Origin of the sequence: Marinobacter vinifirmus (genome assembly GCF_002258215.1) — a bacterium.
Taxonomy (GTDB): Bacteria; Pseudomonadota; Gammaproteobacteria; order Pseudomonadales; family Oleiphilaceae; genus Marinobacter; species Marinobacter vinifirmus.
This window is the reverse complement of record NZ_NEFY01000003.1, coordinates 169,606-227,276: the sequence shown is the minus strand read 5'-3', so window position 1 is coordinate 227,276 and position 57,671 is coordinate 169,606. Positions and strand designations below refer to the sequence as shown.

Below are 57,671 nucleotides of genomic sequence, written 5' to 3'. Positions count from 1 at the left end.
TGGGTAGCAGTCAGCAGTCGGCAAACCGATAGCGGCCGCATAGAGATCGTGGTCGAAGACCACGGTGAAGGGTTGGAGGCCGCCCTGGCCGGAGCACCCGGCGAAGATATAGTCGATTCCAGGAACGGTCTGGGAGTTGGCCTGTTTTTGTCTAATGCCACCATCCAGCGGCTGGGAGGCAACCTGAAAGCCCGAACCGGCAACACCGGAACCACCATGGTGATCGATTTGCCGCAGGCCGTGACATCCACTGGAGGAGAGCCGGAATATGTCTGAACAGGAACAGTGGCTGATTGTTGATGACGACCAGGCCTTCCTGCAGGTGCTGAGCCGCTCCCTGGCCCGGCAGGGTATCGAGGCCATCACAGCCAGCAACCACGACAGCGCCCTGGATGCGCTGGATGCCCACAACATCCGCCGCTGCGTGCTCGACCTGAACCTGGCCGGCGAGAGCGGACTGCAGTTGCTGCCGGAACTTCTCGACACCAACCCGGACCTGGACGTACTGGTGCTCACCGGCTACGGCAGCATTGCCACTGCCGTGGAGGCCATGCGCCGGGGGGCTGCCAACTACCTGTGCAAACCGGTGACCGTACAGCAGCTGATCAGCGGCTTTGAACCGCTGGAAGCCCCGCCTGAATTGCGCCCGGAGCCACCCTCGGTGGAAGAAATGGAATGGGAACACATCCAGCGGGTGCTGAATGAGCACGAGGGCAACATCTCGGCGACGGCCCGGGCCCTGAACATGCACCGCCGCACCCTGCAACGGAAACTGCAAAAACACTCTCGTTGGCGCCAATAACCCCAACGCAAGCTATTCAATCCACACAATTTTGACGGACATCAATTCCGTCAGACTAATGTGTAATGCCTGCAATTCGCGTATACGCTAGGATTGCGCGGCGTCTGACTTTTGCAATAAATGGATAATCCGCTGACTGTCACTGCGGCCATCTCGGCCTCTACGGACGGTTAAACTGATTGCGATTGCTATACTTTCCGGCGCACTCACAGGGAGGAGAGCCAACCGCCAATTACCGGATTTACCCGAGATGCCCAAAGGTCCCGAACACGTCGCACCAACTGCTGATATCTCCCCGGCCCGGCTGGCATTGGTAGCCACCACCACCAGCAATATGGTGCTGATCCTGGATGGCGAGGCCCGCATCGAATGGGTAAACGGCGCGTTTGAGGCCCATACCGGTTACCCCCTGACCGATATCCGGGGCAAAAAGCCGTTTGACCTGTTACCCGGAACCGGCACCGACAAGGAAACCGTCGCCCGCATCCGGGCGCACTTCGCCAACGGCGAACCCTTCGAAGAAGACATCCTGCATTACACCGCCAGCGGCACCCCGTACTGGGTACACACCTGCAGCATGCCGATCGGCAAAGCGGAGGGCGTGGAGCCGGGCTTTGTCATCATCCAGACCAATATTTCCGACCGCAAGCACGGCGAGCGGGGCCTGCGTATTGCCGCCAGCGTATTCGACCGCAGCCACGAGGCCATCCTGATCACCGACAAGCACAACCGCATCATGGATGTGAACCCGGCCTTCGCCCGCATCACCGGCTACAGCCGGGAAGAAGTGCTGGGCCTGAACCCGAACATTCTCAGCTCCGGCCGGCACTCCAAGGCCTACTACCAGTCCATGTGGCGCTCTATCGAGCAAAACGATTTCTGGCGTGGCGAGCTGTGGAACCGGCGCAAGAATGGTGAGGAATATGTGGAGTTGTTGTCGGTCAGCCGGGTTCACCTGGAGGAGCCGGGGCAATATTTCCACGTGGCGTCGTTTTCCGACATCACCGCACTGAAAAACCATGCCCGGGACCTGGACCGGGCTGCTAACTACGATGAACTCACCGGCCTACCCAACCGGCAGTTGCTGGTGGAACGTCTTCACACGGCCCGCCAGCACGCCGACCGCCAGAAACGTTCGCTCTCGGTGTGTTACCTGGACATTGACGGTTTCAAAGCCATCAACGACGAATTCGGCCACGACGCCGGCGACAAGGCCCTGAAAACCGTGGCCGACCGCCTGGCCCACAGTCTGCGCCGGGGCGACACCATCGCGCGGATCGGCGGCGACGAGTTTGTCATCCTGGTTCAGAGCGACAACCCGGAAATCGTCTATCAGCGACTGCTGGCGGAAGTGGGTCAGCCGATCCCGGTGGCGGATACCTTTATTACGGTCACCGCCAGCCTGGGCGCCGCCATTTATCCGGACGATAACACCGACGCCGAAGGCCTTATCCGCCACGCCGACCAGGCCATGTACGCGGCCAAGGAAAAAGGCCGTAACCAGTTCCACATTTTCGACCCCGGTGAAGACGCCTTCCGGCGCCAGCGCCGCAACCAGCTGGTGGAAATCGGCAATGCGCTGGAGCACAACGAATTCGAACTGTATTTCCAGCCCCAGGTGCGGCTGGCAGACTGCCAGGTAGTGGGCTTTGAAGCCCTGATCCGCTGGAACCACCCGGCCAGGGGCCTGACCACGCCGGGGGAGTTCCTGCCTGCGGTAGAGAACAGCCACCTGGAAGTACCTCTGGGCAGCTGGGTGCTGAAAGAAGCCATCCACCAGATGAACCTGTGGAACGAGGCCGGCGAGCAGCTTGCGGTGAGCATTAACATCGGCGCACCGCACCTGATGGACCGGAGCTTTGTGCACTACCTGGAAAGCTACCTGCAGTGCCACCCGGAGGTAAATCCGGAACAGATCACACTGGAAGTGCTTGAATCCACCGCCCTGGAAGACATTCAGCGCGCCGAGAACGTACTGGCAAAGTGCCAGACCCTGGGCCTCCAGGTTGCGCTGGATGATTTCGGAACCGGGTTCTCATCCCTGACTTACCTGCGCACCCTGCCGATCAACATGATCAAGATCGACCAGAGTTTCATCCGCGACATGCTGCAGGACGACAGCGACCGGGCGATTGTGGAAAGTGTGATTTTCATGGCCCAGCGCTTCGAGAAACCGACCCTGGCCGAAGGCGTGGAAACCATGGCCCAGGCCGAAGCGCTCATGGCCATGGGCTGCAACCTGGTGCAAGGCTATGCCGTGGCCCGGCCCATGCCGGCTTCCGAGGTGCTGCCCTGGCTGGCCATGTGGCGGGAGAATGCCTCCTGCAAGGCCCAGTCGGAGCCCCCCGCTAGCGATACCGGCGCTGGTCCAGGGTGCTCAACCGGTCGGGATGGAACACCATCAGGCCGGTCACAAACGCTCCGTTGATAAAGCCTTCGGGAATCATGAACAGCGGCAGGTAGCGCAGGTATTCGTGCACCAGCATGTCGAAACTATAGGCTCCGCTGGTCCAGAGCAGCAAACACATCACCACCCCGGCCGCCGCCACTGACAGCCCGGCACCAAAGAACCCACAAAAGAAGATATAAGCGAAGAAATTTCGGAAGTTACGCCGACGCTCCCACAGCATGATGCCGTGGCTCACCAGGGCCGGCACCATCACAGTGACCAGCCCGTTGGCGGCAAACATCATCAGCGGTTCGCGCCCGGTAATCACCGTAATCACCAGCGCCAGCAGGCCGGCGAGCACTGCCAGGGCCCAGCCCACCATCAGGGTAATCACAGTGATACCGAAAATATGAATGGCCAGCCCGGGCGATATCCCCGCCCTTAACTGCCAGACAAACCCCAACACCACCGCAGCGCCAAACAGCGTGTGCTGGGCCGCGTCATCGTTGCGGAAGGCCCGCCAGTCCACGGACCGGAGGGCGGCAATCAGAACCAGCACAAACAGCAGTGCCGTGAACAGCCACTGGCCAGTGGAGAGCAGGTTGTCAGTCATTCCCATCAGTGGTCACCGGTTACTAGCGCCAAGAAACACGGGGGCAGTGTTCAACATACCCCCGCGCCGGTCAATGGGATCACTGCGCTCAGATCATGCGATCGCCGGCCGGTTGGTGAGTGCCTGCCAGGCCTCATAGGTGCTCAGGTACACGCCACCGCCCAGGTGCTCAAGAAACTCCGTGCCCTTGAGCCGGTCCATCACCGGGCCTTTCACCTCAGACAGGTGCAGCCTTGCGCCGGCATCGTGCAGGCGCTCATTGATGGCTTCTAGGCTTTCCAGTGCCGAGGCATCAATCAGGTTAACCGCGGGGCACACCAGCACCAGGTCTGTCAGCTCCGGCTCCCGGCTGACCAGGTCCATCACTGTTTCCTCAAGGAAACGGGCATTGGCAAAGTACAGACTCTCGTCTACCCGCAGGAAGGTTACCTTCGGGCACAGTTCCACGTCATGGCGCAACACATTGCGGAAATGCTCGGTACCCGGCACCAGGCCCACCACGGCACTGTGGGGCCGGCTGGTTCGATACAGGAACAACCCGATGGACAGCGCCACCCCCGCAATAATGCCTGCCTCCACGCTGTGAACCAGGGTCAGCACAATGGTGGCCAGCATGGCGCCAAAGTCGGTACGGGAATACCGGAAGGTGCGAGCCAGGGCCGGCAGGTCAATCAGCGTAGCCACCGCCACGATAATCGTCGCTGCCAGCGTGGCCTGGGGCAGCCAGGCAATGGCAGGCGTCAGGAACAGGGTGGCCAGGGCAATGCCCACCGCCGTATAGGCTCCCGCCGCCGGCGTTTCCGCGCCGGCATCAAAGTTGACCACGGAGCGGGAGAAGCCACCGGTTACCGGCATACCTCCGGAGAAACCGGAACCCAGGTTGGCGGTGCCCAGGCCAATCAGCTCCTGGTCCGGATCAATACGCTGGCGCCGCTTGGCGGCCAGCGTCTGGCCCACAGACACCGATTCCACAAAGCCCACCACACTGATCAGCAAGGCACTGACGGCCAGCTGGGACCATACCGAGGGCTCCAGGCTTGGCATGGTAAAGGAGGGCAAACCCGATGGCACGGCACCCACCAGCCGGACACCCTGTTCATCCAGCCGCAGGGCCCAGGCCACCAGGGTTGTCACCACCACTGCCAGAATCGGTGCCGTCTTGGTGAAAATATCCGCGGCACGGGGCGCCAGGCCCAGCTTGCTCAGAAGCGGCTTCAGGTAGCGACGGGACCACACCAGGAACAGCAGGGCACCGCCACCCACCAGCAGAGTGGGCAGATTGGTATCAGCCAGGCCGCTTAACAGCGAACCGACGATATCAATCAGGTTGTGGCCGGAAGACTGGATACCGAACAGGTGCTTCAGCTGGCTGGCAGCAATGACGATGCCGGAGGCGGTGATAAACCCGGAAATCACCGGATGGCTGAGGAAGTTGGCCAGAAAACCAAGCCGCATCACCCCCATGACAGTCAGCATCAGGCCCGACATCACCGCCAGCAACACCGCACCGGCAATGTATTCGGGCGTACCGGCCTCCGCCAGTGGCGCCAGGGCAGCCGCTGTCATCAATGAAGCCACAGCCACCGGCCCCACCGACAAGGTTCGGCTGGTGCCGAACACCGCGTAGATCGCCAGCGGCAGGATACTGGCATACAGCCCGACATGGGCCGGCAGTCCCGCCAGCAACGCATAGGCCAGCGACTGCGGGATCAGCATCACCGTGACAATCACAGCCGCGATCAGGTCACTGGTGACCTGGTTGCGGCTGTAGTGTGGTGCCCACTGCAGAATGGGCAGGTAGCGTTTGAAGTTCATACCCGGCTCAGAACCGGTTAACCGGAACTTTCAGGTACACCTGGCCGTTATCCTCTGCCGGTGGCATATGGCCGGCCCGCATATTCACCTGCACCGAGGGCAGGATCAGCCGGGGCATGTCCAGGGTGGCATCCCGCTCGGTGCGCATTTTCACAAACTCCTCTTCGGAGATACCTTCATGCACATGCACATTGGCCTCACGCTGCTCCGCCACCGTGGTCATATGCTGGTACTCATCCCGGCCAGGTGCCTTGTAGTCATGGCACAGGAAGATACGAGTCTCCGGCGGCAGGGTGAGCACCTTCTGGATCGATTGATACAGGGTGCGCGCATCGCCACCCGGGAAATCGCAGCGGGCGGTGCCGTAGTCGGGCATGAACAGGGTATCGCCCACAAACGCAGCGTCGTCGATCACGTAGGTCAGGCAAGCGGGAGTGTGGCCCGGGGTATGCAGCACCCGGCCCTGCAGGTTGCCGATGGTAAAGGTGTCGCCTTCCTGGAACAGCTTATCGAACTGGCTGCCATCGCGGGCAAACTCGGTACCTGCATTGAAAGCTTTACCAAAAATTTCCTGAACATCGACGATTTTTGCGCCAATTCCCGTCTTTCCGCCAAGATGTTCGTGCAGATAGGGTGCTGCAGACAGGTGATCTGCGTGCACATGGGTCTCCAGAATCCACTCAACCGCCAGGTTGTTGTCTCGAACGTACTGGATGATCTCGTCTGCAGAGCGCACGTCGGTGCGGCCGGCGGCGTAGTCGAAATCCAGCACCGAATCCAGGATGGCACAGGCCTGACTGTCCGGATCACGCACCACGTAACTGAACGTATTGGTGGGTTCGTCGAAGAAATGCTGAACGATAGGCTGAGTCATGGTATTCACCTTGGATGTCGCCGATATCTATGATTTGATCTAAGGATATACTGAAACGATATATAAGGTGAAATTCTGTTTTCTTATATAGGCGATAAGCTCGATGCATCACACCGGGCACCGGAACACGTTCCGGCCCTCGGCAGGGTGTTTGCTCAGCGTTGCCCGAGAAGCTGTGTGGCCTCGCGGCGGCGACCGTCATCTGCCAGCTCACGGCCCGGCCTGCCTGGCGCCGACAGTACTTTTTCCAGGTACACCCGCGCCCGCTCCGGCTCATCCTGATCCAGCAGAAAATCCCCGAAAAAATAATTGGCATCAATGCCATCAGGGTTGATCGCCAGGGCTTTTTGCAGATAACTCCGCGCCTTGCTGTCATCCCCGAACCCCAGCGGCCAACCCGGCACCTGGTAGTATAGACTACCCAGAGACGTGTAGGCCGAGCCATCCAGTGCCTCTGGATCGATGTCCAGTGCCGCTTCCAGTGAAGCCCTGGCCTCTTTTACCAACCCCAGGGCGCCCAGACCGCCTTCGGCGCCAGCGTAGGTGCTGAGCACAATACCCTGCCAGATCAGCGGTTCCGCCCGGCCCGGGTAACGCTCAACAAAGGCCTTGGCCTCGGTGGCCAGTGCCTCGAATGCCTTTTCTTTTTCCTGTTCGGGTGTCTGATACTGGATTTCAGCCCAGCGTTGCTGGATCTGCGCCAGTTCGGTTGGTACATCCTGGGCCCACGCCGGCATGGCCAGCAACGCGGCCAATACCATCATCATCCACTTCATGACATTGCTCCTGAATCCAGAAAGCGCCGGATGATCGGCAGTTGTTTCAACATGGCTTTATCCACCATCTTCGGCAGGATGCCGTTGATCACCACAAACAGTTTTTCCGGCCAGCCCAGGAAGCGCCGGCGCTCATCCTTTTCCATGGTCTGAAGAATCTGGGCCGCCACGGTTTCCGGAGCGTCCATGGCATTGCCCAGCGCCCGGTTCAACTCGTTCACCGGCTCCGGGTTCATGGCCGTGGCGGTCGCCCTGGGGGCCACGTACACCACCTGCACCGGGGTATCCGCCAGCTCCCGGCGCAGGGCTTCGGTAAAGCCGCGCAGGCCGAATTTGCTGGCACAGTAAGCGGTGTAGCCCGGGAACCCGATACTGCCGAAGGTGGAACCCACAAACACCAGGCCGCCCATCCCCGCTTTACGGAACCGCGGGACAAAATGCCGGGCGACCAGCATGGCGGAACGCAGGTTGACCATGAGCTGGGCGTCCAGGTCGCTGACCGCCATGCCCTCCAGCGCCGCAAAGCGGTTCTGGCCGGCGCAGTGGATCACGCCATCAATATCCGGATACACCTCGGTCAGCTGTTGCAGTTGCCGGTCCAGTTCCAGGCTGGCCAGCTCCAGGTGCACCGGGGAAACGCCTGCGCGCTTTTCCAGCCGCTCGGGATGGCGGGTCGCCACAATCACCCGGGCACCACTTTCCACCAGGGGGCTGATCAGGGCCTGGCCAATGCCGCCAGTGCCGCCCAGCAGCAGAAAGGTTCGGTCATGCAGCCTCATGGCGCTGCTCCTTGTTACTGGCCGGCAGCGGAATGCTGTGCAGCATGTCGCCGTAAAGTCGATACACCATGCGGGCCGACTCGATGATGACCTGCTGGTCGTCCGGATCTGTAATGCTGTCCATCAGGTTGCGGAAAAACTCGAAGTGCTCCTGGTCCAGTGCGCCGTGAGAATACAGATAGCTGAAGGCCTGGTCAGGCAGGCCCAGCTGTTTCTGGATGGCTTCGCCCAGCGGCGTGGCCAGTTCGATGGAGGTGCCTTCCAGTACCTGAACCATGCCGAAAAAGGCGGCCGGGTTGCCGCGCTGGATGCGGTCGTACAGGTAAGCCACCATCAGCTCGATGGAGGTATCCGGCTGGCCATGGCGGATGGCTTCCTTGTCTTCACCACAGGCTTCCAGGTCGTTCAGGATCCACTCGTGGTGGCCGTATTCTTCCTCGATGTATTCCACCAGCGCCTTGCGCACAAACTCCAGCCGCTCAGGGAGCCGCCCGCCGCAAGCCATCATCAGCGGTACCGTGTGTTTCACGTGGTGGTAGGCCTGGGTCAGAAACCAGGTGTAGCCTTCAAGGTCAAAGCGACCCTCCTGGATGGCTTGAATCACCGGGGCTCCGGTGACATGGGCCCGGGCCTGTTCGGTTTCGGATTGCAGTCGGTCAAAAAATGCCATGTTGGAGACTCCTGGCGTTGTCTGTTGGGGAGAAGTGCCCGCAGGCACAGAAAGATTCATAAAAAGGGGAAAGGCTTCGGCCATGAGCATGGGCAGGTCAGCCTGAATCTGGTGCCGCACGGGGCGGCCGTTGGCGGTGATATGGCCCTCGGCCTGGGTCAGCGGTTGCCGGCGTATGTACACGGCCTGCAAACGGGCGTAGTCGGGCAAACCGGCATTGAGTGCCATCAGGGCGGCCCGCAGCTTGTCCGGGCCACGACCATCCCGAACCACCAGCAAGGCGCTGGGTTGTGGTTCGCCATCACCAAACACCACGGCCTGGGTGGCACCCACGGCCTGTACCAGCTCGCTCTCCAGCCATTCCGGGCTGATGTTGCGGCCAAAACTGGTGATGATCAGGTTCTTGGCGCGGCCGTTAACAGCCAGGAAACCCTCCGGGCTGATCGCCCCAAGGTCTCCGGTGTCCAGCCAGCCATCATCCTCGGGCTCGTCGCCCAGATACCCCAGATGGGTGTTGCCCCGCACCAGAATCCGCTGATTGTCGTCCACCTGAACCTGTACATGCGAAAGCGGCCGGCCCACAGTGCCCTCCCGTTCAGCGCCCGGTATGTTCAGGGCCACCACAGAGCCGCACTCGGACAAGCCGTAACCTTCGTACAGCGGCAAATTCATCGCCCGGCCACGGGCCAGCAAATCTGGTGAAACCCGGCCACCACCAACGGCCAGGAAACGAAACGAATCCGTAGCCAGCGAACCCTGCTCGGCGGCATTGACCAGCGCCATGGCCAGCTCCGGCACCAGAATCACCGAATGGGGCTGGTGCTGATTCAGGCCGGCCACCAGCTGGCCCAGTTCCAGGCCGCTGCTGCCAGTCATGCCCAGGGTTTGCAGCGGGGCAACCGTCACCGTGGCACCCATCAGCAGGGGCAGGTATACCCCGGCAATGTTCTCCAGCAGGGTCGCCAGGGGCAGGATGCACAGGTGTTGCTGTAACGTCACACCTTCAAGCCGCTGTTGCAGTGCACAAGCGGTCGCAGCCATCTGCTGCGCCGACAGGCACACGCCCTTGGGGGTGCCGGTGCTGCCGGAGGTGAAGGTAATCTTGGCGGTGTGTTCCGGCATCCAGGCCGCCCCCGGAGACACCGGCATGAGCCGCAACCAGACACCCTGGCCAATCGCCTCCGCCTGGTCGGCCTCGGCACTGAACAGCAGGGCATCCAGCCCTGCCCGCTGAATCAGGTGCTCGGTCTGGCTTTTGGAGAAAAACACCGGCACCGGCACACACACCACCTCTGCCATCAGGCAGGCCAGGTCCGCCACCACCCAGGCCGGGGTGTTGACGCCACACAGCCCGATGCGTTTAACACCCAGGTTTCGCAACTGTTCGGCCACCAACTGCGCCGCCCGCCATAGCTGCTGATAACTGAAACTGGCGTCTGGCCCCTGCAGTGCAATGCGCTCCGGATGTTGCCGGACCCGCTGAGACAGGAGATCAGGCAAGGCGGCCATAGGCACCTCCCAGGTCCGCCTGCGGTTTATACTCGGCCGCAACAACCGGCTGCACCAGCTTCAGCAAGCCGGCGGTGCGCAAGGCCGCCATACCATCAGCGACCTTGATGGTCATCACCACCGGATGATGGTCGTAATAGCGACCCCAACCAGCGCCGCCATCCGGCAATTTTGAAGGGTCGGCATCCGCCAGCACCTGCGTGGCGATGCCGAGCCGATGGAAACTGTTGCGCAACTGGTCGGTACCGGTACACACCACCCAGTCATAGCCGGCAGCATCCAACCACACTGAGAGCGAGGCGAACAGATAGCGGCTGACCCCGGCTTCCACCCCGGCCAGGTGGGCAATTTCGGCAATACCGCTGCGCCTTGTTCCCGGTTCCGGCATCAGTGTTTGCACCGGCACCGACAGGTAATCCTCCAGAAAAAGCCGTTCCTGTTCCGCATTGCGCACGCCAACGGCGGCCAGCAGCGTTCCCTGAGCGGTTGTCAGGGCCAGAAGCCGTGGAATACGCAGGGAAGGCTCGGCCCCGTACGCGTGGAGGAAGCGGCGCCGAATGAAATCCGACACCGTGTGGGCCAATGGCGTGTTGGACTGGATTTCGCAAAACCACCGGCCAGCACAACGGACGGCCGGAACCAACTCCCCGGAATCCGGAGGACAACAGGTCGACATTGTTAACGGATCAGTCATGGCTGCCTTCTCTCTGCTTGCTTTTCCTGGCCCAGACGGACGCAGGGTCATGGCTGACAGATTAGAAAGGCTGGCTTAAACCAGTCTTAAGACGGCACCACAGAAACCTTAAGAGCGCCTTAAGGTTTCTGTGCCTGCACGGTTAAGGCTCACTTAAGAAAGGAGGGGTAGATTGCGGCCAACCTCGGGGCTATCCCGAAAACAATCGACACAGACGCAAACACCTATGCCCAAAGCTCGCCATTTTTTTCAACGCCGACTTGCCCGTTTCCTTGCAGCCGGCGGACTGGCCACGCTGTTGCATTGGCTGATGATGGGCCTGCTGGTTCAGGCCGGGCTTGACCCCAGGCTAGCAACAGCAACCGGAGCCACGGCCGGACTGGTTTTCAACTACGTGGCCCAGCATCAGTACGCGTTTGCCTCGAACCTGCCGCACCGAGTCGCGATGCCGCGATACCTGGCGGCAGCCAGTCTGGGCTGGACCCTGAACCTTTTCAGCTTCTCCGTTCTCAGCCTGGCTGGCCTCAAAGTCCTGTCAGCACAGTTCCTGGCCACGGCACTCGTCACGGTTGCCAATTACTTCTTTGCCAAGAGGTTTGTTTTCCATGAAAAAACAACGCTCAAGCTCCCCTGAACCTATGCTGAGCATAGTTATTCCGGTCCACAACGAGGCTGAAGTGCTCCCGGCCCTGCTGGCTCGACTCTGGACGACCGGGCAAAAGCTCGACGGCAGCTTTGAGCTGCTGTTTGTCGACGACGGCAGTCGGGATGATTCGGTCGCCATTCTGATGGCCGCCAGGCAACGGCAGCCAGAAATCCGTGTCTTGCAGTTGTCCCGAAACTTCGGCAAGGAGGCGGCAGTCTCGGCCGGCCTGGAGCACGCCCGCGGCGAGGCCGTGGTGCTTATGGATGCAGACCTTCAGGATCCCCCCGAACTGATTCCCGACATGCTTGCCGAATGGCGCAAAGGGGCCGATGTCGTGCTGATGAAACGCCGATCCCGGGCCGGCGAAAGCTGGCTTAAACGCATCACGGCCAGCCTTTTCTATCGTCTGATCAATCGGATCAGCGATTCTCCGATTCCGGTCGATACCGGCGACTTCCGGCTGATGAGCCGGCGCACGGTCGAGGCCCTGAACCGGCTTCCGGAACGCAACCGTTACCTCAAGGGCATGTTTGCCTGGGTCGGTATGCCCACCGTAACCCTGGAATTCGATCGCGACCCCCGAATCGCAGGCAGCACCAAGTGGAACTACCTGAAACTCGTACACCTGGCCATGGAGGGCATCACCTCATTCTCGACCCGACCACTGCGACTGGCCCTTGTGCTGGGCTTACTGGCCGCGGGGGCAGGCGGCACCGTTGGCCTCTGGGAGGTAATCCGGGCGCTGGCCTTCGGCATTTCAACACCGGGCTATGCCTCCCTGATTGCCATGATCACCTTCCTGTCCGGCGTCCAGCTTCTGTGTGTCGGCTTGTTGGGGGAATACATCGGGCGCATCTATATGGAAACCAAGCAACGCCCGGTTTTTATCGTGGCGGAAGATAGTCAGGAGACCATGACTTACATACAACCCATGCTGCGAGTGGCCGGCCATGACCAGAATCAGTAACACCTTGCTGTGGCTGCTGGTCTCGGTGCTTGCTGCCAGGCTCGGCCTGTCTGCCTTGTTGCCGTTCGCGGACACCACCGAGCCCCGCTACGCGGAGATGGCGCGGATTATGGCGGAAACCGGCGACTGGATAACCCCCTGGTTCGATATTGGTGTGCCTTTCTGGGGCAAGCCGCCCCTGTCGTTCTGGACTCAGGCACTGTCGTTCAAGCTGTTCGGCGTCAGCGAATTCGCCGGCCGACTGCCCTCCTGGCTGGCCAATGTCGGCATCGTCTGGCTGGTCTACAACCTGCGTCGCTACCTGCACCCCGACCCGCTCGGCCACGGAGCCAAAACTCAAGGGCTCTGGGCTGCGTTAATCTACGCCACTACGGCATTGGGTTTTCTGTCTGCCGGCACGGTAATGACGGATTCATTCCTGGCCCTTGGCACCAGCCTGACACTGGTGAGCCTGATCATTCGCCTGCAGGGGGGGCCGCCGCTCTGGGGCTGGCTGTTCTTCATCGGCCTGGCTACTGGCCTGCTGGCCAAGGGACCACTGGTTCTGGTGCTTGCTGGCCTGCCGGTGTTCCTCTGGGCGCTCACCTTCAACCGTTGGCAGACCCTCTGGCACAGTTTGCCCTGGGTGCGCGGGCTGGCCCTGACCCTGTTGATGTCAGCGCCCTGGTATGTCCTGGCAGAGCTGAAGACACCGGGTTTCCTGGATTACTTCATTGTCGGTGAGCACATCAAGCGCTTTGTCGTCAGCGGCTGGCAGGGTGACCTTTACGGCAGTGCCCATGATTTCCCCCGGGGCACGATCTGGCTCTATCTTGTGCTTGCCAGCATGCCCTGGGGGCTTGTCGCGGTGGCTGGCGTGCTTCGCAACCACTGGTGCGGCGCCTTCCAGCTGCAGCAATGGCATACTGGCGAACAACATGTCAGCGCGCTGGTACTCCTGGCCGCGGTGACACCGGCCGTGTTCTTTACCCTGGCCGGTAACATACTCTGGACCTATGTGCTGCCTGGTCTGCCATTTGTTGCCGCGCTCAGCTCCGGGCTACTGATGCCAGACATCGGCCGACGCTTGAAGCGTTCCTCAGTGGCCGCCACCCTTTTCATCCCCGTGCTTGGCTCACTTGCCAGCGGCTGGGTGAGCCTTCATCCGGAGCTGCTGAGAACGGAACGGGAGCTGGTGATGACCGCCAGTCATCTGTCTGACAAGCCCTCTGCGAGGCTTGTTTATACCGGCGTCCCTCCGTTTTCTGCCCGGTTTTACAGCGCGGGTAGAGTTGATGGCATTGAGGTGGAAGCCCTCAGGCGCGAACTCGCTGATGGAAATCGAACGTTGCCCATCGCTGTAGCGGTGGATAAAGATCAGCGTGACTTGCTCGACCAACTGGAGCAGATAGCCGATCCGGTCGATCAAAACCGGCGTTACATTCTGTTTCTGCTGGAACCGGTAACCAAGAGTGCAGCGTTGAGCAATGATTCCGGCCGCACTCCGCCAGCTTTCAATTACACTGAAGAGCACAAACAACCTTTGAGTTGAACACCAAACGGATGGCTGTAACAGAATGCGCATACTTCTGACCGAAGATGACCACCCCCTGGCCAACACCATGTTGAGCATGCTCCGGGACGACCAGAATACCGTAGATTGGGTCGATGATGGCCAACAGGCTCTGAACGCCTTACTGAACGAGAGCTTTGACCTGGCCATTCTTGACTTGACGTTACCCCGTGTCGATGGCCTGGACATTGTCCGCCAGGTGAGGGAGCAGGGCGTAGAGTTGCCCATCATCATCCTGACTGCGCGGAGCGAACTGACCGAAAAACTACAGGGACTGGATGCAGGGGCAGACGATTACCTGACCAAGCCCTTTGCCATGTCAGAACTGAAAGCCCGGATAAGGGCGGTTACTCGCCGCCGCTCAGGCACACGAGTCTCAGGACTCAAGGTGGGGCGACTGGTGCTTGATCCGGACTCTGCGCAATTGCAGGTAGGCACAGAGACGTTCGTGCTACCCCGTAGCGAACTGCAGATCCTTCACTATCTGATGCGGCACCCTGATCAGGTGGCAACCAGACGACGTTTGGAGGAACAACTTTACGGCTGGGATCAGGGTGCCGAGAGCAACGCCCTGGAAGTTCACGTTCACCATCTGCGCCGGCGGCTGGGTAAGCAGGCCATTCGCACTGTGCGCGGCGTTGGCTACATGCTGGACAGCAAAGCAGCCTCGGAAGGCCAAGAAATATGAGCCTGACACGGAAGCTGATTCTGCTAATTACCAGCACTGTTTTTATGATCACTCTGATCGCGGCAGGCTGGGGGTTCTATGTCAGCAATCACCAGTTGGACGAACTGTTCGATGCGGAGCTGGCACAAAGTACCCGGATTGTGCAGGGGCTGGTGGAACATCTCTCGAGCACTCAGTCTATCGAGCAGTTAGCCTTTACGCTGTCGAAAACTCTCGAATTGCCGGACGTATTATTTCAGGGCGATGAAGAAGAGGACGAAATTCTGCCCGACGGTGCCGGGCATAAATACGAACGCAAAATCGCTTTCGAAGTCTGGTCTCCTGATCAACAACCTGTGCTGGACACGCTCCGGGCTAACGATGCCCAGGGCCTTGAGCCAGGATTTGCCTGGCAGGAGGCCGCCGGCTATCAATGGCGAACGTTTACCATGCGAGATACATCGACCGGATTCTGGATACGTACCGCCCAGCGAGAGGACGTTCGGGATGAACTGAGCCAGGAAATTGCGCTGGGCAACGTTCTGCCTTTTCTGTTGGCGTTGCCTCTACTGGCCATAGCCGTCCTGGCATCAATTCAGGTGAGCTTCAAGCCTTTGAGAAAGCTCGAAAAACCGGTTCGGAACATGGCGCCTGAGAACATCCATCCCCTCGATGATCGTCAGGCTCCGAAAGAAGTAGCTGGATTGGTGCACGCAGTCAACGGCCTGTTGAGACGGCTGAATCAGGCTCTGGAACGTGAACGCCGCTTCTCCGCTGATGCGGCACATGAGCTGCGAACCCCATTGGCCGCGCTGCGCCTGAATCTGGAGAAAGTTTACGGTGACAACCCCGAACAATATGGAGACCTTATCCAGGCCGTAGACCGAATGGTTCATCTGGTCGAACAAATGCTGTTACTGAGTCGGGTGGACTCCGGCGCTCAGTTTCCGCCGGAGCATCACAATCTTTCCGCCATTCTGGAACAAAGCATCGCAGATGTTGCACCGCTGGCGCTAAAGAAAAACATAGAGCCGGTGCTCCAGGACGAAACAGGTCATTCCCTGGTTAGCTGCCATAGTGCCCTGATTAACACCCTCATGCGCTCCTTGCTGGCCAACGCCATCCAATACAGTCCGCCTCATACCATAATCACCACCAATCTCGTTCCCGCAGGTGAAGGCTACGCCATTTCGGTTTGTGACCAGGGTCCTGGAATTCCCGCGGAGGAGCGTGAACGCGCACTCAGCCGGTTTGTGCGACTGGATCAACGTAAAGGAGGAGGCGCAGGGCTGGGGCTGGCGATTGCTCGGCGTATTGCCGAGCTCCATGGCGGCCATCTTATCCTGGCAGACAGGGCAGACGGTCAACCCGGGCTTTGTGTGCAAGTATGGCTGCCAGCACGATGCCCGGCGCTCACGAAACGCTCTTAAGATTCGGTTAAGCTTCAAGGCTGATAATTCTCCAAGGCATAAACCGCACGGCAACGTGGTTTGGTTAACATCTTGGAGAATATCTCAATGTCTCAGCACAGCACTCTGTCACTGGTCATTCCTGCAAAAAACGAGCAGGAAAACATCGCGAAGCTGCTGACCGAGGCCTTCAACGTTATGAGGGATTACCCGGGCTTTGAAGTCGTGCTCGTGGACGATGGCAGTTCCGACCAGACACTGGCAACAGCTCGTCGCACTGCCGAGGCTTTGGGGGGCAGGCTATTGGCGGTTCGACATGAACAGAGCATCGGACAGAGCGGGGCACTGGCGACCGGTATCCTTCGCGCCACAGGCCAACTGATTGTGACAATGGACGGAGATGGTCAAAACGACCCCGCCGATATTCCAGCACTGTTGCAACAAGCGAACAGACTCCACAATCCCGACTTTTGTATTGCCGGCTATCGCAGAAATCGGAAGGATACAGCATGGAAACGTTTCCAATCACGCCTGGCTAATCGTATTCGCAACGCCTTTCTACATGATGGCGTTCCCGATACAGGCTGTGGACTGAAGCTGTTTCCCCGATCGACCTTTCTCAAACTGCCGTGGTTCGATCACGCCCATCGGTTCATTCCCGCGCTGGTGAAAGGCGCGGGAGGCGAAATCGCCATTGTCGAGGTCAATCATCGCCCAAGAATGGCCGGGATTTCCAAATACAATGCCTGGAACCGTGCATGGGCCGGAATCGTCGATATGATCGGCGTTATGTGGTTACTTAACCGCACACGAGTTCCTCAAATTGCAAACCTAGAGGATCCGAACAACAGTCGACCGGCAACGGAACGGGCTTGATATGGCTCCGGGACTGCGCTGGCTATCTTTCGCCATCCTGGTATTAACAGGCTATCTGACCATGAGCGGGGACTGGTTCGGTTTTCTGACCGATCAGGAGCGCGTGGCAGATTTCCTGAACAGTAATGGGCTGGCAGGACTTTCAGCCATTACGCTGCTCGGTGCACTTTTCACTGGATTCGGAGCCCCCAGACAGGTCCTCGCTTTCGTTCTGGGATTTGCCGCAGGCAGCATTCAGGGTGCGATCCTATCGACTATCGCTACAGCCATTGGCGCGACAGGCTGCTTTTTTGTCGCACGCTGGCTTTTGCGAACATCACTCCTGAACCGTTTTTCAGATCGCATGCAACGTTTTGACCTGCTGTTCACGGAAGGCACTCTGCTCAAAATACTCATGATCAGGCTGTTGCCGGTAGGCAGCAATCTTGTCACCAATCTCCTCGCCGGGTGTTCCGGGATACGATTCGTCCCATTTTTGTTGGGCAGCGTTCTTGGCTACCTGCCCCAGATGGTGATCTTTGCAATGGCCGGCGCAGGGATTGGCCAGGCCCGTCTCGATCAGCTTGTGGTAAGCGCGGTTCTGTTCGCGCTGGCAAGTGCCATTGGCGCTTACCTGTATCACAACCAGCGCAATCAGACCCTTGCTGATTCCGTATCTGACCCCTCCTGAGTTGCGATTATGACACTCGACTTCCGTCTTCGGCGTTTACCCGACACCTTATTCAATCTGCCGTACAACCGATTGTTACTGGTGGTACTGGCCTTCGCGGCACTCATGATTCTGACCGGCATCGGGTTACGCTCTCCGTGGCCCGCCGACGAACCGCGATTCGCCGAAGTGGCCCGGGAAATGGTGACCTCCGGGCAATGGCTGCTGCCGATGCGGGGCGGCGAACTCTACCCGGACAAACCACCGGTGTTCATGTGGGCCATCGCCTTTTTCTACTGGCTGACCGGCAACCTGAAAATCGCGTTTCTGCTACCGAACGCCCTGTGCAGCCTGCTAACCCTGGGCCTGGTGTTCGATCTGGGCACACGCTTGTGGAACCAACGCACCGGCGCCATTGCCGCACTGCTGCTGATGGTGGCACCCCAGTTCCTGATTCAGGCCCAGCGAGCCCAGATTGATGCCATGGTGGCCTGCTGGATCATGGTGGCCTGTTACGGTCTGATCCGGCATTTTTTCGTGCAGCCGTCCTGGCGTTGGTATTTCGTGGCCTGGGCCTTTATGGGGCTTGGCATTATTACCAAAGGGGTTGGCTTTCTGCCCGCCTTGCTGTTCATTCCGATACTGGCCCTGAAACTGCAGGACACTTCTCGGTTTCAGGGCACACTCCGCTGGCGCTGCGCCCTCGGCCCCCTGGTCATGCTGGCCGTTGTGGCAGCCTGGCTGGTGCCGATGGTGCTGGCCGTCAGTCACCTGGGCACCGACGAGGCCCTGGCCTATCGCGACAACATTCTGTTCAAACAGACCGGCGAGCGCTATGCCGATTCCTGGGGGCACATTCAGCCCTGGTATTACTACCTCGCCAGCGTGATTCCCTCGCTGTGGTTTCCGCTGCCGCTGCTATTCCTGGCACTGCTGCGGCCCATTCGTGAGATTCTCAAACACAGGCTGGACGTGGTGGTTCTGCTGGCGTGGGTCGTGTTGGTGGTGGCGTTTTTCAGCCTGAGCCCGGGCAAACGCGGAGTGTATGTGCTCCCGGCTTTGCCGGCACTGGCCCTGAGCCTGGCCCCGGCATTGAGTGGACAAAACCCGGCACGCTGGTTCGGGGCGGTCACCAGTGTTCTGCATCTGCTGCTTGGTGCAGCCTTGATCATCCTGGGCGTCCTAGCCTGGAATGACCACCCTCGTCTGGTGGAAAAGGTCGCTGACTACACCCAGGATCCGGCTCGACTGCACGAAGCCGGCACCCTGTTGTTCACCCTTGGGGTTGTCTGGGTCGCAAGTCTCATGGCGTTCTGGCGCTGTCGGGCACTCGGGCGCTGGTTCATTGCCCTGATGGTGAGTTGGCTGGTGTTCACAACCTGGGGTTATCGGATTCTCGAGCCATTGCGCACACCCAGAAATGTGCTCGCCGCAGCCGAGCAGTTCGTGCCTGCCGGCGGGCAGATTGGCATGATCAATTTCCGGGAACAGTTCATTCTGTTTTCAAAGCGGGACTTTACCCATTTCAGTTACTTCAGCGACAGGGAACAGGAAAGCCGCAACGCATGGCTCTGGATGCGGGAGACACCGGATAGCTATTTAATGGTGGCTGAAGACGGAGAGCTTGGCTGTTTCAATAAGCAGGGTGCCCGACCGCTGGGCACTGCTCACCGGGATACCTACGTGCTGCTGAGCGACCAGGACATGACGGACAGCTGTGAACCCCCGGACAAGGTGACACGCTTTACCACCGACAACCCCGGGGAGTGGCTGGACTGATGCTACTCTGAGAACGCCGCAAACTTTGCTGGTCTCACGTACAATGGGCGCTTTTGAATTCTCAAGGAGGCGCCCTTGCTCCCTCGCTCGCGGATTGCACAAGAATGGCAGGCTTTCTGGCTGGCACTGGGATTCCTGACTCGTATCCCCATGCTCGTCCGGATTGATTACTCCCAGCGCCTGATGAACCAGAGCAGCGTCTATTTTCCCCTGGTGGGCCTTCTGCTCGGCCTTGGCTATTGCGCCGCCTATTTTCTGTTCTCACTGGTGGCCAGCCCGCTGGCGGCCATTATCCTGGTGGTTATTCTGCACCTGTTTATCACCGGGGCCTTCCACGAAGATGGCCTGGCCGACAGTGTTGATGCTCTCGGCGGCGGCTATACCGTGGAAAAACGTCTGGAGATCATGAAAGACAGCCGGATCGGAACCTATGGCACGGTGGCACTGGTGATGGCCTTGCTGCTGAAAGTAGCTCTGCTGGCTGAGGCTGAATTGACCTGGCTTGCGTTGCTGGTGGCACCTGCGGTTTCCCGGCTGACACCACTGATATTGATGGCCTGCCTGCCGTACGTCACTGACCCCGACAAGAGTAAATCCAAGCCGGTGGCAGACGGTTTCTCCCGCAGCCGTTTGCTGGCGGCCGCGGGGTTTGTGTTGTTGCTGGCAGCCGGATTATCACTCTGGCAGCCGTTACTGATTCCCGCAGCCATAACGGCCGTCCTGCTGGTTGCTGTGTTCTGGGGCAGCTATCTTCGTAGCCAGCTTGGCGGCTACACCGGCGACACCCTGGGCGCAGCTGTCGTGTTCAGTGAACTGGCGCTGTTGCTGTTTCTCTAACGTGGGGGCATCGTCAGTTATCCACCGTGAAGGACACTATCCGGGACAGGTGGCTGATGGGCATTTCCGTCTCTTCGTGCCAACGGTTGAACGCCTCCTGGGCCTGGCTCATGCCTTTCTTGCTGGCCGGTGAGGCATCCAGTATTCCGGCCCGGGTCAGGGCGGTAACCACATCGTGGGACAGGATAAAACCATCCCAACCCACCCGGCGCAGGAAGTACTGGGCTGAGTTCCCCCCCAGACGCTCACCGTTACGCTTCAGGTAGAGCAGCAGCCCCACCTGATCGGTCGACGGCCACTGGGCCAGAAACTGACCAAAGCTGCCATGGTCTTTCGCCACATCCATGATCATCCGGGCATTTTCCGGCACGGTCCGGATCTTCTGCATGTTGCGAACGATACGCTCGTCTGTAGCCAGCTGCTCGAGCACTTCTGGCGGCACCTGCTGCCAGTAGGTGGGCACAAACCCTTCGAAGGCCGCCTCAAAATCCGGCCACTTGTTCTCGATTACCCGCCAGACAAAACCAGCCTTGAAAATGCATCGGGTGATCTCGGACAGGTAACGGTCGTCGCTGATCTCCGCCAGACGATGCTTTTCGGTGACCGGAGGCAACAGGGATTTCAGGGCCTGCTCGCCACCCTTGCGGGCCAAGGCCTGCTGGTAAAACACAGAAAACTTCATCTCACCCCCTGAACAGAAGTCCCAAATCGGGTCGGATCGTACCCAATTCGGGACCTATGAGGAAAACGATAATAGTTTTTTATGGTACCCATCACCCCCCGGCGAGGTGCTTTTCCAGTTTCCTGTGCGCAATCGGCTGCCCCCAGCTATTCCCATGCACCAGATCTTCCAGCGGCAGCCGGGAACGCCAGCCTTTGGACTGTAATTCCGGTTGCTCCAGGAATTCACTGACATAGCCCAGGCAGAGATAGGCCAGCGGGTATACATGATCCGGTAACTGCAGGATATTCGACAGTACATCCTGATCCAGGATGCTCACCCAGCCCACGCCAATGCCCTCGGCCCGTGCTGCCAGCCAGAGGTTCTGCACCGCCAGGCAGGTACTGAACAGGTCCATTTCCATAATGGAGTTACGCCCCAGGACATTGGGACCGCCGCGGGATCGATCACAGGTGATGCAGAGGTTGATGGGGCTTTCCAGAATGCCCTGCAGTTTCAGGCTACGATAGGTTTGCTGGCGCTCGCCGGTGTAGTTTTCCGAGGCCTTTGCGTTTTCCTCGTTAAAACTTTCCAGCACCTGCTCGCGCACCGCCAGGCTGTCAATCACGATAAAATCCCAGGGCTGCATGAAGCCGACCGACGGGGCATGGTGGGCAGCTCTCAGGATGCGCGCCAGAACCTCCTCCGGAATGGCATCTGGCAGGAACTGGGAGCGCACATCCCGGCGCTCGAAGATGGCCCGGTACAGGCCTTCGCGCTGGGCCTCGGTGAAGGGATCATTCGGGTTACTCACAACTGCAACAGCCTCCTTAACCGGTCTGTGTCCAGGCACTGCTCCACCTGATCGGCCAGGCGATCAAGTTGCTGCAGACGGTGACGCTGGTAGTCCACCGACTGCTCGCCCTGTGCTTTAAGGCCTGCCCAGGCCAGAATGGCATGGCAGGCGGCTGGCTCGTCGAAGACGCCGTGGATGTAGGTACCCGCCACCTGGCCATCCACACTGATGGCGCCATCCGGCCGGCCTTCCAGCTCTGCAAATGGGCGCACCAGCGCGGCGCCTTCGGTGACACCGTTGTGCATTTCATAGCCTTTCAGGGCGCCTGTCACCGCCGTGCTGGCAACATGGGAGGTCAGCCCGCCATTTACCATTCGGAGCTGCTTGCCCGGCACCATACGGGTAACCATTTCGAACAGGGCCAGGCCCTCGGTAGTGCCGGCTTCACCCTCCAGCCCTTCCGGGTCTTCCACTTTTAGCCCCAGCATCTGGAAGCCGCCACAGATACCCAGTAGCTTGCCGCCATACCGCAGGTGTTTCTGGATGGCTTCCGGCCAGCCTTGTTGCTTCAGCCACTGCAGGTCGTGCCGGGTGCTTTTGCTGCCGGGCAAGATAACCAGATCCGCTGGCGGAATGGGTTCATCCGGCCCCACGAACACCAGGTCAACGCCCGGGTGGAGTCGCAACGGATCAAAATCGTTGTGGTTGCTGATCCGGGGCAATACCGGCACCACCACTCTCAGGGCGCCGGCCTCACTGCTACCGGCAGTACTGACGCTGTCTTCGGAGTCGATCACCAACCCATGCAGGTACGGCAATACCCCGAACACTGGCTTGCCGGTATGTTCCGTCAGCCATTCCAGCCCGGGCTCCAACAGTGCAATGTCGCCCCGGAACCGGTTGATGATAAATCCGGCCGTTCTGGCTTGTTCACTGTCGGAGATCAACGCCAGGGTGCCCACCAACTGGGCAAACACACCGCCTTTATCGATATCACCCACCAGCAGCACCGGGCAATCTGCGGCTTCGGCAAAGCCCATGTTGGCAATGTCGTTGGCCCGCAGGTTAATTTCCGCCGGGCTGCCGGCGCCCTCAGCGATGATCACGTCGTAGCGGGCACTCAGTGCCTGCCAACTCGCCATCACCGAGTTGATCGCCTCAGCTTTGTAAGCGTGGTAATCCAGGGCATCCATATTGCCATGGACCTTGCCCCGCAATATCACCTGGGCGCCACAATCGCTCTGGGGTTTCAACAACACCGGGTTCATGTCGCTGTGGGGTTCAAGGCCACAGGCCAGCGCCTGTAACGCCGTGGAACGGCCAATCTCGCCGCCATCCACGGTGACTGCACTGTTCAGGGCCATATTCTGAGGCTTGAATGGCGCGACTGAGACCCCCTGCCGGGCCAGCCAGCGGCACAGCGCCGCCACCACCGTGGTTTTTCCGGCATCCGAGGTGGTGCCCTGCACCATCAGGGTGGGCATTTACAACTCCACCCCCTTCTGGGCCTTGATACCCTGATCCTTGAAGGCATGCTTGACCACACCCATCTCGGTCACGGTATCCGCCAGGTCGATCAACTCCTGAGGTGCCCCGCGGCCGGTGACCACCACATGTTGCATCTCCGGCCGGGCCTGCAGGTCGTCCAGCACCCGATCCAGATCGATGTAGTCGTACTTCAGGGCGATGTTGAGCTCATCCAGCAGAACCATGTCGTAGCTGTCGTCCTTGAGCATGCCAGCTGCGACTTCCCAGGCATCGGTTGCGCTCTTCACATCCTGTTCCCGGTTCTGGGTATCCCAGGTGTAGCCCTGTCCCATGACGTGGTAGGTGACGTTCGGCAGTCCACGGAAGAAAGCTTCCTCACCGGTGCTGAATGCGCCTTTGATAAATTGGACGATGCCCACTTTCATACCGTGGCCCAGAGCCCGGGCCACCATGCCAAAGCCGGAACTGCTCTTGCCTTTGCCAGGGCCGGTCAGCACCAGTAACACGCCCTGTTCTTTCTGGGCACTGGCAATGCGCTCTTGCATGATTTTCTGTTTTGCTGCCATGCGCCTGGCATGGCGTTCAGGGTCTTTGGCGCGCTCTTTCACAGGATCTCCTTCAGTCGTTCGCCGGAGCAAACAGGCGAATGTCATCTTTATTCAGCTCAATCAGTTTCTGGTCATAAAGGCCTTCCAGTGCGTCGCGCACCAGCATTGACTCGGTTGGTCCCCAGCAGGCCTGACCATCCGGGTACAACAGCAAAACATGACTGCACCATCGCGCGGCCAGATTAAGATCGTGCAGACACATGAAGATGCCCTTTTCGCGGTGGGCACAGGCACTCAGCAGACGCATGACCTGAACCTGATGATGTAGGTCCAGATGGTTTGTCGGTTCATCCAGCAACCAAACCGCCGGATCCTGAGTCATCAGGGTGGCAATCGCTACGCGTTGTCGCTCTCCGCCTGAGAGGGTATTCAACAAACGCTCGCCGAGCTCTCTGAGGTCCAATGCACCCAGAGCGGCCTCTGCCCGGTGGATGTCCTCGGCCTGCTCACTTTGCCATACTGAAAGCCAGGGGTGACGGCCAATCAACGCAGTCTCGAGCACCGTTGCAGGAAAGCTGTCTTGTCGGTCCTGAAATACCAGCCCCAACTTTCGGGCCATTTCACGCCGGGGTATGGCAGCCAACTCAACATCATCAAGCCATACTTCGCCACACCGGGGTGCTTTCAGTCCTGCCAGGGTATGCAATAACGTGGTTTTCCCCGCACCGTTCGGCCCCAGAACCCCCCAGATCTGTCCGGGAGCCAGGTCCAAATTCAGCTTCGCACCGTTCGAGCGCCCGGGAATATCGATGATCAGCTCGCGAGCAGAGAGAATCGTCATCATCGGCTCCGATGAAGCAGATAAAGGAAAGTGGGTACGCCTAGCAAGGCGGTAATCACACCCACCGGTAGTTGCTCGGGCGCAATCACAGTCCGGGCCAGAGTATCAGCCAGAACCAGCAAGGTGCCGCCTGCCAGAGCACTGGCCGGCAAGATAACCCGCTGATCATTCCCCAGCACCAGACGCAGCATATGGGGCACAATCAGGCCAACAAACCCGATGCTGCCCACCGAGGTGACCGCCGTTGCGGTCAGAAGGCTGGCCAACAGGTAGATACTCCATTCCAGAGGGCGAACAGACACCCCCAGAGCCGCAGCCTGCAATGGTCCCCTCGCCAGTACATTCAAGCTACGAGCCAGTGGCAGCAAGGCAATAACCGCAAGCATCAGCACCACGATGGAGGGCCAGGGCAGACGCGCATAAGACACATCGCCCATCAGCCAATACAGCATACCCGGCAACTGATGAGCGGGGGTGATGGCAAGCATCAGGGTAATGGCCGCTCCCCAACCAGCGGCGGTCACCACCCCGGTAAGCAGCAATCGCGATGGGGTCCAGCTGCCGGTACCGTGGGCCAGCCCAAACACCAGTAAAGTCGCAAACAGGGCGCCAGCAAAGGCGGCGCCAGACACCAAAACCATGCCAGCCCCCGCAAGCATGGCCAGCAGCGCACCGGTGGCAGCACCACCGGACAGCCCCAGAACATAGGGATCGGCCAGCGGATTTCGCAACAATACCTGCATCAATGCCCCGGCGATCGCCAGCAAACCGCCAGCAGCAAACGCGGAGAGCGTCCTGGGTAAACGAAGATCAATCAGAAGGGTTCGATCCAGCGTATCACCCTGCCCGAGAACAACCTGCCACAGATCACCGGGCGGGATAGTAACACTGCCGACGGCGAGGGAAAGCGCACAAGCCAGTGCCGCAATAACCGTCAGTATTGTCAGCGCTCGCATCATTCCCGGTCCCTCAAGCGGATCCTTGTGTTATTACAACCGAGCACGCGCCATATCCAGTTTCTCGCAAACCGTGCGCGCTCCATCCAGCAAACGCGGCGTGGGGCGTGAAATGGGCGAGGCCGGAATGATAAACAAATTATCTGCCGCTACCGCCGCCATCGCGCCAAACTCCCTCCAGCGCTCAAGGCTTGTATAACTGTTGCCGTCTTCATCGGTGCCGCCCGACAGGATGGCTTCGGGGTCACCGGCCAGAACATCTTCCGGCCCGATACGCGGCACCAGGCGAGCCATCTCGCCAAAAATATTCTGGCCACCGCACAAAGAAATCACCTTTCCGATCAGATGCTCATCATTGATCGTCATCAAAGGCTGATCCCACACTTGATAAAACACACGAACGGGTTCACGCCCCCGATATTGCTTGGCCAATGCGGCAATTCCCTGTCGAAACCGGGCCGCCTCAGCATAACCCTCAGACTCTGTACCCGCGAGCGACGCCAGCCTCTCCAGCACCGAGGACACACCTTCAAACGTTCGTGGCTCAATCGCAAAAGTGGCCATGCCAAGCTGATTGAGCATAGTGACCTGCTCAACCGGATTACCAGACACCCAGGTAACCACCAGATCCGGCTTAAGAGCGACCAATGCCTCCAGGTCAATCCGGGTATGGCTCCCGACATTGGGCAACATTTCAGCCTCCGGGGGATAATCGCTGTAATCAACAACAGCGATAACCTGCTCACCAGCACCGGCGGCAAACGCCAGCTCCGTCGCCCCGGGGGATAGTGTCACGATGCGCTGGGCAGGCCCGGGCAAACAAAGCTCCACTCCGTTATCGTCCGTGGCACAGACATCAGCCACCACATGGCTGGAGAGCATCAGGAAAAGCACGAAAACCCGAATGACTATCATGAGACCTCCTGAGCGCTGGCTAACTCTGAACTATTTGTCATTTATTGACGACCTCTTGGCCACACCGTAAACTCTTACTCAAATTTTTTATCCGTAGCAGGTGCCCACCTCAAGCGCGACAACTGTTCGACTGAGCGATGGGTGAAACTGGGAAGTTCGGTGAAATTCCGACGCTGCCCCCGCAACGGTATGCGGTACGAGAGGAATGGCCCTGAGCCAGCCACTGCAGCAAAACGCTGTGGGAAGGCATCCTACTCTGGCAAGAATGCCAGCCGCAAGCCCGGAGACCGGCCTGCTACCGGCTATCAGTGCTTTTGACGGAGGGTCAGAACACGGAGCAGGCGTATATGCCTCTTCTCTTTTGGTAGCTGTTCAGGCAACCAGAAACCGCAACAATGCTGGTTGCAGACACAGAGAAATGCAGCCGGTGCCCATCTCCCTGATGAAGAAAATTGTTATCTCCATTTTTTCGCTGATGGCCACCAATGTCATCGCAGAAGATACACTTCCTTTTATCGTGGTGGAAGCCACTCCCATCAACGCCGCCAGCGATGTAGACCCCAGCCAGGCGACAGGCCCCGTGCGCGTTCTGGATCGGTCCAGCATCGAAAACCGGACCGCTTCAGTCGCTGATGTTCTTAGCGATCAGGCCGGCGTCCAGATCCGACAAAGCGGCGGACTGGGAAGCGCCTCGTCAGTGTCCATTCGAGGGTCGACCTCGCGGCAGGTACAGGTTGTTCTGGACGGCATGCTACTGAACGATCCGGTCACCGGCGGTGTTGACCTCGGCAAACTGTCGTTAACTGATGTCAGCCGTATTCAGGTGTACCCCAGTGGAGCCCCAGCACAGCTGCCTCAGGCGGGCATCGGTGGTGTGGTGATACTGGAAAGTCTTGGCAAAGACATCGAGGATGCCACCAGCATCAATGTCGGCGCTGGTTCCTTTAACACTTACCGAACCGGCCTCTTCAACAGCGGCAGCCACGACGATTTTTACTATTGGGTATCGCTTGATCGACAAACCAGCAATAACGACTTTGAATACCCCAACGTCAGTGACTGGTTCAATCCGAATGATGGTGATAACACCAAGCGGCGCAATGCGGATTATCAACAGGATGCTGTCAGCACGAAACTTGGCGGGGAGATCAGCCGGACAGCCCAGGTCGACGCTCTGTTCCAATACACCCACTATGAGCAGGGTGTGCCAACCATCCAGAACTGGCGGGACAACGATGCGTCTCTGGCGAACGAAACTTTTCGCCTACAACTTCAGGGTCAGGAACGTGGATGGTTACAGGGCAAGCTGCACTCCAGCCATCGCCTGATTGTCGGCGATATCACCGAACACTACGACAATACCAGCGGTCGGGTAGGTCTCGGAGTCTCCGATGTAAAAACCGACACACAACAGCTTGGGCTGGTGAATACCCTCTCCGCTTTACTTGGCAACCACACCATCACTCTGAGCGTTGATACCACCCGCTATGACTACCAGCAGGACGACAAACAGGATACTGAGCCTCGAGATGAACGGGAGCGGTTCCAGCTAACCGCGTCGTTATCCTACGCCTGGCAGAGTATCGATAACCGTTGGAAGACGCAGGCAGCTATCCGTCAGGTGCACGTTCAGGACGAATCCGATGAATCGCTTGCCGATGGAACCACCGAGTCGACCCGCTCGCGTGCCAATCACACCAGCTGGCAACTCGGACTAGCCCGCCTGATTCATGATAACTGGACACTCTCTGGCAACATCGCAAATAACGTGCGGGTTCCTACGCTCCAGGAACTTTATGGTCAGCAGGGCCTGTTTATCGGCAACCCGGATCTGCAGCCGGAAGAATCGATGAACTACGACCTGACACTGCGCATAGACCAAGGCTGGGGGCATGCCGAAGCCACGGGGTATTTCCGGGTGCTCGACCCTGCGGTGATCGCAACCTACGATGCGCGCGGCGTCGGTCGTTATCGCAACCTGGAAGCCGAGGTTTATGGCGTGGAGCTGGATGGGGTTTTCTCCATCACCCCCGCCTGGTCCCTCTACGGCAATGCCACGGTGCAGGAGTCGGAAAATACCGACAAGTCAGTGCGCACGCGTTTCGAAAAACGGTTGCCGGGTATTTATCACGAATCGTTTCTTGCCGGTACCCGCTGGCGTTTCAGGCCCTTCCAGATCGACCTGTCCTATCAGGTGGACGATGAACTCTATTATGACTCCGCCAATATCCTGGAGGCTGATGCCAGAGAGACGCTTAACGCAACGGTGCAATGGCAACGGATCTGGCCGGACAAGAGCATGACTGAGGCACGACTGGAAGTTCGCAACATCACCGACGAAATCTACCAGGATTTCAATCGGTTCCCCGGCCCCGGGCGTGGCTGGTTTATCAACATCAAGCATTCCTTCTGACCATTACAAGGGCAATACCATGAACCAACCGGAATTTTTCTCACTGCGCACAAACACCCTTGCAGCGCTCGCACTGACCATCGGTCTGACCGGTTGTGGTGGCGATTCCTCATCTTCAACACAGGACCCAGTGATCACCGAAAACTTCGGGATTATTGCGACCGCAGCGGACGACTACACTTCCGGTGAGGTGGAGCTAGTGGCAATCGAAGAAACGGGCATGCAGGCCCCCGGGGGATACTTCAGCGGGATTTCTGACATTACCGTTAATGGCTATGGGCAGCATTACTACCTGATCAGGAAGTTCAACGGCGATCAGGTATTGAAAGTCGACATTGAAAACCCTGGCAAGGAAGTCTGGGAGGCAAGCACACTTGAGAGCGGCGAACAGGGCAGTGCCAACCCATATCAGCTCGTTTTCGTAAACGAGTCCAAAGCCTACCTGCTCCGCTACGGAAAAAACGAGGCATGGGTTGTAAACCCTTCCGCCAACCGGGCTGAGGACTTTTTCACCGGCAAAACCCTGGATCTGAGCGACTATGTACCCACAGACACAGACAGTCAGGGCGATGTAGTTCAGATGTCAGCGGGTGCTGTCGTCAACGGCAAACTGTTTATCACCATGCAACGGCTCGATAGCAATTACAGCCCCACCAATGACGGATACGTTGCGGTTTTTGATACCACAACAGACACAGAAATCGAGACCAATGCCAGTGCTACTGACACAATGAAAGGCATCCCTCTCATTGGCCGGAACCCTTCCAACATCCAGCACGTTGATGGCATCGGGCTGGTCATCACCAACCTGGGAAGCTTTTCCGCGCCCTTTGAGGGCACAAGCCTAGATGTCGTTGACCCTGAAACCTATCAGGTTTCCTCAATGATTCCAGACGCCGACATTGACACTCAGATCAATGATGTCGTCATCATCAGCCCGACTGAAGGTTACATACTGAACTACGCGGGCTGGCAGAGCATCTCACTACAGTCCTTCAATCCGTCCGAGGGCGCAACCTCCCTGGCTACGGTCAACAATCTGACCGGAATGGACTTCCGAGATATCGAACTGAGTCCTGAAGGCCGCCTGTGGTTGGCAGATGCCACTCTGTCGAATCCGGGCGTGCGGGTCATCGACCCTTCCGACAACAGTCAGGCCGATTTCATTGAAACCTCGCTGCTACCCATCGCGATCAGCTTCGGCACGGTGGTCGCCAATCCTTGACCTCGACAGCGGGCGGCTTTGGTGGCCGCCCGCCCAGTGCCCGACCAGGCGCTCTAACGCCTGTTCCAGTCTTTGCCATTCCTGCTCAGTGCCCGGAAGTCCGACTCTGATTGCAAGGGGATTCTCGAACAACCTCACCAGAATACCCTTCTGCGCCAGTTCGCGGTGAAAGTCCTTAGCCCTGGCGTGTCTCAGATAACGGAACAGAATCGTGCCGTCACTGAGACCAAGTCCTAACTCAGACAACAGCTCCCCCAATCGTTGGCTCTGGTGTTCAAGCAGATCCCTTGTCTGCTGCTGCCAGGCTCTATCCTGAAGCATTTCCGCCATCATATAGCGCGCTGGTCCGCTCACGGGCCAGGGGCCCAGCTCAGATCTCAAAGCTCTGCCTGTCTCTGCCTCAGCTATCACAGCGCCTGCACGAAGCCCCGCAAGACCGAAGAACTTGCCCATGGACTTGAGGACGATCAGTCCTTTCAGGGCCCCCGCAGCTATCAGGCTCTGTTGGTCACAAGCCGGCAAAAAGGCCTCATCAACTATTAGCCAACCTTGCCGCGCTCGCAGACGTTCCCGCCAAACCAGCAACTGTTCAACGGGGATCAGCTGCCCGGTCGGATTATTCGGCTGTATCCATACCACCACATCCACAGAGTCCAGCCACGCCAGCTCCGCTTGCATTGTCGCCTGCTCAGGAATCGCCACCACGTCGAAACCCGCTCGCCGCCAGGCATGACCATGCTCACGATAACCGGGCATGGGCACAGCCACCCGGCCAAAACCATGCATCCGGGCACGAACCGCTGGCAGGGCCATGATCGCCGCCTGGGAACCCGCTACGGGCAGGCAGCAGGCATGCTCCGGTGCCCCGGCCCAGATACGGATAATCTCTTCCAGACCATCCTCAGGCTCCGGCAGCCGTTGCCATACCTCTGCCGGAATTGCCGGAACCGGCCAAGGCACAGGATTAATACCGGTGGAGAGATCGAGCCATTGCTCACTGGGAATGCCCCAGCGATCAGCCGCTGCGTTCAATCGGCCTCCATGCTCCGGCAATTCGGGACCATCGAACACTGTCACCCGATACCTCCCAGCCAGAACACATTCAGACTTGCGGCCGCGGCTAACAACACCAACAGCCATAGCATGACACCGCGCTGGACTAATGAAATCGCGCCCTCTACGGTTTGCGCCGAGGCACCCGGCCCACTACCCAGCACCGGTCGCTGTTTGATGCCAACGGCATAAGGCGCCGGGCCGCCCAGAGTGACCCCCAGTGCGCCAGCGCCTGCAGCCATCACCGGGCCAGCATTAGGGCTGTCCCACGCTTTTGACTGCTCACGCCAGCATTGCAGTGCCAACCGGGTGTTGCCAAGCAACGCATAGGTCAAGGCAGTTAGCCGGGCAGGGGCCCAGTTCATAGCATCATCGAGCATGGCGGCGCAGCGCCCGAAATACAGATATCGTGGTGTCCGGTAGCCCCACATGGCATCCAGCGTGTTCACCAGCCGGTGCAAAACCAGTCCGGGCAAGCCAGCGACCAGATACCAGAACAAGCTTGAAAACACCGCATCCGCGCCATTTTCCAGCATGGATTCCGAAGCGGCGGCGGCAACGCCTTCGTCGGTCAGCGCTGCAGCGTCGCGGCTGACAATTTGGCCAACCGCCAGCCGGGCCCGGGCGCCATCCCCGGACGCCAACGCAGTCGACACCGCCCGACCATGCTCCGCCAGCCCCCGTAATGAAATGGCAAGCCAGACAACGGCCACCTGAGTGAGCAGCCACAGCCAGCCCTCCAGCAGGAATTGCAGCAGAATTGCCAGCACGACGGCTGGCATGACCGCTACCAGGGTCGCCAGCAACCCCCGCAAAAGGCTTTGCGTCGGGAATGACGGCTGATCATTCAGGCGTTGCTCCAACAGGGATGCCCACCGGCCGAAACCCACCAGCGGATGCCATCGCCGGGGCTCACCCAAGAGCCAATCCACCAAAACCGCGGCACCGCACACCAGCGCTGCAACCACAAACGTATCCAAAGCCGATCTCCGTAAATCAAGTGCCGGCAAGTCTAACCGACCGATCACTGAACTTGACAGTCTTGCCTCCCGGTTAGACCATCCTCGGTTTTCCGCCCACAAGGACCCATCGCCATGGCACTGCCCGACAGTTGGTTGAAGTCACCCCCAAGGCCCTCGGTTCAGCACACCGCGCTTGCCGCCGAACGCCAGCAGGTACTCACCAAGCCACCCGGCTCTCTCGGGCAACTGGAAAAGCTCGCCATCAACCTGGCGGGCCTGAACGGCAGTGACAAACCCAGCGTTGATCCGGTGCGAATGGTGGTGTTTGCCGGTGATCACGGAGTTTGCGCCGAAGGTGTTTCAGCATTTCCGCAGGCAGTCACCGCCCAGATGATCGCCAACTTTGCCAGCGGTGGCGCCGCCATCAGCGTGATGGCCGAGGAACTCGGTGCCAGCCTGGAAGTGGTTAACCTGGGTACGGTTGGCGAAGTACCGGAATTACCCGGCGTCATACACCAGATTATCGCCCCCTCTACGGCCAACATGGCAAAATCACCGGCCATGTCCTCGCGCCAGGTTGAATCCGCGTTATACAGTGGCGACGATGCCGCCAGGCGTGCCGTAAACGCTGGCTGCCGCCTGTTTATTGGTGGCGACATGGGCATCGGCAACACCACCAGTGCTGCAGCACTGGCCTGCGTCCTGCTGGGCCAGCAGCCCGCTGCTCTGGTTGGCCCGGGTACGGGGCTGAACTCCGAAGGCGTTGCCCGCAAGGCCCGCATTGTTGAGAAGGCCTTGCACCGACATGGTCCCGACCGGGATCCGCTGACGGTACTGGCCTCTTTGGGAGGCTTTGAAATAGCCGCACTGACGGGCGCCATAATGGGCTGCGCCGCACGCCGGATCCCGGTGCTGGTGGATGGTTTTATCGTCTCTGTCGCCGCGCTGGTGGCTGTGCATCAACAGCCAGGGGTGCGCGAGTGGCTTCTGTTTGCACACCGCTCGGCCGAACCCGGCCACAATTCCGTGCTGGAGTCACTCGATGCCTCGCCCCTGCTGGATCTTGGTATGCGCCTGGGCGAAGGCAGTGGCGCGGCCGTTGCCGTCCCCCTGCTGCGCGCCGCCTGCGCCCTGCATAACCGGATGGCCAGCTTTACCGACGCCGGTGTCAGCGGCAAAGCGGGAGACTAACCCCATGACCACCACAGTAATCGACCTGATACGCCACGGCGAACCGGAAGGTGGCCAGATGTTCCGGGGCAGTAAAGACGACCCTTTGAGCGACACCGGGTGGCAACAGATGATAGCTGCCATCGCCGAGGGTGATCGGTGGGACGCCATCGTCAGTTCACCCATGCAACGGTGCCGACGCTTCGCCCAGCAACTAGCCGAGGAACACAGGATTCCACTGCACATCGAAGAAGATCTTCGGGAGATCGGCTTCGGTGAGTGGGAAGGGTTGACCGCAGAGCAGATCCAGGAGCGTTATGGGGATCACCTCAACCACTTCTGGCAGGACCCCATCAACTTCTTCCCCCCCGGCGGTGAAGCTGTGACGGATTTCTACCAGCGCACCATCGATGGTTTTGATCGGTGGCAGCAAACCCTAGCCGGCAAACGGGTCTTGGTGGTCTGCCACGGAGGCGTTATTCGCATGGTGCTGGCCAACGTGTTGGGCATTCCGCTGGAGAAATCATTCACCGGCTTCGCCGTCCCTTACGCCTGCCGCAGCCGGATACAGGTGGACCAGTCCGAATTCGGTGTGTTCCGCAGCCTGATCAGCCACCAGCCTTTAGGGTAATTGGTAAACCCGCCACGGCCATCACCACCTCATCACAACGCTGGGCCAGGGCCTGATTGAGCCAGCCCAGCTCGTCGGCAAAACGGCGGGTAAGCGGGTCCATGCCGATGGTTCCGAGCCCCACTTCGTTGGTCACAATCACCAGAGGGCCGGGATAGGCCTCAACCGCCTCCAGAAAGGCCGCCCGCTCGGGCTGGAACAAGGAGCCGTCGGCAAACAACAGATTGCTCAGCCACAGGCTCATACAGTCCACCAACAGCAACGGTGGCTCTCCCAGACCGCTGGCATACACTGACAATACCCGGCCCAGGCGCAGCGGCTCCTCAACCAGCTGCCAGTGATCGGGACGCAGCTGCTGGTGACGCTGGATACGCAGTGCCATTTCATCATCGCCTGCAGTGGCGGTCGCCACATAAACCACGTCGTTACCGGCCGCTTTGGCCCTCTGCTCAGCCAGCCCGGTCTTACCGGAGCGAATCCCGCCGGTTACCAGTAACTTGTTGACCATAAACCTTTCTCCAGCCCGCCACATTCCGTCGCCAAGGTACACCAACCGGACAGACAACTGCTATAGTTTGGCCAGACTCTGGAATAACCGGTCAGCCAACCGCAAACATTTAATCAAGACTCAGTCACTCTGGAGAGCCCATGCAGGCCGAACTGTTGGACATCCGCAACCACATTGCCCAATACCCCCCGTTCAATGACATGCCTGAAGAACTTCTTGAACGAGTTGTCAGCGGTATTGAGGTGGTCTACTACCGCGCCGGCACCCAGATACTTGAACTCGGCCAGACCAATCATTGGCTCCACTATATCCGCAGCGGCGCCGTGGAGATTTTCCGCCGCTCCGGTGAGCTGTACAACCGCGTGGGCGAGGGCGAAATCTTTGGCCAGTTCGGATTGATGATGAACAAGAAAGTCCGGTTCCCCGCCAAAGCCATCGAAGATTGCCTGATCTACAAGATTCCGGATACCACCTTTCAGCATCTGTGGGAAACCGACGAAAACTTTGCAGACTTTGTTGAGATTGAAGACCGCAGCCGACTGCGTTCGGCGGTTTCGCGTAGAGAGAAATCCAACGAACTGATGACCGCCAAGGTTACCCGCCTGATATCCCGGGAACCGGTTTCCGCTCCGACCACCGTTCGCCTGCAGGAAGCCGCCAGAATCATGACAGACAATGGCGTATCGGCGCTGCTGTTGATGGATGAAAGCGGCGAACGCCCGAAATTGCAGGGCATCATCACCGACCGGGATCTACGTACCCGTGCGGTTACCCATGCCCTGGCCTCGGAAACCCCGATCAGCGACATCATGTCGGAAGGGCTGATCACCATCAGCGCCCGCTCCTTCATCTTCGAAGCCATGCTCACCATGCTCCACAACAACGTGCACCACCTGCCGGTGATGGAAGGCGACGAAGTGCGCGGCGTGATCGCGCTGTCTGATATCGTCAAATACGAAAGCCAGAGCAGCCTGTACCTGGTGAGTAACATCTACCACCAGAACGACGTCAAAGGCCTGAAGAAAATCAGCCGTGAAGTGCGCGACAGCTTCGTGCGCATGGTCAACGAAGACGCCAACTCCCACATGATCGGCAGTGCCATGGCCGGAATCGGCCGCAGTTTCAGCCAGCGGTTACTCGAACTGGGCGAAGAAAAGCTCGGCCCGCCACCGGTGCCCTACTGTTTCATGGCGCTGGGTTCCATGGCCCGGGACGAGCAGCTGGTAGTCACAGACCAGGACAACGCCATGATCCTGGACGACAGTTTCATTCCGGAAGAACACGACGACTACTTCCTGGCCCTGGCCAAGTTCGTCTCCGACGGCCTGGCCGAGTGCGGCTACACCTACTGTACCGGCGACATCATGGCCACCAACCCGAAATGGCGGCAACCGCTGAGGGTCTGGAAAGACTATTTCACTGACTGGATCGATAACCCCAAGGCCGAAGCCCTGCTCAACAGCAACATCTTCTTCGACCTGGACGGCATCTACGGCGAAACCGACTTTGCCGAGCAGCTGAAAACCCTGATTGTGGAAAAGGCCGGAGGAAGTCAGCGCTTCCTCACGTTCCTGGCCAGGAATGCCCTGAACCGCACACCGCCCCTGGGTTTCTTCCGCACCTTTGTGCTGGAAGAAGACGGCAAGCACCAGAAAACCTTTAACCTGAAACGCCGGGGCACCGCGCCGCTGTCTGACCTTATCCGGGTACACGCGCTGGCCAGTGGTAGCCGCTCCCAGAACTCCTTCGAGCGCCTGAAGGACGTAGCCAACACCAAGCTGCTGATGGATGACGATGCCGGCAACCTGCGCGATGCCCTGGAATTCATCTCGATTGTCCGCATCCGCCACCAGGCGCTGGCCATTGAAGAGGGCCGGGAACCGGACAATAACGTGCGCCCCGAAGACCTGTCGCCGTTCGAACGCAGCCACCTGAAAGACGCCTTCCAGGTGGTCAGCAATGCCCAGAAATTCCTGCGCTTCCGCTACAACGCCGGAGCCACGCGGAATGTCTAACGCCATCGAAAGCAGCAACAGTAACCGGAACTGGCCAGAAACCTACCGCCAGGGGGCGGAACAGGCAAAGGACACGCGGATTCGCGACTTTTACAACGCCGGCTGCCCGGATGCCACCACCCCCGTGCGCGACGTTCCGCTGGTCGCCTTGGACTTCGAAACCACCGGCCTGGACGTCAACAAGCACTCCATTGTCAGCATCGGCCTGGTGCCTTTTACCCTGGGCGGCATACAACTCGGCGAGGCCTGGCACCAGATCGTCCGCCCGCAGCTGCCGCTGGAGCAGGACACCGTTACGATTCACGGCATCACCCACAGCGAAATTGAACACGCCCCGGACCTTGCCGAGGTGCTCGACACCCTGTTCCAGCACCTCAAGGGCCGCATACCCGTGGTGCACTACCGCAACATAGAGCGGCCGTTCCTGAACATGGCCCTGCAATGGCGCCTGAAAGAACAGCTGCTCTTCCCGGTCATCGACACTATGGCCATCGAAGCCTACCTGCACCCCAAACGAAACCCCGGCCGGTGGCAGCAACTGATGGGCAAAAAGCCCATCTCCATCCGCCTGCCCGACAGCCGGATCCGCTACGGCCTGCCCCACTACGCCGGCCACAATGCGCTGATCGACGCCATCGCCACCGCCGAACTGTTCCAGGCCCAGGTACTGCACCACTTCGGCCCGGATACGCCCATTGGCGACCTGTGGGTATAAGGACCCATAGCCCCTGCAGGCGCCAATCGCTAGAATAAAGGGCAAATCAGCCAAAGAGACCACAGTGACCGACACCATCACCAAACCTACGCCTCTGGACGCCTTCAAACGCGCCCGAAGAATGTGGCTGAAAGGGGAAAAGATCAGCCTGGCGGCCCTGGCCGATGACCTGCACATAGGCCGCGCCACCCTGTTCCGCTGGGTGGGCAACCGGGACCTGCTGATTGGTGAGATTCTCTGGTCCCTGTACGAACCTCTCTACAAAGAAGCCCGTGCCATTACCCCCGGCCATGGCGTCGACTATGTAGTTGGCGTGTTCCGTCACATCAACATGACCATCCTGCACTTTTCGCCACTGCGGAAATTCCTGCACCAGGATCCGGAATACGCGCTCAAGATGCTCACGTCATCCCATTCCACCCTGCACGCCCGCACGGTGGAAGTGAATACCCGCTTACTCAAGGATGAAGTACGCGCCGGGCACCTGAGCCCGCCCATGAACATACAGAGCCTGTCCTACTTCATGGTGCGCATCGCCGAATCCTGCCTGTACAGCGACATCATCGGTGGCCGGGAACCCCGGGACGAAGAACTCGAAGATGCCTGTACAGCGGTACGTATCCTGCTGGGCGGCAAGGTGTAGGGCCCAATCAATCCCAGGCATAAAAAAACCGGCACTGTTTCCAGCGCCGGTTTTTTATGGTGTGACAGCGGCCAGAACGGCCGCGCCGGATCAACCAATCAGGTTGTAGACAAACACGATTGCCACGGCTACCGGAGTCACGTAGCGCAGCAGGTTGTGCCAAAGGGCAAAGGCACCACCGTCCATGGCCAGGTCGCTCTTCAGAGACTCCTTCGCCACGAACCAGCCCACAAACACGGCCGTCAGCATACCGGACAGCGGCAGCATGATATTGGCAGTAAAGTAGTCCAGCAGGTCGAAGATGGTCTTGCCTTCAAAGGCTGCGAACATGCCCAGCGGGGTCACACCGGACCACACGTTCAGTGACAGGATCGAGGCAATACCCAGCGCCCAGCAAGCACCGCCGGCGACAATGGCACTGCCGGTGCGGCCCAGGCTGGTTTTCTCTTCAACCCACTCAACCACCGGCTCCAGCAGGGAAATACCGGAGGTCCAGGCGGCAAACAACAGCAGGATAAAGAACAGCGCGCCAAACAGGCTGCCCATGGGCATGTTGCCGAACGCCAGCGGCAGGGTCTGGAAGATCAGGCCGGGGCCGGCACCGGCTTCCAGGCCGTTGGCGAATACCACCGGGAAAATGGCCAGGCCCGCCAGCAAGGCAACCACGGTATCCAGGATGGCAACACTGACAGCCGTGCGGCCAATCTTCACATCGTTACCGAGATAGGAGCCGTAGGCCATCATGATGGCCATACCCAGGCTCAGGGTGAAGAACGCATGGCCCAGGGCAACCAGGACGCCGTCAATGGTCAGGGCGCTGAAATCCGGGGTAAACAGGAAGCTGACCGCTTCGCCGAAATGACCGGTGGTGGTGGCATAGCCCACCACTACCAGCAGCAACACCAGCAGTGCCGGCATCAGGATGGTCGCAGCACGCTCCAGGCCACCCTTCAGGCCACGGGCTACCACCAGGATAACCAGCGCCATAAAGACGGTGTGCCAGAACAGCAACAGGCCGGGGTTACTCAGCAAATCACCGAACAAGGCGCCTACCGAGTCAGCCGTACCACCGGTGAAGTCACCCATGGCCGCGTGGCCGATGTAGGAAGCCGCCCAGCCGCCGATGACGGAGTAGAACGACAGAATGATAAAGGCCGCGAACATACCGATGATGGCAGAAATACGCCAACCCGGAGACGCCAGGTTGCGCTCTGCCACCAGCCGGAAACTGGTGATCGGGTTGTGGCGACCATTCCGGCCGATAAACACCTCGGCCATCATGATGGGAATACCGATGATGAAGATACAGAGCAGGTACACGAGAACGAACGCGCCGCCGCCGTTTTCACCGGTTACGTAGGGAAACTTCCACACGTTACCAAGGCCGACAGCAGAACCGGTTGCTGCCAGAATAAACGCGAGTCTGGAAGACCAGAGTCCGCGAGCCCCGGTACCGCTGTCAGCTGCGGAGTTGGACTGAGTCATGAGTTTTCTTCCTGTGCTTTTGGCTTTAGGAAATTACGGATTGTGAGTGCGCCGAGCCTGAGTGCTGGGGCAATTGGGGCCGGATTCTGCCAGCACTGGCCAAATGATGCCAGTGTTGAAATGTTGTTCAGTTGTTTACGGCCGGCCCCCGGCCAGGGGATCAGGCCAGGGCCTGCCGCCGAAACCGGTTGTTCACCCACAGCGAGAACGCAATCACCAGGCCGCCGAGCGCAAGCCGCCCGAGGTCCGCATCCCGGTTCCAGATCAACAGGTTAACCAGCAAGCCGGCCGGCACCAGGGCATTGTTCATGATCGCCAGGGTGCCGGCATCCACCTGGCAACCGCCCCGGTTCCACAAATACAGCCCCAGACCGGAAGCCGCCAGGCCAAGCCAGGCCAGAATGCCCCACTGCAAGCCGGTAGCCGGCAGCTTGTCCGGATTACCGAACACCAGGAACGACGGCAGGGCGATGACCAGCGCGCCAAAGAAGAAATAACCGAAAGTGCGATAGCCCGGCAGCTCCAGCGGGTAACGCTGCATCACGTGTTTGTAGCCCACCTGGCCGGCGGCAAAGGTGAAATTGGCCACCTGCAACAACAGGAAACCGGTGATGTAGTCTTCGCTCAGGCCGTCGTAGCGGATAATGCCGGCGCCCAGGGTGGCGATGGCCGCAGCCAGCAGGGCCACCGGGGAAAACCGGCGGTACATGGCATCGTCCAGCAGGGTGACATACAGCGGAGTGAAGATGGTGAACAACAGCACTTCCGGCACCGTCAGGTAACTGAACGAGCGGTACAGGCACAGGTAGGTGATACCGAACTGCAGCATACCGGTGGCCATGATGCCCAGCTTCATGCCTCCGGGAACACCGCGCCAGCGGGTCAGGGGCAGGAATACCAGAGCTGCCAGCAACACCCGGCTGAGCACCGCAAAGTCGCTGTCTACCCGGCCAGCCAGGAATTCACCAATCAGGCTGAACGAGAACGCCCAGAGAATCGTAACCAGAACCAACAGTTTCATCGCGCGCCACCTGCAAAAATCCGGGCTGCTACTTTACTGATTTCTTCCGGCAATTGCAGTTTCTGAAGGCGTGCTTGTCCCTATAAGAACCAACACCGGCGATAGGGTATGATCTTCAGCCGGCCCAAGGCCCCCTATACGCTCTGCACAGAAACCCGGAACACCATGGACGAAAACCACCAACCGTTACCAGAAACCCGGCAACCACTGGTCAGCCGCACCCTTACTGAATGGAAAACCCTGGCCATTCTGGGCGGCCCCATCCTAATTGCCCAGCTGGCCCAGATGGCCAATGGTGTCATCGATACCGTGATGGCCGGCCACGCCAGTGCCGAAGACCTGGCCGGTGTCGGCATCGGCAGCAGCCTGTGGATGCCGCTGTTCCTGTTTTTCATGGGCCTGCTCGGCGCGCTGCAACCAATCATCTCCGGCTACAACGGTGCCCGCACCACCGGCAAGATCATGCCGGCTACCTGGCAGGGACTGTACATTGCCCTGGCCGGCACCGTAGTGATGGTGCTGTTGCTGACCAACGTACAGCCGGTGCTGTCGATGCTGAAGATGGAGCCCACCACTGCCGGCATAACCCAGGGCTACCTGGATGCCTTCGCCTGGGGCATTCCCGCCATGCTGCTGATGAACGCCCTGCGAGGCCTGACGGACGGGCTCGGGCACACCCGGGTGATCATGGCATTTTCGGTGCTCAGTACCCTGATCAACCTGCCCCTGAACTACATTTTCATCTACGGAAAGCTCGGCCTGCCGGCCATGGGGGGCGTGGGTTGTGGCTGGGCCACCTCCTTGTCGAACGGAACGGCGGCCATCGCCCTGCTGGTATACCTGAATTACAGCAAGACCTTCCGGGCCTTCCATATACTGGCAGACTGGGTGAAACCGAACTGGCAGGGCATCCGTTACATTCTGCGCATTGGTGTGCCGATCGGCTTTACCATTTTCGTAGAAGCCAGCATGTTTTCGGTTATTGCGTTGTTCCTGGCTCCGCTGGGGCCGGTTGTGGTGGCAGGGCACCAGATTGCCCTGAACGTGGTGTCACTGTTGTTCATGCTGCCGCTGAGTATCGGAATGGCGCTGACCCTGCGAGTCAGTTTTCTGATCGGCGCACGGGCCCCGGACACTGCCTGGCTGATTTCCCGAAGCTCGCTGATCCTGGCCTCGGCCATCGCCCTGATCTTCGCCAGCGCCCTGTATGTGTTTTCCGGGCCGATTGCAGCGCTGTATTCCAGTGATGCCGAGGTACAGGCGGTCACTGTCCGGTTGCTGACCTTTGCCGCCATGTTCCAGATTGCGGACGTCATACAGGTCACCTGCATCAGCGCACTCAGGGGTTACAAGGACACCCGCATCCCCATGTTTATCATGCTGTTCTCGTTCTGGGGAATCGGCTTGCCGCTGGGTTACTTTCTGACCTTTACAGACGCATTGCTGCCGGCGCTGGGAGCGGCCGGATTCTGGGTGGGATTAACTGCGGGGCTGACCTCCGCCAGCTTGCTGCTGGGCTGGCGGCTGTTCCGGTACCGGCCGGCACCGGAACCGGCCTGAGCCAGCGCGTCTGCATAGACAATCCGGTCGCGGCCGGATTCCTTGGCTTCATACAAGGCGTTGTCGGCACGCCGCAGCCAGCTGGCCACACTTTCGCCATGGCCCAGCAATGCCACACCGAAGGAAGCCGTGACCGCCCCGCCCGGGTGCTTCAGCCGCCGGCGCAACAACTGCTGCAGGTTGGTCATTACCGACTGCAGCCCCACGCCATCCACACCCGGCAGCAGCAGGACGAACTCCTCGCCGCCATAGCGGAACAACTGGTCTGACTTGCGGGTATTGTGTTCGATCAGCGCTACCAGCTCGGTCAGCACACTGTCGCCGACACCGTGGCCATAGTCGTCGTTGATGGTTTTGAAATGATCCAGGTCCAGCAGCACCAGCGCGTAGGACTGCCCGGTCTGCTCGGCGTTGGCGGCCGCCAGGTCCAGCGCTTCGTCCATCGAACGGCGGTTCTTCACCCCAGTGAGGGGGTCAATGGTGGCCAGGTGTTCCAGGCGCACCCGCTGGTTCTTGTTCCGGTAAGCGAACACATAGGCACAGGCACTGACGACAACTGCGGTGGAGGCAAAGGACCACATCTGCACCTGGGAGCTGAAGGCCTCTCCGAACGACATCAGCACCAGCACCGAGGCAATGTTCAGCACAATGGCAATCTTCGGTGCCACCAGGAAGAAGGTGGTCACCAGGCAGGGATACAACCAGAACAGGCCCGGCTCGCCCACCACATAGCCAACCGATACCGCACCGCCGCAGGCCACCAGGGCCAGCACCATGCCGCCCACCCGGGTGTTGCCGGTCAGCCAGCTGTAAATCACTCCGAAGGAAATACCCGCAAGGATCACCGTATCGAGCAGGCCGGCCATGGTGTTGCCCTGCAGGAATCGAAGCACGGCAAACGGCGTAATCCCCAGCACGGCACTGGCGCCGAGCAGGGTAATGATGGACAGGCGAAAATCGTTCTTCAAACGATGCAGCATGCGGAACCGGATCCGACAAAAGTCTTATTTGGGATTCAAGAATAGCGCAAGCTAATTGAGCGGTCGCCGCGCGACAACGATTCTTAACAAATTTCTACCTGAACAACCACGTATCTCACGAAGAATTAATAACTTGGCGTGAACTCCGGAAACCAAACGTTACGCAAAAACCGGGGCAGTGAATCTATACTGGATGCAATCCAGATATTGTTTATCCAACCAACCCGCAGGCAGGCACCCAAATGACCGACAAGGAACCCACCGACACCGGCCAGGACGCACTCAATGCCCGACTGGAGCAGGCCAACAAACAACTGCTGCAATCGGAAAAGCTGGCGGCCATCGGCCAGCTGGCCGCGGGGGTTGCCCACGAGATCAACAACCCGGTGGGCTACGTCTATTCCAACCTGCAAACCCTGGAAAACTACCTGAACGACCTGTTCCGGCTGACCGATGCCATCGACACCGCGGCATCGCTGGAGGATCTGCGCCAGATTCGCCACAACATCGATTACAACTACCTGCGGGAAGACCTGAAAGACCTGCTGAGCGAATCCCGCGAGGGTATCGAACGGGTAAAAACCATCATCTCGGCGATGAAGGACTTCTCCCACATCGAGGAAGAAGAGTTCAAGCAGGCCGACCTGCACCGGGGTATTGAAACCACCCTGAACGTGGTGAACAACGAGCTCAAATACAAAGCCGAGGTTGTCCGGGATTTCGGAGAGCTGCCCCACGTGGAGTGCATTGCCTCCCAGATCAACCAGGTGATCATGAACCTGCTGGTTAACGCGGCCCACGCCATCGAGGATTTTGGCAAGATCACCATCCGTACCCGGCACCAGGGTGATAGCGTTACCCTGGAAGTGGAAGACACCGGAAAGGGTATTGCCAGCGAGCACCTGAACCGCATTTTCGAGCCGTTCTTCACCACCAAGGGCATCGGCAAGGGCACCGGGCTGGGGCTGTCGCTGTCCTTCAACATCATCAAGAAGCACAATGGCGAGATCGAGGTACACAGCGAGCCCGGGCAGGGCACCCGATTCCGGATTACACTACCGGTAACACAACCGGAACCGCTCCAGCACACACAGCAGAACCAGGATACGGAGAACCCTGCATGATCAGAATCCAGCTGGTCGACGACGAGCCGAACGTCCTCAACAGCTTGCGCCGCCTGTTGCGCCGGCAGGACTGGCAGGTCGACGCCTTCAGCGATGTTGAAGAAGCCCTCGAAGCCCTTCTGCAACACGAGTACGCGGTCATCCTGTCAGACTACAAGATGCCCATGGCCGATGGTGTCACCTACCTGAAATTTGCCAAGCAGAAGCAACCGGGCGCCATCCGCCTGGTACTCAGTGGCCATGGCGACAGCGAATCCATGGTCAAGGCCATCAACCAGGCGGAAGTCTTCCGATACCTGACCAAGCCCTGGGACGACCATGAAGTGGTCGCTGCGATCAGTTCCGCGGTAGAACTCTATAGCCTGCAAAAAGAAAACCAGCGCCTGCGCAAGGAAAACGACGCCCAGCGGGCCATGATCAAGGCCCGGGAAGAAGAGCTGCTGCGCCTGGAGGCCGACAACCCCGGCATTACCCGGGTGCGCCGGGATGCCGATGGTTCGGTACTGCTGGACGACGATGCGGGGTCTTCCGACTGAATGGCGGTTTCCTCCGGCTTCAGCCCCTGGCTGATTCTGCTCGTTGTCAGCGCGTCGATACTGGTGGTGGCCCTGGCCATTGCCAGCTACCGGTTCTGGAACCAGGCCCGGCAGCGTTCGGCGTCGCTGGAAGAGCTCAATAACACCCTCAACTACCACCTGGAGCAGGAACGGGCGCTGCGCTACATCAACGAGCGCTTCCTGGAGTTCTCCCGGGATATTCTCTGCTCCATCAGTGCCGATGGGACCTTTTTGCAGATCAGCCCGGCCTGTCTCACCATTCTTGGCTACAGCCCCGAAGAGCTTCAGGGCCAGCCCTACCGCCAGCTACTGGTGCCGGAAGACCGGGCCAGCACCGAAGATGAAATGGCCAGGCTGATCTCTGGCGAACACGACAAAGCCATCGAGTTCCGGGCCCGGCTGAACCACCGCAACGGCCAGGTCATCACGATTGCCTGGATTGCCGAGTGGTCTCCGGAAGACCAGATCCTGTTCTGCGTAGGCCGGGACATCAGCAACGAACTGGTGGCCGAAATCCTCACCCAGGAACGGGAACAGTTCTTCTCGCTGTCACCCGACATGTTCTGCATCATCGACCTGAACAGTTATTTCTTCGAGCTGAACGCCCACTTTGTCGACACCCTGGGCTACACCCGGGATGAACTGCTGGGTACCTCCTACCTTGACCTGATCCACGAAGACGACCGGGAAGCGGTCCAGGAAGCCGTATGGGCACTGGGCGAAGGCGCGGAAATCAAAGACCTGGAGGTTCGTATCCTCAACCGGCAGGGCGGCATCCACTGGGTCGACATCAACGCCATTCTCAGTGCCGACGACCTGATCTACGTGGTGGCCCGTGACACCACGGCCCTGCGCAAGGCCATGGAACAGCTGGAAGAAACCATGAAGGAACTGGAGCGCAGCAACCGGGAGCTGCAGGACTTCGCCTTCGTGGCCTCCCACGACCTGCAGGAACCCCTGCGCAAGATACAGGCATTCTCGGACCGCCTGATTGCCCGTTCCGAAGACCTGGGCGAGCGGGAAAAAGACTATCTGCGGCGCATGCAGTCGGCTGCTGGGCGCATGCAGGCACTGATTGAAGACCTGCTGTCCTATTCGCGGGTAACCACCCGGGCCAAGCCCATGGTGGCCTGCAACACCAACGAAATCCTCAGCGAAGTGCTGGTGGATATGGAAACCAGCATCGGCCGGGCCCAGGGCAAGGTAGACGCCGAAACACTGCCGGCAACCTGGGGCGACGCCATGCAGTTGCGGCAGGTGTTGCAAAACCTGCTCAGTAACGCCATCAAGTTCCACGCACCGGACCGACCTCCGGTGGTTCAGGTGCGGGCCGAGGACATCACGAACGATGCCTGGACCCTGGTGGTCAGCGACAACGGCATCGGCTTCGACGAACGCTATGCGGAAAAACTGTTCCACCCGTTCCAGCGGTTGCACCAGAAAGAAGGCTACCCGGGCACCGGAATCGGCATGGCGATTGTGAAGAAAATCCTCGATCGCCACGGAGCATCGGTCAGCCTGAACAGCCAGCCCGGCACCGGCACCACCTTCCGTATCCGCTTGCGCACCGGTCAGGGAGCGGCCTGATATGACCAGCGACAACCGCCCCCCGGTAATCCTGATCGCCGAAGACGATCCGGACGACCAGCTGATGCTGCAGGATGCCTTCGAGGAAACCTGCGAGCACTGCCAGTTGCGGTTTGTCTCCGACGGCGTGGAGCTGATGGCGCTGTTGCTTGGTGAAGAAGGCCCCGGGCCACTGCCGGACCTGTTGCTGCTCGACCTGAACATGCCCCTGAAAGACGGCCGGCAATCGCTGGTGGAAATCCGCTCGGAACCCGCCCTGCAACAGCTGCCAACGGTCATCCTGACCACATCCAGAAACGATGAAGACCGGGCCTTCTGCCTGGCCCAGGGGGCCAACGACTATCTGGTTAAGCCGTCCAGTTACACCGAACTGATCGAAATCGTAAAAGCCCTGGAAACCTGGTGGGAATCACCATGACCGACCCGATGTTGCGCGTATTGCTGATCGAGGACGACGAAGACGACTACCTGATTACCGAAGACCTGCTGGCTGAAGCCAGCCCGGGCAAAACCCGGCTGACCTGGCACAACTGCCTGGACGATGGCCTGGCCGCCCTGCACCGGGAAAGCTTTGATGTGGCCCTGGTTGACCTGCGCCTTGGGCCGGATTCCGGCCTTGACCTGATCCAGCAGGCGAAGAACGAAGGCATCACCACCCCGTTTATCCTGCTGACCGGCCAGGGCGATGAAGAGCTGGATGCCCGGGCCGTTGAACTGGGGGCCGCCGATTACCTGGTCAAGGGCCGTATCGATGGCCATGCCCTGTTGCGCAGCATTCGCTATGCCATCGACCGTGCTGTCGCCACCGAAGATCTGGCCAGCAGCGAAGCCCAGTACCGGCTGCTGTTCGAGAATAACCCCACGCCCATGTGCCTGGCAGCGCCGGGCAGCGGCCGCATGAATGCCATGAACGAAGCGGCACGCACGCTCTATGGCGTGGTGCTGGAGGAAGTCGCAGGCCTGAACATTGCCGACCTGGCCGATAAATCCCTGACCGGCGCGCCGGATGGCGACGGCACAGTGCTGCAAGCGGGGGCTGGGCTGGAATGCCACCGCACCAGGGATGGCCGAAAGCTGATTGTGGAAGTGGCCAGCCAGAACATCACCATTGGCCACCACGAACTGGCCCTGTTCACCCTGACCGACAAAACCGCCCAGATCGAAAACACCCGGCAGCTGAAACTGCTGCAACGCTGCATTGAAACCAGCTCCAACGGCATGGTGGTGGCCGATGCCCGTGCCGCTGACATGCCACTGGTGTACGTAAACCCCACCTTCGAGCGCATCACCGGCTACACCGCCGCCGAAGTACTGGGCCGCAACTGCCGGTTCCTGCAGGGCGATCCACCCGATGACAGCAACATGCAGGCGCTGGAGACTATCCACCGGGGCCTGGCCGATGGCGAAGAAGTTTCGGTTATGCTGCGCAACTACCGCAAAGACGGCACTCCGTTCTGGAACGACCTGTACCTGTCGCCGATCCGCAATGAGCGCAATGAAATCACCCATTACGTGGGCGTACAGAACGACATTTCCGAGCGCAAATCCATCGAACACCAGCTGGCCTACAACTCCAGCCACGATGTGCTCACCCAGCTGCCCAACCGCACCCTGCTGGAAGACCGGCTGACCCAGGCCTGCCAGTTTGCCCGGCGCTACAACCGCCATGTGGGTGTACTGTTCATTGACCTGGACGGCTTCAAGCTGATCAATGATTCCCTCGGCCACCGCATCGGCGACCAGATCCTGATCGAAGTGGCCCGCCGCCTGAAAGAACTGGTGCGCTCAGGCGACACCGTGGCGCGGGTCAGTGGCGACGAATTTGTCGTCGCGCTGTCGGGGCTGACCCACGGCAGCGATGCCCAGCTGGTGGTGGAACAGGTAATGAGCACCCTGGCCAACCCTTACCGGATTGGCGACGTTACCCTGCACCTGACCGCCAGCATCGGCATGACCGAAACCGACGGCAACATCAGCAGTTCCGCTGAACTGATCCAGCAGGCGGACCTGGCCATGTACCAGGCCAAGCAACTGGGCCGCAACACCTGGCAGTGGTTTGAAGAAGCCATGAACTCCCAGGCCAGTTACCGGGTCAAGCTGCGCAACCAGCTGCAGGATGCCATCGACAACCATGCCCTGACGCTCTACTACCAACCGATGATCGACTCCCGCACCGGCCAGGCCCGCTCGGTGGAAGCGCTGGTGCGCTGGGAACACCCGGAGCTTGGCCTGGTATCGCCGGCAGACTTCGTACCGCTGGCTGAGGAAACCGGGCAAATTATTGCCCTGGGTGAATGGGTGCTGGACCAGGCTTGCCGGGATATGGTCAAACTCCATGCCGCCGGCTTCCGGGACTGTTCGGTGGGTGTGAATATCTCGCCGGTACAGATCCGGAAAACCGATTTTCTGGCGACGGTCAAACGGGCCCTGGGCGAATCTGGCCTGCCAGCCCAGGCGCTGGACCTGGAGATGGTGGAGTCTGCGGTCATCAATGACACCAGCCAGGTGGTCGACACACTCCACAAACTCCGGGAGCTGGGTGTACAGATCTCGATTGATGATTTCGGCACCGGTTTCTCGAGCCTGACCTACATCAAGCAGATGCCGGCCAACCGGATCAAGATCGACAACTCGTTCATCAAGGAAGTCATCAAGAACCGGAGTGATGCCGCCATCACCCGGGGCGTCATTTCCATGGCCCACCACCTGTCGCTGGAAGTGGTGGCTGAAGGGGTGGAAACCGAGGCCCAGGCCAACTTCCTGCGCCGCAACCAGTGTGACCTGCTGCAGGGCTATGCCTTCTCGCGGCCCATGCCGTTCGAGCAGCTGACCGAATATATGAACCTGCACGGACATCGCGGGGCCGGCGGCAGTGATAATGCAGAGGAAGAGCAGAAAACCGTCCTGCTGCTGGACGATGAGGTGAACATCATCAAGGCCCTGACCCGGACCCTGCGCCGGGATGGCTACCGGATTCTGTCATCCACCAACATCAGCGAAGCCTTCACCCTGCTGGCGGAAAACGAAGTACAGGTGATCATTTCAGACCAGCGCATGCCGGAAATGTCCGGCACCGAGTTTCTCAGCCAGGTGAAAGCCATTCATCCGCACACCGTGCGCATTGTGCTGTCCGGCTACACCGACCTGAAATCCGTCACCGAGGCCATCAACCAGGGCGCAATCTACAAGTTCCTGACCAAGCCCTGGGACGAAAAACAGCTGCGGGAGCATATCCGGCAGGCGTTCAAATACCACGCCAATATGCAACCGCAGGCCTGATGCGTCAGGCCACCAGGCCCAATGCCCGGGCGTGGTGGTTCAGGTGGTCATCAATGAACGAGGCGATAAAGAAGTAGCTGTGGTCGTAGCCCCGGTGCATGCGCAGATTGATGTGGTGCTGGTGCTTCTCGCAGGCATCCGCCAGCGCTTCCGGATTCAGCTGCTGCTCCAGGAATTCATCGGCGGTGCCCTGGTCAATCAACAGGGGCAAGCGCTCCTCAGCCCCCGGAATCAGCCGGGTGGCATCCCACTCTTCCCAGCGGCCCTGGTCTGACCCCAGGTAACCGGTAAAGGCTTTCTGACCCCAGGGGCAGGCCATCGGGTTGGCGATGGGCGCGAACGCCGACACGGATTTGTAGAAACCCGGATTCTTCAGGGCACAAATCAGCGCACCGTGGCCGCCCATGGAATGCCCGCTGACAGCCCGCTCACCACTCAATGGCAGTTCGCTTTCCACCAGCTGCGGCAATTCCTTCACCACGTAATCGTACATGCGATAATGGGGAGCCCAGGGCTGCTCGGTCGCGTTCACATAGAAGCCGGCTCCGGAGCCGAAGTCGTAGCTGTCGTCTTCACCCGGCAGGTTCAGGCCCCGTGGGCTGGTGTCCGGGCAGACAATCGCCAGGCCGAGCCTGGCCGCCAGCTTCTGGGCGCCGGCTTTCTGCATGAAGTTCTGGTCGGTGCAGGTCAGCCCCGAGAGCCAGTACAGCACCGGTACCGGCTTGCCATTGGTGCCCAGTACCGCCGGAGGCAGGAAAACCGCAAATTCCATCGCGCACTGCAGCGTGGCCGAGGTATGGCGATAGCGGCGGTGTTCGCCGTCAAAACAGACGTTGGTCGATAACAGTTCCATAGCAGTCCTGATTCTGTTGAATGGGTGCCTCAGTCCTCGGCACTGGCAAAGCGGGATTTCTCCATGGTGTAACCTGCCTTTGCCAGCTGGGACAGGATGGCTGTACGGGTAACAATACCCACCAGTTTCCCATGATCAACCACCGGATACACTTTCGGTTTACCGGCACCCAGGTTCTGGGCCAGGTCTACCACCGACATATCCGGGGATACCGTCAGCGGGTTATGGAACATCACGTCGTCCACCATGGGCTCGCCTTCGCCATGGTAGTTACTCACCAGCAGTGCATGAATGCAGTCCTGCTCCGACACAAAGCCCAGTACATGGCGCTGGTCGTCCACTACCGGCAGCCCGGAAACGTGGTTCTCAAGCAGCGCCTTCACCACCCGTGGCAGCGGTGTGCCACAGCGGATGGGTTCAATATGGTTCCACATGACTTCGGAAATCTTCAGTGAGCGCATCAACTGCTCCCCTCGGTGTCAGATTCAACTGGCCGGAAAGCGATTCCGGTTACCCTAAACATAGGCAATTCGCCCGCAAATAGGAAACCACGGCAGTAAAAACGGTTTACATGAAAAAATAGTCGACTAAACTCAATGAGTTATGCCTGAACAAGGCCAAAAAACATAATAAATCCGTGGCAAAAACCGGGAGTCTCCATGGAAGCCATTTCAAATTTTGTTAATGATATCAACGGGCTGGTTTGGGGCCTGCCCATGCTGGTCATGATTCTGGGCGTCGGCCTGTTCCTGAGTATCGGCCTGAAACTGATGCCGATCATGAAACTCGGTGCCGGCTTCCGGCTGATGTGGAGCGGCCGGGCCAGGGGCGATGACGACGACGGTGACATTCCGCCGTTCCAGGCCCTGATGACGGCGCTGTCTGCCACTGTGGGCACCGGCAACATTGCCGGCGTGGCCACGGCGGTCTTCCTCGGCGGCCCGGGTGCGCTGTTCTGGATGTGGCTGACCGCCCTGGTGGGTATGGCCACCAAGTATTCCGAAGCCGTACTGGCGGTTCGCTTCCGGGAGGTCGACGAGCGCGGCAATCACGTGGGTGGCCCCATGTACTACATCCGTAACGGCCTGGGCAGCAAGTGGGCCTGGCTGGGTGTCTTGTTTGCCGTCTTTGCCTCGATCGCAGCCTTCGGCATCGGCAACACTGTACAGGCCAACTCGGTGGCTGATGTGCTGGCAACCAACTTCAACCTGCCGCACTGGGTAACCGGCGTTATCCTGATGGTACTGGTGGGCATGGTGCTGATTGGTGGTATCAAGCGCATCGGCCAGGTCGCCAGTGCGCTGGTGCCGTTCATGGCGGTGTCCTACGTGCTGATCGGCCTGATTGTCCTGGCCATCAACGCCAACGCGATTCCGGACGCCATCAGCATGGTCTTCAGCTACGCCTTCAGCCCTGCCGCAGCCGAGGGTGGCTTTGCCGGTGCCGCGGTGTGGGCAGCCATCCGCTTCGGTGTGGCCCGGGGCATTTTCTCCAACGAAGCCGGCCTGGGTTCCGCACCCATTGCCCATGCTGCGGCCCAGACCAAGAATCCGGTAAAGCAGGGCATGGTGGCCATGCTCGGCACCTTCATCGATACCATCATCGTGTGCAGCATCACCGGCCTGGTGATTATCACCTCCGGCGCCTGGACCTCCGGTGAAACCGGTGCAGCGCTTACCTCACTGGCCTTTGAAACCGGCCTGCCGGGCTTCGGTAACTATGTGGTCGCCATCGCACTGGCCATCTTCGCCTTCACCACCATCATCGGCTGGTCGTTCTACGGCGAGCGCAGCATCGAGTTCCTGTTCGGGGTGAAAGCCATTGTGCCGTACCGGGTGCTGTGGATCATTGCGATTCCGGTGGGCGCCACGGTGAACCTGGGCTTTATCTGGCTGGTCGCAGATACCCTGAACGCCATGATGGCGCTGCCTAACCTGATCGCCCTGTTGCTGCTCAGCCCGGTGGTGTTCAGGCTGACACGGGAATATTTCGAGAAGCAAAAGGCTGCCGGTTACCGTTAACCGCCAGGGATTGTCATAAGGATGTGACCAAAGTGTTGGATGATCCGGGTCAACTACCCCTTGTTATCCGGATCATCCGGTACCAGAGTTACTGGTAGACACTGGCAAAGTGGCCGTACAAAAACCGTGCAAAGGAAAGGAGACTGACTATGACCTTGCGTCTTGGAGATACCGCACCGGATTTCGAACAGGAATCCAGCGAAGGCACCATCCGGTTCTACGACTGGCTCGGGGACAGCTGGGGCGTGCTGTTCTCTCACCCGGCGGACTTCACACCGGTTTGCACCACCGAACTTGGCCTGACCGCCAAGCTGAAGGACGAGTTCGGCAAGCGTAACGTCAAGGCAATCGCCCTGAGTGTCGACCCGGTGGACTCCCACAAGGAGTGGATCAAGGACATCAACGAAACCCAGGGTTGCAGCGTTAACTTCCCGATCATTGCTGACCACGACAGCAAAGTGGCCAAGCTGTACGACATGATCCACCCCAACGCTGACAGCACCCTGACCGTTCGCTCGCTGTTCGTGATCGACCCGAACAAGAAGGTGCGCCTGATCATCACCTATCCGGCCTCTACCGGTCGTAACTTCAACGAAGTGCTGCGGGTGATCGACTCGCTGCAGCTGACCGACGAACACAAGGTGGCCACCCCGGGCAACTGGGAAAAAGGTGGCGATGTGGTGATTGTGCCGTCCCTGCAGGACGAAGAGGAAATCAAGAAACGATTCCCGAAAGGCTACAAGGCCGTTAAGTCCTACCTGCGGATGACACCAGACCCGTCCTCCAACTGGAGCGGCGACTGAGCCTCCGGTTCTGTAAAGCAGTCACGAAAAGGGCAGGTTGAACCTGCCCTTTTCTGTTTCCGGCTTACCAGCTGGCCGGCACCCGGCCTTCACGGATACGCTGGGGATGATCCCCCACATCGACCCGGGCAATCTCGCTGGCACTGTCGATATCAATCACCGACATCTGGTCGGTACCGCTCCAGGAAATATAGCAGCGGTCGCCCTTGGCATTGGTGGTTACCCAATAGGGCTTCTCACCCAGCCCGGTCAGCACCGTGTAGTCGAAGGTTTCCCGGTCTACAATCGCCACGTAATCGCTCATGGTGCCGGCGACACACAGGGTATCGCCTTTGCCGTTCATGGCAATGCCGTGGTGCGCAGAATCGTTGATGTAGAGCTCCCGTGGCATATCCGGTACCAGGTTTGGCAGCGCCGCCCGGCGGGTGACCACGCCCTGCTCCATGTCGTACTCCACAAAGCCGTGCAGGAACGACAGCTGGAAGTAGAAGAAGCGTTCATCCGGCGTATGGGCCATGGGCCGGATGGCGGGGCTCAGGTCACTGTAGCCGGCCGCGTCGAGTTTTTCGGCAAAGTCGAACTGCTCGATGATTTCCAGGGATTCTGCATCCACCACCTGGAACCGTCGCTCGCCCTTGGTGAAGTCCATCAGGTTCTTGTCCAGCGGGGTGAAAACATGGCCGATGCTGGCGTGGTAAATCTTGCTGCCATCCCCGGAATAGACGTTTTCGTGGGGAGAGTTGCCGGTCGGGAACTGGCCGATTTCCTTTTTCGGCGAACACTTGTACCTTTTTTAGGCAATCAGACACATGACGCAACTGACACCCGGCCCGTCATTTCGGCCAACTGCAGGTATAAAAAAAGGACAGGTCTCAGCCTGTCCTTTTGATTTCAGTCGGTTACCCGGTTGGTATCAGAACGCCGGGACTACCGCACCTTCATACTTCTCCATGATGAAGTCTTTTACCGCATCGGACTTCAGGGCGTTGGCCAGCTTCTGCATGGCTTCGCTGTCCTTGTTGTCCGGACGGGCAACCAGGATATTCACATAAGGAGACTCGGCACCTTCAATCACCAGGGCATCTTCAGACGGGTTCAGGCCTGCTTCCAGCGCGTAGTTGGTGTTGATCAGGGCAACGTCTACCTGGTTCAGGATACGCGGCAGCGTGGCGGCTTCCAGTTCCTTGAAGTCCAGGTCTTTGGGGTTGTCGGCAATGTCACGCGGGGTGGCGGTGATCTTGCTCTCGTCTTCCAGGGTGATCAGACCGGCTTTCTGCAGCAGCAGCAGGGCACGGCCGCCGTTGGTGGGATCGTTGGGGATAGCCACAACCGCGCCGTCTTTCAGCTCGTCCAGGGACTTGATCTTGCTGGAGTAGGCGCCAAACGGCTCAACGTGGACACCGGTGACAGTCACCAGGTCTGTGCCGCGGCCGGCGTTGAATTCATCCAGGTACGGCTGGTGCTGGAAGAAGTTGGCGTCCATACGCTTCTGGTCGACCTGGATGTTCGGCTGTACGTAGTCGGTGAAGACTTTCACGTCCAGCTCAACGCCTTGTTCAGCCAGTGCCGGCTTCACAAATTCCAGCAGTTCCGCATGGGGAACGGGGGTAGCAGCTACCGACAGCTTTTCAGCGAAGGCGGCTGAGGAGAAGGTTGCTGCGGCAGCGATGGCTACCAGGGTTTTCTTGAAGTTCATTTTTGCGTTCTCCTGTGGAGCATCGTGTTTAACTTTGGTTTACGGCACGCTGCTGGGAGGCTCCTTCCGAAAAACGCCCGTGAATACCCGCAAGCGGGTCCAGCCAGCAATCGCAGATTGCTGTCGCTACGCTACACGCGAAGCTTCGCTTCTAAAGCATTTGCTTCGCCCCTGTAGGGCTTCGTCGCGCCGTCCATGGCGCTCCAGATTTTCGGAAGGAGCCTCCCAGCAGCCTGCCTATACCGGGCTTGGCATGGCCTTCCCGGCTCAATCACAGTCTTACTTTCTGCTGAAATACAGCACCAGGCGATCACCCGCCATCTGCAACAGCTGTACGAAGATTACCAGCAAGGCCACGGTAATCACCATCACGTCGGTCTGGAAGCGCTGGTAACCGAATCGGATGGCCAGGTCACCCAGGCCGCCGCCACCGATAACACCAGACATGGCTGCATAAGACACCAAGGTAATGGCCGTTACCGTAATGCCCGCGATAATGCCGGGAAGCGCTTCCGGCAGCAAGGCGCCGAAGATGATCTGTCTTACGTTTGCACCCATGGCCTGGGTGGCTTCGATGATGCCGCGGTCGACTTCCCGCAGGGAAGTTTCCACCAAACGGGCGAAGAAGGGTGCGCCACCGGCCACCAGCGGCGGGATGGCCCCGGCTACGCCCAGGGAGGTGCCGATCAGCATGACGGTGAACGGGATCATCACGATCAGCAGGATGATAAAGGGTACCGAGCGCAGTACGTTGACTACAAACGACAGCACCGCGTAGGCCACCGGTTGTTCCAGCAGCTGGCGTTTGCCGAACAGGAACAGCAGTACGCCGACGGGCAGGCCGATCAGGACGCTGAACAGCAACGACATACCGACCATCACCAGGGTGTCCCAGCTGGCCCAGCCGATTTCGGCCCAGTCTACGTTGCCCATCAGGGTTTCCATTAAAGCTTCCATCAGCGCACCACCTCCACGTGAACGTCGGCGGCTTCCAGCGCCTGCATGGCAATGTCGAGATCACCGCCCACCAGTGACAGGGTCAGCTGGCCGTAGGGGGTGTCTTTAATGTGGTCGATCCGGCCGGACAGGATGCTGAAATCCACACCGGATTCCCGGGCCACGCTGCCCAGCAGCGGCTTGTAGGTGGATTCACCCTTGAAGGTCAGTCGCAGGATGCGGCCGTTGGCTTTTTGCAGGTCTTCCTGCAGTTCGTCGCGGTCTACGTTCTCGCTTTCGAACACGAAATCCCGGGTGGTGGGGTGCTGCGGGTGCAGGAACACGTCGCTCACCGGGCCCATTTCCACAACCCGGCCGGCGTCCATCACGGCAACCCGGTCGCACACCCGGCGTACCACGTCCATTTCGTGGGTGATCAGCACGATGGTCAGGCCCAGTTCCTTGTTGATGTCGCCCAGCAGTTTCAGCACCGATTGTGTGGTTTGCGGGTCCAGGGCGCTGGTGGCTTCGTCACATAGCAGGATGGTCGGGCGGCAGGCCAGGGCCCGGGCGATGCCCACGCGCTGTTTCTGGCCGCCGGACAATTGGGACGGGTATTTGTTGGCATGGTCGCTCAGGCTGACCCGGGCCAGCAGTTCTTCCACCCGTTCCCGGATCTCGGTTTTCGAGTAGATACCCGCCAGTTTCATGGGGAAGGCGATGTTGTCGGCCACGGTTTTGGACGACAACAGGTTGAAGTGCTGGAAGATCATGCCCACTTTGCGGCGGAACGCCCTGAGCTCGGCGGCGCTGTAGCGGGTGATGTCTTCGTTATCGATCAGGATGCGGCCACCGGTCGCTGGCTCGAGCATGTTGATCAGGCGGACAAGGGTCGACTTGCCCGCACCGGAATGGCCGACGATGCCGAATACTTCGCCGGTTTCTATGGTCATACTGGTGGCATGCAACGCGGGGATCGCCCGGCCGGCCACCTGATACGACTTTTGTACCTGGTCAAATACAATCACGGTCAGTGCCCTGGTTCAGTGCCTTGAGGGTGCAGGATAAAACCGACGATTATAGCCTATTCGCTGATCAAACCCGAATCACTGCCGTGTGTACTTGCCCTTATCCGTCAATGCAGGGCCCGCATCTGCCGGGGGTAGAGCGCGGCACTCACTTCCGGCTCTTCCAGCAGGTTTGCCAGTTCCTGGTCGATGTCGGTTTGTTCGCCTTCTTCCGGCAGCGGCTCGAACAGAGTACTGAGCCAGGCCGCCACGGAGGGCGCGTTATCCCGTTCGTAGTCGGTGGACAGCGCCTTGATCCGGCGGAAGCCGATGATGCGCTGGTGCCGCGGGTCGCGGATTTGTTCGAAGCCACGCCAGTAAATCCTGTCGCGGGTGTGCAGCTGCACAAACAGGGTGTCGATGGGGCCTTTGTCGTCGTCTGCATTCCCGTCATCGGCTTCTGAAGCCTGCACGTCGGATTTTTCAGACTCTTCGGGTTCTTCGCTTTCAGCCGGCTTGCGGCGGATGGTGGTCCAGGCCGGGTAAAGCACAGCCACCGCGTCGGCTTCTACATGCTCACGGGCGGCACGCAGAATCAGGCCCCAGCGGGCCTTGTCGGCATCGGTTTCCAAGGAGTTGATGGGCAGGTCGTAGCTCTCATCGCTGGAGAGAACAATTGCCATCATCGGGGCATCCAGCTCCCCCATGGCTTCGGCCTGTGCTACGGATACCAGATCGTCGATTGCCATCGATTGGTTCATAAGATGCTCGCCTCCTCGATGCCATCAGGGTGGTCAGGGAGCGGAGTCCCTGCCCTACAGCATAGCCTGTTCCACATGGAAAGATAAACGTGGAGTTTGTTGGCCCGGATCACAACCCCTGACCAACAAATCCGCACAGTTTCTTCAGAATGCCGATT

The 57,671-nt window shown here is 59.4% G+C and carries 54 protein-coding genes, 1 pseudogene and 1 riboswitch (2 of these 56 only partly in view); of the genes and pseudogenes, 27 read left to right on the top strand and 28 right to left on the bottom strand.

Annotated elements, in window-relative coordinates; genetic code table 11:
* From B9Q17_RS05555 to B9Q17_RS05545, 3 genes are all read left to right on the top strand, one after another.
* Positions 1–276, top strand: the end of a protein-coding gene (locus B9Q17_RS05555; RefSeq protein ID WP_094624439.1) for a sensor histidine kinase. Its footprint begins 999 nt before the window's first position; the window shows 276 of its 1,275 coding nt (coding positions 1,000–1,275); the start codon falls outside the window, past its left edge; its stop codon occupies positions 274–276.
* Complete coding sequence (locus B9Q17_RS05550; RefSeq protein WP_022990583.1) at positions 269–802, top strand: response regulator transcription factor; 534 nt, start codon at positions 269–271, stop codon at positions 800–802. The genes B9Q17_RS05555 and B9Q17_RS05550 overlap by 8 nt, the downstream gene beginning before the upstream one ends.
* Positions 803–1,052: 250 nt before the next feature.
* Positions 1,053–3,230, top strand: a complete 2,178-nt coding sequence (locus tag B9Q17_RS05545) for a GGDEF and EAL domain-containing protein (protein ID WP_094624438.1) — start codon at positions 1,053–1,055, stop codon at positions 3,228–3,230.
* On the opposite strand, the gene B9Q17_RS05540 is transcribed toward B9Q17_RS05545, so the two are convergent.
* The 7 genes from B9Q17_RS05540 to B9Q17_RS05510 form a co-directional block, all read right to left on the bottom strand.
* Positions 3,151–3,810: an energy-coupling factor ABC transporter permease gene (locus tag B9Q17_RS05540; RefSeq protein ID WP_022990581.1), complete on the bottom strand. Its 660-nt coding sequence runs from the start codon at positions 3,808–3,810 to the stop codon at positions 3,151–3,153. The genes B9Q17_RS05545 and B9Q17_RS05540 overlap by 80 nt on opposite strands.
* A gap of 87 nt (positions 3,811–3,897) precedes the next feature.
* Complete coding sequence (locus B9Q17_RS05535; RefSeq protein ID WP_094624437.1) at positions 3,898–5,619, bottom strand: SulP family inorganic anion transporter; 1,722 nt, start codon at positions 5,617–5,619, stop codon at positions 3,898–3,900.
* Between the two features lie 7 nt (positions 5,620–5,626).
* Positions 5,627–6,493: an MBL fold metallo-hydrolase gene (locus tag B9Q17_RS05530; RefSeq protein WP_094624436.1), complete on the bottom strand. Its 867-nt coding sequence runs from the start codon at positions 6,491–6,493 to the stop codon at positions 5,627–5,629.
* A gap of 155 nt (positions 6,494–6,648) precedes the next feature.
* Complete coding sequence (locus tag B9Q17_RS05525; protein WP_094624435.1) at positions 6,649–7,269, bottom strand: tetratricopeptide repeat protein; 621 nt, start codon at positions 7,267–7,269, stop codon at positions 6,649–6,651.
* A complete protein-coding gene (locus B9Q17_RS05520) occupies positions 7,266–8,048 on the bottom strand; it encodes an SDR family oxidoreductase (protein WP_094624434.1) in 783 nt (260 codons plus the stop codon). The genes B9Q17_RS05525 and B9Q17_RS05520 overlap by 4 nt, the downstream gene beginning before the upstream one ends.
* Positions 8,035–10,227: an AMP-binding protein gene (locus B9Q17_RS05515; RefSeq protein WP_094624433.1), complete on the bottom strand. Its 2,193-nt coding sequence runs from the start codon at positions 10,225–10,227 to the stop codon at positions 8,035–8,037. Before B9Q17_RS05515 ends, B9Q17_RS05520 begins: the two co-directional genes overlap by 14 nt.
* Complete coding sequence (locus B9Q17_RS05510; RefSeq protein WP_167373008.1) at positions 10,211–10,921, bottom strand: thermostable hemolysin; 711 nt, start codon at positions 10,919–10,921, stop codon at positions 10,211–10,213. The genes B9Q17_RS05515 and B9Q17_RS05510 overlap by 17 nt, the downstream gene beginning before the upstream one ends.
* Before the next feature lie 226 nt (positions 10,922–11,147).
* Here B9Q17_RS05510 and B9Q17_RS05505 point away from each other — a divergent pair, with 226 nt between their 5' ends.
* From B9Q17_RS05505 to cobS, 9 genes are all read left to right on the top strand, one after another.
* On the top strand, positions 11,148–11,555 hold the full coding sequence (locus tag B9Q17_RS05505) for a GtrA family protein (protein WP_011783843.1): 408 nt from the start codon (positions 11,148–11,150) through the stop codon (positions 11,553–11,555).
* Positions 11,527–12,534 carry a glycosyltransferase family 2 protein gene (locus tag B9Q17_RS05500; protein WP_036149969.1) on the top strand — a complete coding sequence of 336 codons (1,008 nt, stop codon included), beginning with the start codon at positions 11,527–11,529 and terminating at the stop codon, positions 12,532–12,534. Before B9Q17_RS05505 ends, B9Q17_RS05500 begins: the two co-directional genes overlap by 29 nt.
* A complete protein-coding gene (locus B9Q17_RS05495; RefSeq protein WP_094624432.1) occupies positions 12,518–14,065 on the top strand; it encodes an ArnT family glycosyltransferase in 1,548 nt (515 codons plus the stop codon). Before B9Q17_RS05500 ends, B9Q17_RS05495 begins: the two co-directional genes overlap by 17 nt.
* A gap of 25 nt (positions 14,066–14,090) precedes the next feature.
* A complete protein-coding gene (locus B9Q17_RS05490) occupies positions 14,091–14,774 on the top strand; it encodes a response regulator transcription factor (RefSeq protein WP_011783840.1) in 684 nt (227 codons plus the stop codon).
* Positions 14,771–16,183 (top strand): ATP-binding protein, encoded by a 1,413-nt coding sequence (locus tag B9Q17_RS05485; protein WP_094624431.1) that lies wholly within the window; start codon positions 14,771–14,773, stop codon positions 16,181–16,183. Before B9Q17_RS05490 ends, B9Q17_RS05485 begins: the two co-directional genes overlap by 4 nt.
* An 87-nt stretch (positions 16,184–16,270) precedes the next feature.
* Positions 16,271–17,038, top strand: coding sequence for a glycosyltransferase family 2 protein (locus tag B9Q17_RS05480; RefSeq protein WP_094624554.1), 768 nt, complete (start codon positions 16,271–16,273; stop codon positions 17,036–17,038).
* 1 nt (position 17,039) lies between these two features.
* On the top strand, positions 17,040–17,708 hold the full coding sequence (locus tag B9Q17_RS05475) for a TVP38/TMEM64 family protein (RefSeq protein ID WP_094624430.1): 669 nt from the start codon (positions 17,040–17,042) through the stop codon (positions 17,706–17,708).
* A 9-nt stretch (positions 17,709–17,717) separates the two neighbouring features.
* Positions 17,718–19,466 carry an ArnT family glycosyltransferase gene (locus B9Q17_RS05470; RefSeq protein WP_094624429.1) on the top strand — a complete coding sequence of 583 codons (1,749 nt, stop codon included), beginning with the start codon at positions 17,718–17,720 and terminating at the stop codon, positions 19,464–19,466.
* Positions 19,467–19,541: 75 nt separating this feature from the next.
* On the top strand, positions 19,542–20,303 hold the full coding sequence (gene cobS, locus B9Q17_RS05465) for an adenosylcobinamide-GDP ribazoletransferase (RefSeq protein WP_094624428.1): 762 nt from the start codon (positions 19,542–19,544) through the stop codon (positions 20,301–20,303).
* A gap of 13 nt (positions 20,304–20,316) precedes the next feature.
* On the opposite strand, the gene B9Q17_RS05460 is transcribed toward cobS, so the two are convergent.
* From B9Q17_RS05460 to B9Q17_RS05430, 7 genes are all read right to left on the bottom strand, one after another.
* Positions 20,317–20,985, bottom strand: a complete 669-nt coding sequence (locus B9Q17_RS05460; RefSeq protein WP_094624427.1) for a DNA-3-methyladenine glycosylase I — start codon at positions 20,983–20,985, stop codon at positions 20,317–20,319.
* A gap of 91 nt (positions 20,986–21,076) precedes the next feature.
* Positions 21,077–21,778 carry a 5,6-dimethylbenzimidazole synthase gene (gene bluB, locus B9Q17_RS05455; RefSeq protein ID WP_094624426.1) on the bottom strand — a complete coding sequence of 234 codons (702 nt, stop codon included), beginning with the start codon at positions 21,776–21,778 and terminating at the stop codon, positions 21,077–21,079.
* Positions 21,775–23,244 carry a cobyric acid synthase gene (locus tag B9Q17_RS05450; RefSeq protein ID WP_094624425.1) on the bottom strand — a complete coding sequence of 490 codons (1,470 nt, stop codon included), beginning with the start codon at positions 23,242–23,244 and terminating at the stop codon, positions 21,775–21,777. The genes bluB and B9Q17_RS05450 overlap by 4 nt, the downstream gene beginning before the upstream one ends.
* Positions 23,245–23,856 carry a cob(I)yrinic acid a,c-diamide adenosyltransferase gene (cobO, locus tag B9Q17_RS05445; RefSeq protein WP_094624424.1) on the bottom strand — a complete coding sequence of 204 codons (612 nt, stop codon included), beginning with the start codon at positions 23,854–23,856 and terminating at the stop codon, positions 23,245–23,247.
* 10 nt (positions 23,857–23,866) lie between these two features.
* Positions 23,867–24,637, bottom strand: coding sequence for an ABC transporter ATP-binding protein (locus tag B9Q17_RS05440; RefSeq protein WP_094624423.1), 771 nt, complete (start codon positions 24,635–24,637; stop codon positions 23,867–23,869).
* Positions 24,637–25,596 (bottom strand): FecCD family ABC transporter permease, encoded by a 960-nt coding sequence (locus tag B9Q17_RS05435; RefSeq protein ID WP_094624422.1) that lies wholly within the window; start codon positions 25,594–25,596, stop codon positions 24,637–24,639. Before B9Q17_RS05435 ends, B9Q17_RS05440 begins: the two co-directional genes overlap by 1 nt.
* A 30-nt stretch (positions 25,597–25,626) precedes the next feature.
* On the bottom strand, positions 25,627–26,508 hold the full coding sequence (locus tag B9Q17_RS05430; protein WP_094624421.1) for a cobalamin-binding protein: 882 nt from the start codon (positions 26,506–26,508) through the stop codon (positions 25,627–25,629).
* A gap of 81 nt (positions 26,509–26,589) precedes the next feature.
* A riboswitch (cobalamin riboswitch) is annotated at positions 26,590–26,818 on the top strand.
* 132 nt (positions 26,819–26,950) lie between these two features.
* On the opposite strand from B9Q17_RS05430, the gene B9Q17_RS05425 reads away from it, so the two are divergent.
* A complete protein-coding gene (locus B9Q17_RS05425) occupies positions 26,951–28,921 on the top strand; it encodes a TonB-dependent receptor (RefSeq protein WP_167373007.1) in 1,971 nt (656 codons plus the stop codon).
* A gap of 19 nt (positions 28,922–28,940) precedes the next feature.
* Positions 28,941–30,146 carry a hypothetical protein gene (locus B9Q17_RS05420; protein WP_094624419.1) on the top strand — a complete coding sequence of 402 codons (1,206 nt, stop codon included), beginning with the start codon at positions 28,941–28,943 and terminating at the stop codon, positions 30,144–30,146.
* Here the strand turns inward: B9Q17_RS05420 and cobD are convergent.
* Positions 30,102–31,199, bottom strand: coding sequence for a threonine-phosphate decarboxylase CobD (gene cobD, locus B9Q17_RS05415; RefSeq protein WP_244177326.1), 1,098 nt, complete (start codon positions 31,197–31,199; stop codon positions 30,102–30,104). The genes B9Q17_RS05420 and cobD overlap by 45 nt on opposite strands.
* A gap of 20 nt (positions 31,200–31,219) precedes the next feature.
* Positions 31,220–32,179, bottom strand: a complete 960-nt coding sequence (gene cbiB, locus B9Q17_RS05410; protein WP_094624417.1) for an adenosylcobinamide-phosphate synthase CbiB — start codon at positions 32,177–32,179, stop codon at positions 31,220–31,222.
* Positions 32,180–32,299: 120 nt separating this feature from the next.
* Here cbiB and cobT point away from each other — a divergent pair, with 120 nt between their 5' ends.
* Together cobT and B9Q17_RS05400 are read left to right on the top strand one after the other, a co-directional pair.
* Positions 32,300–33,352: a nicotinate-nucleotide--dimethylbenzimidazole phosphoribosyltransferase gene (gene cobT, locus B9Q17_RS05405; protein WP_425268609.1), complete on the top strand. Its 1,053-nt coding sequence runs from the start codon at positions 32,300–32,302 to the stop codon at positions 33,350–33,352.
* Positions 33,353–33,356: 4 nt separating this feature from the next.
* Positions 33,357–33,962: a histidine phosphatase family protein gene (locus B9Q17_RS05400; protein ID WP_094624415.1), complete on the top strand. Its 606-nt coding sequence runs from the start codon at positions 33,357–33,359 to the stop codon at positions 33,960–33,962.
* Here B9Q17_RS05400 and cobU read toward each other — a convergent pair.
* Positions 33,940–34,470 carry a bifunctional adenosylcobinamide kinase/adenosylcobinamide-phosphate guanylyltransferase gene (gene cobU, locus B9Q17_RS05395; RefSeq protein ID WP_094624414.1) on the bottom strand — a complete coding sequence of 177 codons (531 nt, stop codon included), beginning with the start codon at positions 34,468–34,470 and terminating at the stop codon, positions 33,940–33,942. The two genes, B9Q17_RS05400 and cobU, sit on opposite strands and share 23 nt — an antisense overlap.
* Positions 34,471–34,610: 140 nt before the next feature.
* On the opposite strand from cobU, the gene B9Q17_RS05390 reads away from it, so the two are divergent.
* The 3 genes from B9Q17_RS05390 (at position 34,611) to B9Q17_RS05380 (ending at position 37,843) form a co-directional block, all read left to right on the top strand.
* Complete coding sequence (locus B9Q17_RS05390; RefSeq protein WP_094624413.1) at positions 34,611–36,485, top strand: putative nucleotidyltransferase substrate binding domain-containing protein; 1,875 nt, start codon at positions 34,611–34,613, stop codon at positions 36,483–36,485.
* A complete protein-coding gene (locus B9Q17_RS05385) occupies positions 36,478–37,200 on the top strand; it encodes a 3'-5' exonuclease (protein ID WP_094624412.1) in 723 nt (240 codons plus the stop codon). The genes B9Q17_RS05390 and B9Q17_RS05385 overlap by 8 nt, the downstream gene beginning before the upstream one ends.
* A gap of 64 nt (positions 37,201–37,264) precedes the next feature.
* The gene (locus B9Q17_RS05380) at positions 37,265–37,843 is read left to right on the top strand and encodes a QsdR family transcriptional regulator (RefSeq protein ID WP_227508376.1); all 579 of its coding nucleotides are present in this window, start codon (positions 37,265–37,267) and stop codon (positions 37,841–37,843) included.
* A 90-nt stretch (positions 37,844–37,933) separates the two neighbouring features.
* Here B9Q17_RS05380 and B9Q17_RS05375 read toward each other — a convergent pair whose 3' ends face one another.
* Together B9Q17_RS05375 and B9Q17_RS05370 are read right to left on the bottom strand one after the other, a co-directional pair.
* Complete coding sequence (locus tag B9Q17_RS05375; protein ID WP_058342293.1) at positions 37,934–39,328, bottom strand: sodium-dependent transporter; 1,395 nt, start codon at positions 39,326–39,328, stop codon at positions 37,934–37,936.
* A 160-nt stretch (positions 39,329–39,488) separates the two neighbouring features.
* Entirely contained in the window at positions 39,489–40,349 is an 861-nt protein-coding gene (locus B9Q17_RS05370) for a carboxylate/amino acid/amine transporter (protein WP_094624411.1), read from the bottom strand.
* Positions 40,350–40,514: 165 nt separating this feature from the next.
* Between B9Q17_RS05370 and B9Q17_RS05365 the strand changes: the two genes are divergently transcribed.
* On the top strand, positions 40,515–41,909 hold the full coding sequence (locus B9Q17_RS05365) for an MATE family efflux transporter (protein ID WP_094624553.1): 1,395 nt from the start codon (positions 40,515–40,517) through the stop codon (positions 41,907–41,909).
* Positions 41,910–41,980: 71 nt separating this feature from the next.
* Here the strand turns inward: B9Q17_RS05365 and B9Q17_RS18350 are convergent.
* Positions 41,981–42,352: pseudogene (locus tag B9Q17_RS18350) on the bottom strand (GGDEF domain-containing protein); the annotation flags it as partial.
* A 779-nt stretch (positions 42,353–43,131) separates the two neighbouring features.
* On the opposite strand from B9Q17_RS18350, the gene B9Q17_RS05355 reads away from it, so the two are divergent.
* The 5 genes from B9Q17_RS05355 to B9Q17_RS05335 are packed head-to-tail and all read left to right on the top strand — an operon-like array spanning position 43,132 to position 49,436.
* Positions 43,132–44,013, top strand: coding sequence for an ATP-binding protein (locus B9Q17_RS05355; RefSeq protein WP_058342291.1), 882 nt, complete (start codon positions 43,132–43,134; stop codon positions 44,011–44,013).
* The gene (locus B9Q17_RS05350) at positions 44,010–44,549 is read left to right on the top strand and encodes a response regulator (protein WP_058342290.1); all 540 of its coding nucleotides are present in this window, start codon (positions 44,010–44,012) and stop codon (positions 44,547–44,549) included. The genes B9Q17_RS05355 and B9Q17_RS05350 overlap by 4 nt, the downstream gene beginning before the upstream one ends.
* Positions 44,550–46,157 (top strand): sensor histidine kinase, encoded by a 1,608-nt coding sequence (locus B9Q17_RS05345; RefSeq protein ID WP_094624410.1) that lies wholly within the window; start codon positions 44,550–44,552, stop codon positions 46,155–46,157.
* Between the two features lies 1 nt (position 46,158).
* On the top strand, positions 46,159–46,575 hold the full coding sequence (locus B9Q17_RS05340) for a response regulator (RefSeq protein WP_094624409.1): 417 nt from the start codon (positions 46,159–46,161) through the stop codon (positions 46,573–46,575).
* Positions 46,572–49,436, top strand: a complete 2,865-nt coding sequence (locus B9Q17_RS05335) for an EAL domain-containing protein (protein WP_208618757.1) — start codon at positions 46,572–46,574, stop codon at positions 49,434–49,436. Before B9Q17_RS05340 ends, B9Q17_RS05335 begins: the two co-directional genes overlap by 4 nt.
* A 4-nt stretch (positions 49,437–49,440) precedes the next feature.
* On the opposite strand, the gene fghA is transcribed toward B9Q17_RS05335, so the two are convergent.
* Both fghA and B9Q17_RS05325 read right to left on the bottom strand, forming a co-directional pair.
* Positions 49,441–50,289, bottom strand: coding sequence for an S-formylglutathione hydrolase (gene fghA / locus B9Q17_RS05330; protein ID WP_094624408.1), 849 nt, complete (start codon positions 50,287–50,289; stop codon positions 49,441–49,443).
* Positions 50,290–50,318: 29 nt separating this feature from the next.
* A complete protein-coding gene (locus tag B9Q17_RS05325) occupies positions 50,319–50,750 on the bottom strand; it encodes a CBS domain-containing protein (RefSeq protein WP_022990545.1) in 432 nt (143 codons plus the stop codon).
* Between the two features lie 198 nt (positions 50,751–50,948).
* Here B9Q17_RS05325 and B9Q17_RS05320 point away from each other — a divergent pair, with 198 nt between their 5' ends.
* Positions 50,949–52,310, top strand: a complete 1,362-nt coding sequence (locus B9Q17_RS05320) for an alanine/glycine:cation symporter family protein (protein WP_094624407.1) — start codon at positions 50,949–50,951, stop codon at positions 52,308–52,310.
* A gap of 149 nt (positions 52,311–52,459) precedes the next feature.
* Positions 52,460–53,113, top strand: a complete 654-nt coding sequence (locus B9Q17_RS05315; protein ID WP_058342284.1) for a peroxiredoxin — start codon at positions 52,460–52,462, stop codon at positions 53,111–53,113.
* 64 nt (positions 53,114–53,177) lie between these two features.
* Here B9Q17_RS05315 and B9Q17_RS05310 read toward each other — a convergent pair whose 3' ends face one another.
* From B9Q17_RS05310 to B9Q17_RS05285, 6 genes are all read right to left on the bottom strand, one after another.
* Positions 53,178–53,762 carry a YncE family protein gene (locus B9Q17_RS05310; protein ID WP_208618756.1) on the bottom strand — a complete coding sequence of 195 codons (585 nt, stop codon included), beginning with the start codon at positions 53,760–53,762 and terminating at the stop codon, positions 53,178–53,180.
* Positions 53,763–54,026: 264 nt separating this feature from the next.
* A complete protein-coding gene (locus B9Q17_RS05305; RefSeq protein ID WP_094624406.1) occupies positions 54,027–54,809 on the bottom strand; it encodes a MetQ/NlpA family ABC transporter substrate-binding protein in 783 nt (260 codons plus the stop codon).
* A gap of 279 nt (positions 54,810–55,088) precedes the next feature.
* Positions 55,089–55,766: a methionine ABC transporter permease gene (locus B9Q17_RS05300; RefSeq protein WP_036220240.1), complete on the bottom strand. Its 678-nt coding sequence runs from the start codon at positions 55,764–55,766 to the stop codon at positions 55,089–55,091.
* Positions 55,766–56,773, bottom strand: a complete 1,008-nt coding sequence (locus B9Q17_RS05295; RefSeq protein ID WP_094624405.1) for a methionine ABC transporter ATP-binding protein — start codon at positions 56,771–56,773, stop codon at positions 55,766–55,768. Before B9Q17_RS05295 ends, B9Q17_RS05300 begins: the two co-directional genes overlap by 1 nt.
* Before the next feature lie 107 nt (positions 56,774–56,880).
* Entirely contained in the window at positions 56,881–57,513 is a 633-nt protein-coding gene (locus B9Q17_RS05290; protein ID WP_022990538.1) for a hypothetical protein, read from the bottom strand.
* Between the two features lie 144 nt (positions 57,514–57,657).
* On the bottom strand, positions 57,658–57,671 hold the 3' portion of the coding sequence (locus B9Q17_RS05285; RefSeq protein ID WP_094624404.1) for an amidase. 1,474 nt of this gene lie beyond the right edge of the window; only the last 14 of its 1,488 coding nucleotides appear in the window; the start codon falls outside the window, past its right edge — the gene reads right to left on this strand; the stop codon is at positions 57,658–57,660.

Coding starts and splice junctions, on each gene's coding strand:
- B9Q17_RS05550 (WP_022990583.1), top strand. CDS start 269: ATGTCTGAACAGGAACAGTGGCTGATTGTTGATGACGACCAGGCCTTC.
- B9Q17_RS05545 (WP_094624438.1), top strand. CDS start 1,053: ATGCCCAAAGGTCCCGAACACGTCGCACCAACTGCTGATATCTCCCCG.
- B9Q17_RS05540 (WP_022990581.1), bottom strand. CDS start 3,810: ATGGGAATGACTGACAACCTGCTCTCCACTGGCCAGTGGCTGTTCACG.
- B9Q17_RS05535 (WP_094624437.1), bottom strand. CDS start 5,619: ATGAACTTCAAACGCTACCTGCCCATTCTGCAGTGGGCACCACACTAC.
- B9Q17_RS05530 (WP_094624436.1), bottom strand. CDS start 6,493: ATGACTCAGCCTATCGTTCAGCATTTCTTCGACGAACCCACCAATACG.
- B9Q17_RS05525 (WP_094624435.1), bottom strand. CDS start 7,269: ATGAAGTGGATGATGATGGTATTGGCCGCGTTGCTGGCCATGCCGGCG.
- B9Q17_RS05520 (WP_094624434.1), bottom strand. CDS start 8,048: ATGAGGCTGCATGACCGAACCTTTCTGCTGCTGGGCGGCACTGGCGGC.
- B9Q17_RS05515 (WP_094624433.1), bottom strand. CDS start 10,227: ATGGCCGCCTTGCCTGATCTCCTGTCTCAGCGGGTCCGGCAACATCCG.
- B9Q17_RS05510 (WP_167373008.1), bottom strand. CDS start 10,921: ATGACTGATCCGTTAACAATGTCGACCTGTTGTCCTCCGGATTCCGGG.
- B9Q17_RS05505 (WP_011783843.1), top strand. CDS start 11,148: ATGCCCAAAGCTCGCCATTTTTTTCAACGCCGACTTGCCCGTTTCCTT.
- B9Q17_RS05500 (WP_036149969.1), top strand. CDS start 11,527: ATGAAAAAACAACGCTCAAGCTCCCCTGAACCTATGCTGAGCATAGTT.
- B9Q17_RS05495 (WP_094624432.1), top strand. CDS start 12,518: ATGACCAGAATCAGTAACACCTTGCTGTGGCTGCTGGTCTCGGTGCTT.
- B9Q17_RS05490 (WP_011783840.1), top strand. CDS start 14,091: ATGCGCATACTTCTGACCGAAGATGACCACCCCCTGGCCAACACCATG.
- B9Q17_RS05485 (WP_094624431.1), top strand. CDS start 14,771: ATGAGCCTGACACGGAAGCTGATTCTGCTAATTACCAGCACTGTTTTT.
- B9Q17_RS05480 (WP_094624554.1), top strand. CDS start 16,271: ATGTCTCAGCACAGCACTCTGTCACTGGTCATTCCTGCAAAAAACGAG.
- B9Q17_RS05475 (WP_094624430.1), top strand. CDS start 17,040: ATGGCTCCGGGACTGCGCTGGCTATCTTTCGCCATCCTGGTATTAACA.
- B9Q17_RS05470 (WP_094624429.1), top strand. CDS start 17,718: ATGACACTCGACTTCCGTCTTCGGCGTTTACCCGACACCTTATTCAAT.
- B9Q17_RS05460 (WP_094624427.1), bottom strand. CDS start 20,985: ATGAAGTTTTCTGTGTTTTACCAGCAGGCCTTGGCCCGCAAGGGTGGC.
- B9Q17_RS05450 (WP_094624425.1), bottom strand. CDS start 23,244: ATGCCCACCCTGATGGTGCAGGGCACCACCTCGGATGCCGGAAAAACC.
- B9Q17_RS05440 (WP_094624423.1), bottom strand. CDS start 24,637: ATGACGATTCTCTCTGCTCGCGAGCTGATCATCGATATTCCCGGGCGC.
- B9Q17_RS05435 (WP_094624422.1), bottom strand. CDS start 25,596: ATGATGCGAGCGCTGACAATACTGACGGTTATTGCGGCACTGGCTTGT.
- B9Q17_RS05430 (WP_094624421.1), bottom strand. CDS start 26,508: ATGATAGTCATTCGGGTTTTCGTGCTTTTCCTGATGCTCTCCAGCCAT.
- B9Q17_RS05425 (WP_167373007.1), top strand. CDS start 26,951: ATGAAGAAAATTGTTATCTCCATTTTTTCGCTGATGGCCACCAATGTC.
- B9Q17_RS05420 (WP_094624419.1), top strand. CDS start 28,941: ATGAACCAACCGGAATTTTTCTCACTGCGCACAAACACCCTTGCAGCG.
- B9Q17_RS05400 (WP_094624415.1), top strand. CDS start 33,357: ATGACCACCACAGTAATCGACCTGATACGCCACGGCGAACCGGAAGGT.
- cobU (WP_094624414.1), bottom strand. CDS start 34,470: ATGGTCAACAAGTTACTGGTAACCGGCGGGATTCGCTCCGGTAAGACC.
- B9Q17_RS05390 (WP_094624413.1), top strand. CDS start 34,611: ATGCAGGCCGAACTGTTGGACATCCGCAACCACATTGCCCAATACCCC.
- B9Q17_RS05385 (WP_094624412.1), top strand. CDS start 36,478: ATGTCTAACGCCATCGAAAGCAGCAACAGTAACCGGAACTGGCCAGAA.
- B9Q17_RS05375 (WP_058342293.1), bottom strand. CDS start 39,328: ATGACTCAGTCCAACTCCGCAGCTGACAGCGGTACCGGGGCTCGCGGA.
- B9Q17_RS05370 (WP_094624411.1), bottom strand. CDS start 40,349: ATGAAACTGTTGGTTCTGGTTACGATTCTCTGGGCGTTCTCGTTCAGC.
- B9Q17_RS05365 (WP_094624553.1), top strand. CDS start 40,515: ATGGACGAAAACCACCAACCGTTACCAGAAACCCGGCAACCACTGGTC.
- B9Q17_RS05355 (WP_058342291.1), top strand. CDS start 43,132: ATGACCGACAAGGAACCCACCGACACCGGCCAGGACGCACTCAATGCC.
- B9Q17_RS05350 (WP_058342290.1), top strand. CDS start 44,010: ATGATCAGAATCCAGCTGGTCGACGACGAGCCGAACGTCCTCAACAGC.
- B9Q17_RS05345 (WP_094624410.1), top strand. CDS start 44,550: ATGGCGGTTTCCTCCGGCTTCAGCCCCTGGCTGATTCTGCTCGTTGTC.
- B9Q17_RS05340 (WP_094624409.1), top strand. CDS start 46,159: ATGACCAGCGACAACCGCCCCCCGGTAATCCTGATCGCCGAAGACGAT.
- B9Q17_RS05335 (WP_208618757.1), top strand. CDS start 46,572: ATGACCGACCCGATGTTGCGCGTATTGCTGATCGAGGACGACGAAGAC.
- fghA (WP_094624408.1), bottom strand. CDS start 50,289: ATGGAACTGTTATCGACCAACGTCTGTTTTGACGGCGAACACCGCCGC.
- B9Q17_RS05325 (WP_022990545.1), bottom strand. CDS start 50,750: ATGCGCTCACTGAAGATTTCCGAAGTCATGTGGAACCATATTGAACCC.
- B9Q17_RS05320 (WP_094624407.1), top strand. CDS start 50,949: ATGGAAGCCATTTCAAATTTTGTTAATGATATCAACGGGCTGGTTTGG.
- B9Q17_RS05315 (WP_058342284.1), top strand. CDS start 52,460: ATGACCTTGCGTCTTGGAGATACCGCACCGGATTTCGAACAGGAATCC.
- B9Q17_RS05310 (WP_208618756.1), bottom strand. CDS start 53,762: ATGGACTTCACCAAGGGCGAGCGACGGTTCCAGGTGGTGGATGCAGAA.
- B9Q17_RS05305 (WP_094624406.1), bottom strand. CDS start 54,809: ATGAACTTCAAGAAAACCCTGGTAGCCATCGCTGCCGCAGCAACCTTC.
- B9Q17_RS05300 (WP_036220240.1), bottom strand. CDS start 55,766: ATGGAAGCTTTAATGGAAACCCTGATGGGCAACGTAGACTGGGCCGAA.
- B9Q17_RS05290 (WP_022990538.1), bottom strand. CDS start 57,513: ATGAACCAATCGATGGCAATCGACGATCTGGTATCCGTAGCACAGGCC.